The sequence below is a fragment of the Virgibacillus sp. M23 genome (assembly GCF_034190895.1).
In the GTDB taxonomy this organism is placed as follows: Bacteria; Bacillota; Bacilli; order Bacillales; family Amphibacillaceae; genus Virgibacillus; species Virgibacillus salarius.
Window position 1 is genome coordinate 57,672 of record NZ_JAWDHA010000006.1, and the last position, 57,671, is coordinate 115,342.

A 57,671-nucleotide genomic window follows, 5' to 3' on the forward strand; every position below is an offset into this window, starting at 1 on the left:
AGTGACCGGAAGTACTATTTTAGCTAATTTAGGACCCAAAGTCCCTGTTCATTTTGAAATTGTTGGCAGTATTCAATCAGATATAAAATACGAAATGAAAGAATTTGGTATTAATGCTGCATTGTTTGAAATTTATATACCGGTTACCGTTAATGCACAGATTGTCGTACCATTTACGACCGAGCCTGCGGAAATTACAACGAAGGTATATGTTGACTCAAGGGTACTTATGGGTGATGTTCCAGAATTTTTTGGTGGTGGAGAAGGAAGTAGTGGTCCAAACATAGCCGTTCCCAAGGATGACTTGAATATTGATTAAGTACTTGTTATAATAATTATTATTAGCTAGTTGAATATTTAAACCTTATCAGATCGGTGAGGTAGAGGTGCAATGGATATGATTAATCAGTCGGAGGATGACAACGATGATGATTGATGAAAGGATGTATTGCCGAAGCATAATAAGTGTCTTCCTTATTATTGCTGGTGTGCTTTTGAATAAGAAGTATACTGTCATGCAAGAAGCAATGTGCATGGAGAACTACTGATCGAAATGGAGGATAACGTATATTGTAAAGGCAATGGTAGGTTATTTTCTATCATTGTCTTTTTGTGTTTACAGAGCCCCCATTCTCTGACGCAGCCCCGTTTTCCACGTATCCCATTTTCTTGAACAGTATGTTTTCTTTCATTATTGCAAACAATCATAGTGGAGGTTACAACAATGGAAGGAACAATTTTTTCCCTTATTCCTGCAATATTAATGCTCGTATTGGTATTAGTAACGAGAAATGTATTATTATCTTTAGGAACTGGGATTGTAGCAGGAGCACTTCTCATTCATGATTTTTCAATATGGGATTCCCTAAAGGAAATAGGAATTATTATTTATACTATATTTATATCGGAAGGCTCGCTAAATACAGGTAACCTTCTGTTATTAGGATTTTTACTTTTATTAGGAATAATGACAGCTTTTCTCCAAGCTTCAGGTGGGAGTCGAGCCTTCGGTGAATGGATGATCAAACGTGTAAAAACAAGAGTCGGTGCGCAAGCAATGAGTGCGGTGCTAGGTATTATCATTTTTATTGATGATTATTTTAACAGCTTGGCTGTAGGGCAAATAGCAAGACCCTTAACAGATCGACATAAGATTTCACGAGCAAAGCTAGCCTATATTATTGATTCAACTTCGGCACCAGTTACGGTAATATCACCGATATCGAGCTGGGGAGCATATATCATTGGTATTATTGGTGGCTTATTTGTAGCAAATGGCATCACAGATATAGGACCTTTAGAGGCGTTTATTAAAATGATCCCATATAATTTATATGCATTAGGAGCCATACTACTTGTGTTTTTAGTAGCCTACTTAAAGATGGATATTGGCCCGATGAAAGCACATGAGCAAAGGGCAATTCAGACAGGAGAATTACTAAATCCTAAGCAGGATAGAGTACCGGGAGATTTAACCGATACGTTTGCAGCACATACAGATGGGAAAATCTATCATCTTCTTGTCCCAATTGGTGTTTTGATTCTTGCTACTGTGGTATCCATGCTTGTTACAGGTGCAAATGCAAGCGATGGTAATGTTAGCATTATATCCATTTTTGCAAATACGAATGTTAATCTATCGCTATTTATTGGTGGTACAATCGCTGTTTTAACATCATTTGTTTTTCATGGATTACAAAGGAAACCGAAAAGCAACGCAGGAAAAATTATTGTAGAAGGTTTGAAAACAATGCTTCCTGCTATTTATATACTATTATTGGCCTGGACAATTGGTTCAGTGATAGGAACATTAAAAACAGGGGAGTATTTAGCACAAATTGTAGATAATGCTTCGATTAGTCCGGCATGGTTACCGTTGTTATTCTTCTTGATTGCAGGATTTATGGCCTTAGCTACAGGCACATCCTGGGGGACATTCGGTATCATGCTTCCGATCGCAGCTGAGGTGACAGTAATTACAGATATTTCTATGTTATTACCTTCTATGGCTGCAGTGCTTGCTGGTTCTGTTTTTGGTGATCATTGTACACCAATATCGGATACGACAATTCTATCTTCAACGGGTGCTGGTGCAAATCATATTGATCATGTCTTGACTCAATTGCCATATGCGATTTTGGCAGCTGTTTCAGCTGGAATTGGCTATCTTATAATTGGTTTCACCAATCAAGTCGTATTTCCTTTAATTGCTACACTTGTTATCGTCTTAGCTATTGCATTAATCCTGCACTTTTTATCGAACACAAAGTCATAATACGAGATCGGTGTTATGCTACGAATGATTATGTATCGGGCATGTAACATACAGTAAAATCGCCGGTTTAGAATAGAGACCAATAGGTTATACTCTTACGGTGCTTACAATAGAAAACTTCGCTTGTTGTAGTCAGTTTATCTTATAACATGGCGATGGTATTCTGTGGAAATAAAAACTTTAAGCTAAAATCCAAGCTGTCGGGAATTTTTTCTCGGCAGTATTTTTATATAGTAGAAAAAATATTGTCCAACTTTTAAAGCTACGAAATGAAGTCTTTGTTCTGTGTGGAGGGAATGTAGCTAGAAGCTTTGTACAAATACCCGAAGAATCTCTAGTGTTACGATGAGGAATCGAGTATTTTTTCTTCTGGAGAAGTAACGAATAACCTAATCTAAAAGCCTATAATAATTGTTTAAAAATATCTAATAACTATATATGCTGTTTTTTTGTTAATTAAAATTAGAAATATCTTGAAATTCAAATAATTCTTTGACATAGTATAAAAGTACCGTTATAATACAAACAGAAATATCTGAAAAAATAAAACTTTAAAAACATTCCTTAAACCAACTATTTTGGTAAGGAAGAGGGGGAGGTATTGTAATGGAAACTCGTTCACAATGGGGGACAAGAGCAGGGTTTATTATGGCTGCTGTGGGTTCAGCGGTTGGACTAGGAAATATTTGGCGTTTTCCAGCTGTCGCTTATGAGAATGGTGGAGGAGCCTTTTTTATCCCTTATCTGTTCGCACTACTAACCGCCGGTATTCCTATTTTGATTATGGAATTTACGATGGGACATAAATATCGTGGTTCTGCACCGCTTACGTATAAGCGAATAAATAAAAAGACAGAATTTATTGGCTGGTGGGCAGTGCTCGTATCGTTTGTTATCTCTACGTACTATTCTGTTATTATTGCCTGGGCAATATCCTATTCTGTTTTCTCAATTAATTTAAGCTGGGGAGCAGATACGGAAGGGTTTTTAATGAATGACTTTTTACATCGTACCGTAGAACCAGGACAAATAGGAAGTCTTGTACCAGGTGTACTTATTCCATTAATTATCGTTTGGGTTGTAGTTCTAGGTATTTTATTTAAAGGAGTTAAGAGAGGAATAGAAATTGCAAACCGCATCTTTATTCCCGCTTTAGTTATTATTTTCCTTATTATTGTTATTCGAGCAATTACATTAGACGGAGCTATGGACGGATTGCAAACATTTTTTTCTCCAGACTTCAGTAAAATATTAGATGGAGAAGTATGGGTGGCAGCATATGGGCAAATATTTTTTAGTTTATCGATTGCCTTCGCTATTATGATCACATATTCAAGCTACTTACCTAAGAAATCGGATATTACCAACAATGCCTTTATTACAGGATTTGGTAATTCAAGCTTTGAGTTACTAGCTGGTATTGGGGTGTTTTCTGCTCTTGGATTTATGGCAGCTCAATCCGGTGTAGGGGTAGAGGAAGTAGTCTCAGGAGGAGTTGGTCTTGCCTTCGTAGTTTTTCCGGCGATAATTAATGAATTCCCAGGACTGAATGGATTATTTGGCTTTTTGTTTTTCGCTTCATTGGTACTTGCTGGATTAACTTCATTGATGTCAATTACAGAGACATATGTTGCTGGTTTAACAGATAAATTCAAAATATCCAGATCAAAGGCAGTTTTATTTGGAGGTGGAATAGCCGCAATTATTTCACTTTTATTTGCGACTCAAGGTGGTCTGTTCTTCTTGGATGCAGCTGACTACTTTATTAATCAATTTGGAGTAGCGCTTATAGGACTTGTTGAAGTAGTGCTTATTGCATGGATTCTTCGTAAAGTAAAGGATCTAAAAACACATGCCAATGCTATTTCTGATATTCGCCTAGGTTGGTGGTGGTCGCTAAGTCTAAATGTTATTACACCTCTAGTATTGGGGTATATGATGTTCGATTTATTCCGACTAAACCTAATGAAGCAATTTGACACAGAAACTGGAAATTATGAAGGATATGCAGATATATTTATCGTATTTGGAGGTTGGTTTGTTGCAGCAGCAGCCCTTATTATCGGTATTGTCATGGCTGCTACTAAGTGGAGGTCCGAAGCTAAAGGTGTTAGTGAGCATTCAGAGGAGAGGGAGGCCAAATAACTATGACTGGCAGTGTCATTTTAGTGATGATTCTTAGTATGGTAATTATTTGGGGAGGATTAGCTGCAAGTGTTATGTATGCTGTGAAGAAATCAAAAGAAGTAAAATAAGAAGTGACCTTTTTATCGAATTTGTAGCAGAAAGACTTCCCTTCTCTAGTTGCTATAGCTAGGTGAAGGGAAGCCTTTTCGATTCTAACAGACCTTTGAACGCTTCAATTTATTATTTATTTTCTATCCAGTCTAGGCGAAGAAGTCATATAAGTTTAAATTGACTATCTTGTTAATCTTTTTGTTTCGCAATTCGTTCCCATTTACGTAAATAAGGGTATGGATCAAAGGACCATTCGCTTTTGCCGTTATCTTTGTACATACCATAATGTAAATGTGGAGGGAATTTTCCAGATGTTCCCGGCGGTCCATAACCTGTCGAACCAACACTCCCCAGTATATCTCCAGGCTTAACAACTTGACCAACCTTAATATCATCATCGTAACCGTTCATATGTCCATAATAATGATAAATATTATAAATATCACGAATACCGATTCTCCATCCTCCATAGAGATTCCAGCCCATCATTTCTATAACACCATATGTTGTTGATTTTACAGGTGTTCCATAATTTGCAAAAATATCGGTACCTTCATGAATTCGTAATCCGCCAAATCCTCTTCGGTCACCCCATGTGCTTCTATAACTATAATTGTGAGTTATAGAAACAGGAAAATCCCTATCCGTTAAATTAATATCTTGAAATTCCTTAAACACCTTTGCAGTGTTCATTATCGTCTGTACGGATAAATCCCGCTTATAATAATTCCATAATGCAATCTTTATATCATCCTTCGTTTGACCGTATTCAAGTAAATAATTTGCCATCGTATGAAGAATATCTTCCGAATTTCTCGGATCGGCTTTTTGATCACCATCGCCATCTTTACCCTTTCCATTGAAAAAGACGATTAATCGTTCATCCTTGATCATAGAAGAATTTCCTAATCCATACCATAATTCACGTGGCACCTCAATAGAGATAACTTTCTCATCATCTGAATCCTGTTTTTTGTTGCGCTCGTAATTATCAATTGCTGCGAAATAGTACCAAGGAATTTGACTTAAAGCTTCTGTTTTTTTGAATAATGCCATTCTTTTATCATAAATCGTTTTCTCTTCTGCATGTGCAAATGTATGCGGAAAAATCGAAAATAGAATTATGATCATGAAAAAAAAACGTTTTGCATACAAAATGTTTCACCCTTACCTTACACGCATATTTTCTTTACTTAATAACGTTATAAGTAGCTGATGTTCTGTATTTTTTGTCAAAGTAGTTCTGATTATACAATAAAATAAAAGGGACTAATTGGAATTCCAATCAGTTCCTTTCTGTTTTTGATTACATACCTTTATTACTACCTTGAGGTGATTTTTTCATTTCTTTAATAATGCTCTGAATTGTATTATCATAATCACCTTCTGTTGTACTTAGATTATGCAAACTGTGGATATCATTAATTAAACTTGTATTGTCCGAGACATATACTTTAAAGTATCTAGGCATAACTGACATTGCCGTACGCTTTGCCATATCCGCTGTTCTATCCTGATCATAACGGCCAGATTTTTGGTAAGCAATTAACACTTCTTCGTCCGTTACAAGTGTTGCGACTTCATCGAAAGCATCACCACGCAACATAATTCGCGTAATCATATTCGCCATTTCAGTACGGTCAATACTTACGGAATGATTTTTTTCTGTATTATTTTCCATTTGTTCTTTCGTATAACGCACATAGCCAAGTTTATCATCAGCACCATCTTCTGCCGGAGCTCGTAACTCTTGATTAGGATCTAATTCATTCCGTATTTGGTCTCTTTCATCAATAGCATTGTTATTATTTGCACAACCAGTAATGAGTAGCAAAGAAGTCAGGCCGATTGGTATAAGTGTTCTTGTTTTCATTGCTATCCTCCATTCAAAATATCTTTTCATCATTAGTTTGCAATTTGAGTTGAAAATCATACTATTTTATTTCTGGAGGGTTTTTCGAAAAGATGATAAACTGTAGACACGATATATGGGGGGATTTATATGATAGAGCTGCAAGGGAAAAAATACGAGCTTGTGGAAAATCATAAAAATGGATTTAGTGAGGATATGTTAAAAGAACGGTACTCAGATATATTAGCTAAGTATGATTTTATTGTTGGTGACTGGGGTTATGACCAGTTACGATTAAAAGGCTTTTATGCAGATCAAAACCAAAAAGCACCTGTTGACAATAAGATCAGTGCCTTAGATGACTATTTATATGAATACTGTAATTTTGGATGTGCTTATTTTGTCCTTCAAAAAATTGCTACATAAAAAAGCAGTAGCTCGATGTTGCTACTGCTCTTTTCCAAAATCGCCATCAGGATTATTATGTGGGTCATGTGAGCCATCAGCCTGTCTAGGTAAGTCCTTATGACGTTCTCTATCAGGGTAAACAAAAGCACTATCCCGTCGTTGTCCTTTTTCCCAAGGAGTCGATTTACCTTCCACTAGAGCATATTCATTCATTGGAGAACCAAAAGATCCTTCTGGGAATTCCTCAGGAATTAACTTGTCGTGCATACTTTCCACATTGGTAAAGTTTGAATATGTCTTCTTTTTTTCTTTTGCCATCAACTAAACACATCCTTTTCACACAAAATACCAACAACTAATGTAAAGGTGTTGGTATTAGTTTTGACTATATAGTGAGTTGTATGGGTAGAAAATAAAGGCAGTTCGTATGAAATGATGCTAGGGATTAAAGCTCACAACGTTTATAGCCTCTGTATTTTTTTTCAAGCATTTTTCCTAATCGAAAAATTGCATCCTCATTTCCTGATTTACTTATAATTTGAACAGCAATTGGCATATTATTTTCATCATTTCCTACCGGTACGGTCAATGCAGGTAATCCCCAAACATTTGCATAGGCTACATATGGCATGTAAGTGAGAAATGTTCGCCGTATGGAGAATATTTGTCGATAGACTTTTCCATGCTTTAATGCTCCCGTATGATAAATTGGAAAAATGAGTAGCCTATTTTGTAAATACGCTCCCAGAATCTTGTCTCCCTGTAAAATCGTCTCTTCCATCTCTCGAATGCGGCTAATCGATGGTTTAAAAAGCTTTGCTCCAAAAATTGCTTTCGACAGATACGGATGAATCTTAGAGCGTTGCGTTAGTTTTTCTTTAAGAAAAGATTTCAAGAGAAAAGACCTGTCATTGTTAAATGCAGCTTTTTCAATTAATTCACTGCCATTACTTGAGAGCATTTCTTGCCATAATGTAGCGCAGTTATGATACATTGGAGGAATGCGTCGAAAAGTAGAAAACGATCTTGTTAGTACTTTTTCAATATCGTCTAACAGTCTTTTCGTTACTTCATTTAATGGTTGTTCCATATTACTAGGTAAAATTTCTATCTTAAAATTCTTTAGAGAGCAATCATCTATTTCATTTTCGGAGATGCTTGAATAGATAAGTTCCATATCCCGAACGGATTTACCCATTGGTCCAATGCTTAACATTCTATTTTGGATATCATTTGTAACAGCTGGAAAATGCCCATGAGCTGAAACCTGTTTAAAACCGGGCTTAAAACCAATAACGCCATTGAAGTGACTGGGAAATCGAATGGAACCACCAATGTCAGAGCCAATTCCTGCAAGAGCACCTCCTGCTGCTAACAGGGCTCCTTCACCTCCACTTGAGCCTCCACAGGTCCTATTGATATCCCAAGGATTGTTGGTACGACCATATAGTCGATTATCTGTTTCCTGACAAAAACATAAGGCAGGTGTATTTGTCTTACTTAAGATAATCATTCCAGCTTCCTGTAATTTCGATATAACTACTGCGTCTTTTCTAGAAATTAAGTCTTTTCTATGTTCTAGTCCACCAGTCGTTTTCATACCTTTGACATGAATGGATTCTTTTACACTTATTGGGACACCAAATAGAGGGGATAATGGCTCATTATTTTTTAAAAACATATCCAGCTCTTTTGCTTGTTGTAGCGCTTCAACGTACCGATTTTCTACTACTGCATTAATAATCGGATTTATTTGTTTTTGTTTTTCTATATAAACACTAACGATTTCTAACACTGAAAACTGTCTTTCTTTAATAGCATGGGATATAGCTGTAACATCTAAATTAAGTATATCTTCCTTGTTGGAAGAGATCACAGTTCCCATCATCCTTCATTCTCCTCGTATTTAAATTATGCATGAAATTTGCTGTAATTAAAGAACTTCATGTAGGAAGTTCCGAATTTCATCAGCTTCCATAGCTGTCTCATGGAAGATATGCTCTATCTTTCCTGGATCGTTTAAATCCTCTTTTCCTACTACTGTAAATCGATTTTTACGCAAATTGATAATGGTGGTTTTGCTTGGATCATCATCATTCTTTAAAAAAGCAAAATCATAACGCTGTAACTTTCCCATGAAACTTATATAACGCACTTCTTTTGTAACAGTTTCATCTTTAATTAATTCATACTTACTTCCCATCATATCCCTCTTTTCCGAATATTGACATTTTCCTTAACTATATCATGTTTTGCTCAATAATCCTATAATATATGGTATGATAAGATTGTAATTCATAATGGGGGTTTGTTACATGTATTTTGTAGATAGGAGTAAGATTCAGCAGACGCTTCAATACATGGACCAGGTCATCAATGTATTGAAAATGAACGCTCCAGAAACGTTAATCGATAAATTAAGTTTGGAAAGAGCTGTACATATAGTAATAGAATGTACATTAGATGTTGGAAATATGATGATCGATGGATTTATTATGCGTGATCCAGGTAGTTATAACGATATTATCGATATTTTGTTAGATGAACAGGTTCTTCCTAAAGATGAGGAAACTGCTTATAAAGAATTAATACAGCTAAGAAAAGTGTTGGTAACCGACTATACAAACATCGACCATAACAAGTTAATACATACGATTCAAGCTAATTATCATGTATATAAACAATTTTCAGCACATATAAGAGTGTACTTAGATAATGAACTAGGAGTAGCTAACGCTTTTTCAAATGAATCATAGGGGTGATACGTTATGAAACAAACACCTACGAAGCAAAAGCTATTGACGTTAATAAAAAAAGGACATGAAGTAACTATAACAGATGTGTTGCCTTTTTTTACGATTTCGGAAATTGCTGTTCGAAAGCATATACAATCTCTAGTGCGGGATGGATTTATCAAGAAAAATAGTATAAAGCAGAAACTAGGAAGACCATATTTTACTTATGAGCTTACAGAGAAGGGGCATGGATTATTCCCAAATCAAAACGAAAAACTGCCATTAGAGCTGCTTCAGGATCTTGAGTATCTTCAAGGTAAGAGAGCGGTTGATGATTTACTTTGGCAAAGAATGCTGCGGGAACGGAATCAGCTAGAGGATTTCGTAGGTGACAGTGACTTTGATGGTAAGGTTAAAGAAATGGCTAAGTTTCAAGATGGAAATGGATATATGGTAGAATTGAAAAAGGTAGATGTAGGACACTATGAAATGAAAAATTATCATTGTCCGATTTCTGCGTTATCCTCTAAATATACACAAGTATGTCAAAATGAAAAAGCAATGTATCAAGACATCTTTTCTACCTGTGAAGTTATTTCACATACATGTATTACTGATGGAAAACCTTATTGTATGTGGACAATAAAGCAGTTGGAAGAAAGGTGAAGGACTATATCTTTCTCCTGCAGTTGAATAAAGAAGACGTTGTCTGAGTGAGCAAGGTCGCTTGGACTTTTTAGTTTAGAAAGAAGGAATATTCATGAAACATGCGTATAAAGGCTATTTAATTGATTTAGATGGTACGATGTATCGAGGAAATGAACCAATTGAAGCGGCTGCAGAATTTATTGCTACATTAAAAACCAATAACATTCCACATGTGTTCGTAACTAATAACTCTTCAAAAACACAAGAAGATGTATCTACGAAATTAAATAAAATGGGGATTACTGCAACTGCACAGCAGATAGTGACAACGAGTATAGCTACAGCAAAGTTTATTCAAGCAAGAAAGAAACAAGCAAGATGTTATGTTATAGGAGAAGATGGATTACATCAAGCTATAGAAGAGCAAGGACTGACTATTACAGATCAGGATTGTGATTTTGTAGTTGTTGGCATTGACCGGAACATTTCATATGATAAGCTAGCAAAAGCTTGTTTGGCTGTCAGGGATGGCGCTACTTTTATTTCTACGAACGGCGATGTAGCGATTCCCAGTGAAAGAGGATTATTACCTGGGAATGGATCACTGACATCTGTAATTACAGTTAGTACTGGAGTAGCGCCAACCTTTATTGGTAAGCCAGAATCCATTATTATGGAGGAAGCCCTAACTGTGTTAGGAGTGAAAAAGGATGAAGCGTTAATGGTTGGCGATAATTATGCTACAGACATACGAGCTGGCATAGGTGCAGGGATGGATACATTGATGGTTTTTACTGGTGTTACTCCTATTAAGGAGTACCCAAACCTTGAAATCCAGCCGACCTATTATGTGCATAGTTTACATGAATGGCTTCAACATATTTAAGTAAACAGAGAGTAGAAGAACCAATGGTATATCTACTCTCTGTTTACTATATAAGACTTCGATATCTTCGTCTTTTATTCTCTTCTTGTATGCTAAAAGTGATGGCTTAATCTAGATTTTTTCTAATATAAGAAGAACTGCTTGACAGTCTAAGTTAAAAGTATGGTTTGAAGTTTCACTTTATCTAGTAACTTTCTTCATCAGTGGAATGTGCTAAGCGACTAGATGCCGCAGCTGCAATTGCACCTACAATATCATCCAAAAACGTATGACACTCTCCTGAGGATTTATCATTTAATTTTTGTAATATGCCAGGCTTTTGTTTATCAATGTACCCGTAATTTGTAAAGCCGATTGAGCCATATACATTGACGATTGATAATGCAATGATTTCGTCTACACCATACAAACTTTCGTCAACCTCAATGGTTTTTTGTAGCGGCTGCTCTAGCTGTTTCTTTTCTGTTAATACATCTAATTGAATACCTGTCAGGATGGCATTTTGTACTTCTCTTTTTGTTAGAACACGATCAACATTATGTCTGCAAACTTCTATTGTTAAATCATCATGGTACTTAGACTGTAGATAATAAACGAGTTCTGCTATATCATCAATCGTCACTCCACGTTCAGTAAGCCATTGTCTAGCTTTAACTTCTAATTCACTCTGATTTGTCTCTTGACCCATCATGTAACTTCCTCTCTTTTTATAGTTTTAAGTAAAGAAGGTAACTTTTCAACATACAATTAGTATAAATACCCAGAGGAGGGATCTACTTGTCTTATGAAAAGTGGCTTTATGAAAATTACAACATTCAACCAGAAGAAAAAAGATGGATTGACGGCAAAGAATGCTTTAAATCTGGAGAATATGTTTATTTTACCATTTCTATTGATAACAATGAAATTATTTATATGGAACAGGCGGTTGTAGCTTATTATTTAGCGGAAGACTACTATACACATATGGCAATTCCAATATCAAATAATCAAGGAGAATGGTTTACAGTTTTTCAGGATACGCAGCTTATGGTTGTTCAAGGCAAACTTTCATATAGAGAGATTACTCTATCTGATGGAAAATTACTAGCCGAATTTCATCAGATTGGTAATGCTTATGGATATGAACCAAAGGCTATTTCCAGCTATGGACAATGGAAGGAATTATGGATCGATAAAGTGAACACATTAGAGAATCATCTTGAGCAGAGAGCACGTGAAACCCCTTCAGCATATTACCGTCTAGTAATGGATGTACTTCCTTATTTCATCGGTATAAGTGAAAATGCAATTCAATATATTCGTGAAAGTGAACAGGAACAGCGATTTTATGAAGTAGATCAGGGAACGATTGCTTTTCGAAGATATACAAATCAACTGATAAAGCCCATTATGTGGCCAATGGAATTAGTTTATGATCACCCATCGAGAGATATTTCTGAATTTTTAAGACAGCACATCTTAAACAAAGATCCAGGTGCAATTTCTTCCAATTTTTTAAATGATTATCAAGCGATCAGACCATTATCTGTGTTTAGCTGGCGTTTAATATATGCAAGGTTACTTTTTCCTATTCATATTTTTGATTTTTTGGAATGGAATTTAACATCTGAAAATGACGATGCACTCGAGCAATTCAAGCAATTACTTCAAACACAATCAGAATATGAAGAAAAGCTCGGGAAATTTTATAATCAAGTAGAGGTGGATTGTGATCTTCTGCAAATTCCTGTGGTACACTGGCTATAGAATGATGAACATAATTACGTATGGAGGTCATACCGTTGAAGAAACCATTGATTTATATTACACGGAAAATACCAGAAGAATTAATCGCCCCTTATACTAATAGCTTCCGTATAAAATTTTGGGAAAAAGAGAATGACCCAGTACCAGAAAATGTGTTGTTGCGAGAAATAAAAGAGGCAGAGGGATTAATTTGCATGTTAAGCGAACAGATTAATCAGCAGTTGCTAGATGCAGCTCCTCATTTAAAGGTAATTGCGAATTTAGCGGTAGGTTTCGATAATATTGATATGGAAGCAGCAAAGGCTAGAAATATTGCTGTAACTAACACACCAGATGTGCTGACCGAAACAACTGCTGATTTAGGGTTTGCCCTGTTAATGGCCACTGCAAGAAGGCTTATGGAGGCAAATGATTATATACGGAAAGATAAGTGGGACAACTGGGGGCCGTATTTATTGGCGGGATCCGATATTCACCATAAGACAATTGGGATTGTAGGTATGGGAAGAATTGGGCAAGCAATTGCAAGGAGAGCCAAGGGATTTGAAATGGAAGTTTTATACCATAACCGTTCTAGAAATGTTGAAGCGGAAGAACAGCTAAATGCCACTTATACAGATTTCGATACGTTGCTTCACCATTCAGATTTTGTGGTATCTGTTGTGCCTTTAACTGGTGAAACGGAGCAATTATTTAATAAGACTACCTTTCATAAAATGAAAGATACTGGTATTTTTATTAATATTTCTAGAGGTGCAGTAGTAGATGAAACAGCGTTAGAGAATGCTTTAGTAACTGGAGAAATAAAGGCAGCTGGATTGGATGTCTTTGTAGAGGAGCCTATTCATGCTGATCATCCATTAATGCAGTTGAAGAATGTTGTTGCACTTCCACATATTGGTTCGGCGAGTACAGAAACACGAACTGCTATGTGGAAATTGTGTTTGGATAATACGCTTTCTGTATTAACAGGCGGTCAGCCGAAGACGCCTGTTTGGTAAAATAGATAGGAACAAAAGCGCAAGCGCTCGATTAGAAATGTAGCGACTGGAGCGAGTCGTGAAGTCATCTAGTTCTGGGCGCTGGAACTGGACGCGGCTCAATATTTCCTAGACAAAAATAAAGAAGGCATCCTTATCGTTGGAGGCCTTCTTTGTATAGGATAAAATATAATTATTAGCTATGTTATCGATTTAGTTTGTTTTAAAATACTTGCTCTATTTCTGTTACTCCAGGTACTTCGGCCATTAAGGCGCGTTCAATCCCAGCCTTTAATGTAATGGTAGAACTCGGGCAATTCCCGCATGCACCCATCAGACGAAGAAGCACAATGCCGTTTTCATCTACATCGATTAACTCCACATCGCCACCATCACGTAGCAAGAATGGACGTAATTTATTTAATACTTCTTGTACTTGGTCTCGCATTATCCATCTTCTCCTTTCTTCTATCTATTATAGAACGGATTCTTCAAAAAATCTATGGCATAATTGAAACTGATAATCATTTTTATTTTATCTTTAGATAAACATTTTGTAAAATAAAAGATATCGTATAAAGGAGGCTAGATGGGATGAAGCAAATAAAGATAACGGTATATGGGGCAGAACAGATTTGTGCGAGCTGTGTTGGCGCACCAGGCTCTAGGGATACTTATGAATGGCTACAAGCTGCTATTGGTCGGAAATATATAGATGATCACCTAAAATATGAATACATAGATATTGATCAACCTCCAAATGTGGAAAAGCATCAGGCATTTATTGAAAAGATAGTGCGTGATGATTTATTCTATCCCATTGTCATGATCAATGACGAAATGGTTGCTGAAGGTATACCGCGGTTAAAAACAGTTTATCATGCATTGGATAAACATAACATTCCATTACAGAATAAATAGAAACGAGGAAACGAACATGAAAATCCCTTTTACGAAGATGCATGGACTTGGAAATAGCTATATATATATTGATTTATTCCAGCATAAATTAGAGGAAGCAATGCTGCCAGCATTAGCGCAAAGCGTATCTAATATGAACACAGGAATAGGGTCTGATGGTATCATTTTAATTCATCCCAGTGAAAGAGCGGCACTAGGTATGCGGATATTTAATAAGGATGGTTCAGAAGGGCAGAGTTGTGGTAATGGATTAAGGTGTGCTGCGAAGTATGCCTATGAACATGGAATTGTTGATGTCACTCAATTTCAAATAGAAACGAAAGCTAATATTGTAGAGGCAGAGGTTCAAATACAGAATGATAATGTGCAGCTTGTAACAATTAACATGGGGAAGCCACAGCTTAACCGAGCGGACATTCCAATGATAGGCAGTGAAACAGAAAAAGTAGTAGCAGAACAATTTAAAATAATGGATCAGCAGCTTAAAGTAACAGCGGTATCTATGGGCAACCCGCATGCTGTTTTTGTTGTTGACAATATTGATGATGCCCCTTTAGTAGAATTAGGACCATCAATTGAAAAGGACAAACGGTTCCCACAGGGGATAAATGTAGAATTTATTGAGGTGCTTACTCCTACTGAAATAAATTTTTGTGTATGGGAGAGAGGGTCTGGTATTACACAGGCTTGTGGTACTGGTGCTTGTGCGGCAGTAGTTGCAGCCGCGTTGAATGATTTGGTTAACCGTAATGAACAAATAACTGTTCATTTACCAGGCGGCGATTTGTTTATTAAATGGGATGATCAGGGCTATGTCTGGATGACTGGAGGAGCAGAAGTTATAGCTACAGGAGATTATTACTATGACGATTGAGTATCATCAGTTGAATCCTATTCAAGGACTTTGTATACTTAAAGAAGATAAGCAATCATCTTAAAGGGAGGTCCATGAGATGGCTATTAATATTACCGATCATGCTAGTAAGCAGATTCAAAATATGATGAAAGAAGAGTCTGATGGTGCCTATTTGCGCTTTGGTGTAAAAGGTGGCGGATGTAGTGGGTTATCCTATTCACTAGGTTTTGAATACGAAATAAATGAAGAGTTAGATACAACGAAAGAAATTAATGGAATACCAGTTGTTCTCAATAATCAGGATATTCCTATAATTGAAGGAACAACGATTGATTTCAAACAAAATATGATGGGTGGCGGATTTAGTATTGATAACCCGAACGCTATCGTATCTTGTGGTTGTGGATCATCTTTTAGAACAAAAGATAAGGCAGGCGCGCCTGGCGATTGTTAGAAAAATAGCTGAAGCAATAAGTTGCTTCAGCTATTATTTATATCTATCTATAGTTAGTATCTTAAAACATGCTAGTTGAGTGTTTTGGTTGAATTCTGGCTTTCGGATCAATATATTGTTTTGCATTATTTATAGCCGTAGGACCTTCGCCAAATCCAGTTGCAATGAGTTTCACTTTTCCAACGTATGTGCAAATATCTCCAGCAGCATAAATCCCTGGTATATTGGTTTCCATTTTTGAATTTACTACGATACTATTCTTTTCAATTTCGAGTCCCCAGTCTTTAATTGGTCCTAGTGTAGAAACAAATCCATAATTGCATAAAACGGCATCGACATCCAATGTGATTTCTCGGTCACCTTTTACTTCTTCCAAAACGACTTGTTCAATACGCTCATTTGCAACGATATTTGATGGTACAAACGGTGTTAGGATTTCTACGTTCGATGCATAAAGCTTTTCCACACTGTGTTCATGGGCTCGGAATTTATCACGACGATGCACAAGAGTTACCTTTTCGGCAATCGGTTCTAGCATAAGCGCCCAATCAACAGCTGAGTCTCCACCTCCAAGTAAGACAACACGTTGATCCTTATATTGGTTCATATCTTTAACATGGTAATGGAGATTAATGTTTTCAAATTTATCGCATTGATCTATGTCTAAACGTCGAGGCTGAAAAGCTCCGTTTCCTGCTGTAATAATGATCGTCTTTGTATAATGTACTTCCTTTTTATTGGATGTTAATTTGAACGTTCCATCTTCAAGCCTTTCTACATTTTCGATTGCCTGTTCTAAAACAATTTCTGGATCGAATAAGTTTGCTTGTTCCTCTAAGTTATCTACTAATTCCTGTGCTCTAACCTTAGGGAAACCAGCAACATCATATATATATTTCTCTGGATATAGAGCAGTTAATTGCCCGCCAGTGTGTGGTAAACTTTCAATTATTTTAACACTTGCCTGACGCATACCGCCATAGAAGGCTGTGAATAAACCTACGGGACCTGCGCCGATGATAGTAACATCATAGACTTCTTTGGTCACAATAATTCCCTCCACTTCCGATAAAATTTAGTATACCATTGTTTATAGTACCATAAATTCCCCTTAGTAGAACATGAAAGCACTCTGTAACTTACTATTAAGAAAAATTTAATAATTGGGGAAACAAAAGAAAGGGTTGAAATGTAGATAGAAAAAGGCTACTATTATCAAGGATGTTTATTACGATTATGTGACAACGACATTATAAATCTATTAATTTTTCTATCCACTTGGTAAAGTAGCCAAGTTTTTTCTAATGACTATTAAGTGAAATATGTCACAAACGTACAAAATAGTAAAAAAATGGAAGTGATTAGAATGAAAAAACCGAATATAGTAATTCTAGGTGCTGGCTACGGTGGCATGATGACTACAGTTAAATTACAAAAGACATTAGGAGTAAATGAGGCAAATATAACACTTGTGAATATAAATGATTATCATTACCAAACCACTTGGCTTCATGAAAACGCAGCAGGAACCTTACATCATGATCGAACTCGTATACAGATTAAAGATGTAATAAATATGAGTAAGGTGAAATTTGTTAAAGATAAAGTTATTTCTATTAAGCCAGATGAAAAGAAAGTTAAACTGGAAAATGGCCAATTAGATTATGACGTATTGGTAATCGGGCTTGGATTTGAAGCAGCAACCTTTGGTATTCCTGGCTTAGAAGAACATGCGTTTACAATTGGAAACATTAATAGTGCTCGCCTTATTCGCGAACATATGGAATATAATTTTGCTTTGTATCACAACGAATCAGAAAAAAACCCCGCACGATTAAATATTGTTGTAGGCGGTGGTGGGTTTACTGGAGTTGAATTTCTAGGTGAGCTTGCAAATCGTATTCCTGAGCTTTGCGAAGAATATGATATTGATAAAAATTTAGTACGAATAATTAATATTGAAGGATCACCTACTATTTTGCCTGGGTTTGATCCACAATTAGTAGAATATGCGATGAATTCATTAGAATCACGCGGAGTTGAATTTGTTACTGGAGCAATGCTTAAAGAATGCACAGCTACTAGTGTTGTTTATGAAAAAAATGGTGAAATAACGGAAATTCCAACACTAACAACGGTATGGGCAGCTGGTGTAAAAGCAAACGCTCTTGTTGAGAAGTCCGGTTTTGAAAATAATCGAGGCAAAGTGGCAGTAGAAAAGGATATGCGAGCGCCAGACTATGATAATGTATTTGTAATTGGCGATTGTGCACTTATTATGAATGAACAAACGGGGAGACCTTATCCACCAACAGCACAAATTGCTATTCAACAATCAGCCGTAGTTGCCCATAATGTAAAAGCGTATATTCAAGGCGGAGAAATGGAGCACTTTGAACCGGAAATACTTGGTACAGTAGCTTCTCTAGGCCATAATGATGCGATAGGGGTTATATTTAACGATCAAAAATTGTTTGGCTGGAAAGCAACTGTGATGAAAAAGATAATTGATAATCGGTACTTATTGAAATTAGGTGGACTAAGTTTATTAATGAAAAAAGGAAAGTTTAACATTTTTTATTAAGTGTGGATGTAGCAAGGACAGTGCCACTGTCTTTGCTTTTTTTCTAAATTCATTTAAAATGGAAAAGGGAAAAGAAATTGTTTATACATAATAATGTCTAACTGCTTGTTAGGTGAGTAAAGTTGCGAAGGGAGCCACCTGTTTTGATTCAATTAGTAGTGTCGATTATATTATATTTTGTCATCTTTTTTGGTATTGCATTTATATTGAATATGTTATTACGAAGAACATGGTTGATGGCATTTTTATATCCATTTGTCGTATTAATTATTGTAGATAATATGTCTACAATGGAGTATTTAAAGGCACCAGGATCTGCATTTTCAGAAGCTTTTTCCAGGCTAATGCAAATCACTCCAGTTGATATTGCCATATTAGTAGCAGGATTTGCAGGTACAATTGTGTCTGGAATCATTATTAAGTTATTAAGAAAAAGTGGATATCAAATGTTTTAAAAGCTTTATTTATAACAAAGAAAAAGAGATAAGTGGATTTATGATCAGTAAATCCGGACTATAATCCGAGTATATTTATTTTCGGAAAGTAGTTCGGATTGTTTTTTTGAAAGGAATAATTCTCTAGTTACTATACATGCATAACTGGTATTAAGATTTTAGTTCGTTTATAAATAAACAAACATTACGATTATAAATTTAAAGTTTTCATATTTATCTAAAAAATTTTATGTGGTTTTGTATATTTTTTGATTAATTGGAAATGCTGAACTGGTAGGAAAAAGGAAACCTTTGTTGGGAGTTTTGTCCATATCAACTATCTGTCCTGAGTCAGGGAAGAGCTTGATTTACTGGAACTTTCTATAGACTGTACAAAGGTTCACTACCAGAGAGGTGTTATTTATGAATGTCAAAAGTTTTATTCGTAGAACAAGTTTAGTAATCTTAGCAATCGTAGCGTTTCTTACTACTATTTCGTCCATAACCAATGTATCTTTTGCAGAAGTAGAGGTGTGGTCCAAGCTGAAATCACCTGCTGTTCATATGATTAAGGAAGCAAAGGCGTCTGATTCTTCCCTTAGGCATACGGTATTACAAGGGAAATCATTGAATCATCTAAAGGAGAAGAAGCGCTATATTTCTAGTGAGGAAATTGAAGGTGCAGAGACATTAGCTGATGTAATTAATTTTGAACAGTATCCAAGCGCAAATGTTGTTGCAACAGGATATACTGCTGGAATTGAGTCAACAGGAAAGACACCAGATCATCCGGAATATGGGATTACTTATTCTGGGGTCAAGGTAAAAAGAGATTTGTACTCTACGATAGCAGCAGATCTTAATGTATATCCTATCGGCACTATCTTATTTATTCCTGATTATGGATTTGGAGTTGTTGCTGATAAGGGCAGTGCTATTAATGGGAATAAAATTGACCTTTATTATAATACGGTCGAGGACGTATACAGTCAGTGGGGGAAAAAGAAACTTGATGTATACGTGATTGAAAAAGGTAATGGTAAGCTTTCGGAAAAGAAATTGGATGAATTAAATGAGAATCAAGCTTTACAAGTATTTAGGCAGGAAATAACGGATAGTTAAAAAAGTATAATTAGTTAAAATAGGTCAACAGAAGTTTATGTATTTTATCAGCTAATAGTGCTTTTCCAATAAATAGTTTAAAAGCAAAAAAGCCGAACAGATTCGAAGAGTTCTGATGGTACCGCTCCCTGAAGTTAGAGTAATCTAATTTCAAGAGATCAGTACCAAATATTTCGAATGATAGTTCGGCTTTTGCTTAAACTAAAATACTATTGCTCCAGCATGAATTAATTTAGCAATGCATTTAAAATGAATGCAATCGCTACACCTGTTAATCCGCCAAAAAATACTTCGATCGGCTGATGACCTAATAATTCCTTTAGTTCTTGGCGTTTTTCAAATTGCTTTTTATTTGTCCAATCTTTTGCTCCATCAATAAATAGCTGGAAATCTTTAATTAATTGATTTAACACGATGGCTTGCTCCCCGGCCTGTCTTCTAACACCAGTAGCATCAAACATGATGATCACACTAAATACACATGAGATAGCAAACATGGTAGAGGAAACTCCTTCTACAATACCTACACCTGTTGTTAATGCAGCTACAGCAGCTGAATGACTGCTTGGCATTCCTCCAGTACTAAAAGCTAAATCCGGTTTAAATTCTCTTGTAACGATAAGCGAAATGGGAATTTTAACAACTTGAGCAAAAATTATTGCAGTTAGAGCAGCAAACAATGGGTAATTATGAAATAATTCCATGGTCGTCTAAACATCCTTTCTAAAGGAAAGTTTATCCCTTGTTAGATGACAATATGCATGGTATCTAATGCTATATTATCACATGAATGGCTAGTAATCAGGCGCACCAAAGAATTATTTTATAAATTTAGTATTTATCCAATTTTGGCTTGGCGAACTGCTGGAATACGTGTTGCAATTCTGACCATAAATAAAGCAGTTAAACCAGCAAAGGCGATATCCTTAATCAAGAATGGAATCATCGAAGCCCAAGCTAATGGATAAGTTATAGGAGCCGCTAACCACGTATTTAAGGCGACATACATATATGATACACCTATACCGTAATTAATGATGGTTCCAACGAGTGCAGCAAGTAAGTAATAAAAAAGAGAGCTTTCTTTCCGTTTATCGACCATCCATCCAGTAAAATAGGCTACAAAAATAAAAGATATGATAAATCCACCAGTTGGAGTTAATAATGCTGTAGGTCCCGCTGACAATCCAGCAAATACGGGAACACCAGCAAATCCGACAAGTATATACACTAGAACAGAAAGAGTTCCTAGCTTTCTACCTAACATTAATCCGGCTAATATGGCGAAGAATGTCTGTAAGGATAAAGGCACGCTTGTCCCGCCGATTGGAACTGCCAGCATAGGGAACCAAACCGTAATATTTGCACCTATAGCCATTAAAACAACAAATACGGCTCCATATGTAAGATCAATTGTTCGTAATCCTTTCATAATCTCATCCTCTCTGTATATGATAGTAATTGGAGAATGGATTTTTGTCAACCTCATTTTTTTTAGGTTAACAAAAATTGTGGCTGTTAAATGCTAGATAAACTATTTCTATGTTAGATAATTTCTTTAAGGAAGAAAAGTAGAGAGGAGAATAAAAGAGGTGGGTGTAGGCTCCCACCTTCTATGTTATGCTATTTAATCGCTGCCTCTAATGCAATTTCCATCATGTCATTGAAGGTTGTTTGTCTTTCTTCGGAGGTCGTCTCTTCACCAGTTAATATATGATCAGAAACTGTAAGAACGGAAAGAGCTTGGCGATCATACTTTGCTGCTAAGGTATATAATGCAGTTGTTTCCATCTCAATTGCAAGCACTTTATAAGCAGCAAGCTTTTCATTGATTTCTTTTGCGTTATCACGGTAGAACGTGTCACTTGTAAAGACATTACCTACTCGCAAGTTTAATCCTTTTTCTATTCCAGCATCATATGCATTTTTTAATAAATGGAAGTCAGCAAGTGGAGCGTAGTCTATACCACCGAAGGTCATGCGATTCATTTGTGAATCAGTGGTAGATCCTTGAGCAAGAATAACATCTCTAACCTTGACATCTTTTTGTATTGCTCCACAAGTACCTACGCGGATTAGTTTGTTTACATCATAGCTCTGGATTAATTCATTCACATAAATAGAGATGGAAGGAACTCCCATTCCGGTTCCTTGAACCGATACCCTTTCTCCTTTATATGTTCCTGTAAATCCATACATACCGCGAACGCTATTATATTGTGTTGGATGTTCTAAAAAAGTTTCTGCGATATATTTGGCACGAAGGGGATCACCTGGTAATAATATTTTGTCAGCAATTTCTCCTTGCTTTGCACCTATATGTACACTCATGTTAATTCCTCCTAGTATAAATGGAATACTTTCAAAATAACGTTATCATAAGCTATTAGGAAAGACAAATAGTTCTATAATTCATCCTTTCTGACAAATAATAGGTATAAACTATCGTATCATGATTGAAAATAGAAGCAGAAGTTGTTAAATCTTTGTCGATACATAAAAAACTGTAGCTTATCTGTTTCAAAAATGCTTATTATTGTATATAATATTATTAGTTCAGTTTTTCACTTAATAACATATGAAAAACCAATGTACTGTATGTACATAAAAAGATAATATCTTTGGAAGGATGAATGAGGATGAAAGAACAAAATTTTACAATTACAGCGGATACAGGAGTTCACGCACGTCCAGCTACACTTCTGGTAAATAAAGCAGGTCAGTTCGAGTCAGAAGTAGAAATCTCATACAATGAGAAGACAGTAAATCTAAAATCAATAATGGGTGTTATGTCCTTAGGAATTCCTAAAGGTGCAGAGATTAAAATTACCACTACAGGAACTGATGAGGAAGAAGCGCTTAAGGGTGTAGAGGAAGTAATTAAAGAGCATTTAGGTGAATAATAATTTAAAGTTATTTGTTAAATGTCCTTTATCATAAGGCTGAGACAAAAGAATGAAGAAACAATAAAAAACGAACGATAATTAATTGAAATTAATTATCGTTCGTTTTTTGATAAGAATCATTCATTTAGCACCTAAAATAAGCGAGACTCCGGTGGGAACAGCACGAGTCCGAAAATCCACTTGGTAACGTGTTTTTCTTTACCAAGTTAGCTGAGGCCGTGCCCGCGAAAAGCGCGTATATTTTCACGGTGTGGCGATGATGCTCTTATTGATAATATGATTATTCGTATTTTGGGTAAAGAAGTTGTGTTTTGTCCCAGCCTTTTTTACATATAGTGAAAAGGTGCTACCTTCATCTAGCACTGCTGATAGTAATGAATTAGCTAATCAGGCTTGGGTGTAGTAAATCTTTATAGCGTGAAAGTGGGCTTGGACCTCTTCTATATTTTGTCATAATACTGTTCTTCTAACCTATTTAAACACTCCAGTGCTGCTCTGTGATATGCAGTATCGTCTTTAAGCAGCTTTGCTCGATACGTTTCTACAGCTTCTTTTAATGATACTATGTAGTTAGGTATAGGATCTGGATATGAATGTACAGCTGGTTTTTTTACATTCATTTTTTCATGATGTGCAAGGGCTTTTCTTTCATGGAAGAAAACCCCTTCGGTTTGATTCGGATTGTGCAAATCTCCTTGCATTGGATGCTTCTTAACAGCAAGGACCTCTACAACATAGCGATCTCCTTTATCGTCCATTACTTTACCGATATATGTTCCTGAGCGATAATGGGCTTTAACTGTTTCCCCTAGTTGAACTTCTGGCATATTTATCGTCCTCCTTACTATTATTGTGCCAAAAATGTATCCGTTTAGCGAACAAAATAGATCACTCATTTAGTTATATAGTGGAATTTGCTATAATAGCAAAGAAGGAAGTGAATGAAAATGATGCCATTTCTCTATTTCCCAGAGGATAAATCAGAATATATCCCAGCTGTAATCACTTTAGTCATCTTTTTAATTGCTGCTAGTATTGTAATGTATTTGTTCTATAAAAAATCTAAAAATGATGAGAAAAAATTTAATGAGCAATATAATGAGCAATTAAACGATAAAAATAATGAATAATGTGTACTAAATCTTCTTTTTTCATAGTCTACGAAATTATAAAATTTGAGCCTGTGGATATATATGGGCCTGTTGAGCCGCGTCCAGAGCCTTCAGGAACTAGGCGAGTTCACGAATAGCCCTACGGATAAATCATCATCGGTTCGCAAGCTCCGTGATTCCTTTATCTTCGTTGTCGTTCCAGTCGCTACATTTCTAATCGGGCACTTGCGATTTTGTCTTCCCGCATATAACTAGCAGTAAGAATCCCACTAAGCAATAAAGAGAAACCAATATGGATAAGAAGGGGACGAATGGCAGTAAATGTCCGATTGATTCAAAGACCTTTAGGTCCTAGCCTTGTGATACTAACAATCAGTGGAGGATAAATCAAACTTCCACTGATTGAAGTATCACTTTATCCCTACACAACGATTAGATTTTCTAAAATAGGTAAAGAATAAAGGGCAAATCAGTTAAAAGGAGACAATCGTATGCGCTGGTTATCCTTTATTCTAATTATGCTTTTAATAACAGGCTGCCAACCGAAAGATGAAAAGAGTAAAAGTGTTGATATGTATAATGCTTCTGGAGATATGCTCGGAACTATTACTTTTAATGAACAGTCAGGTGGCGTGAATCTTAAAGTAAAGCTTGAGGGTTTAGCTCCAGGATTCCATGGTATTCATATGCATGAATACGCTAAGTGTGAAGGCCCGGATTTTAAATCAGCAGGAAATCATTTTAATCCAGAGGGAAAAGAGCATGGACTCATGCATCCAGAGGGTGCTCATTTAGGAGATTTGCCAAATATTGAGGCAGATTCAGGAGGTTTGGTTGATGCAGATCTTATGCTTCCGGAAGCAACATTGTTGGATGGGAAAAATTCTCTGACAAGAGGGGATGGGACAGCTGTCATTGTTACAGAAGGAGAAGATGATGGAATGAGCCAACCTGGTGGTAATTCAGGCGAAAGAATTATATGCGGTACATTAACTAAAAACGAAAAACAAGAAGAATCTCCAACAGATCCTACGCAATATAATGAAAAACAGGAAGAATAGAGGACGAGACAAAAGATAAAGAAACTCCGAACAGTAATCCGTATACGGTTATAACCGGATTACAGTTCGGAATATTCATTTATATGGTGACGTATCTAAGCGAAAGGAATGGCGAAAATAGTGTAAATCTAGCAGAGGCAATATGGATGACTTCTGCAGATCCGCAAATGTCCGAAGAGCGGCACTGCTAAGCAGCTTCTAAGTTAGCGTGTTAGCTGGACCTGTGGAAAGGATTACCATACTTCAGTTTACAATAGTATGACCATTCGACTTGCAAATTCTCTGTTTAGCACAAACTCATTAATTATCTATTTTTTACAGCAGAAATGATTCGCTGCACTCCTTCTTCGAGGGTTGCTCGAGGGCAAGCGATATTAATGCGCATGAAAGTATCGCCTTCTTGTCCATAATCAACTCCCGTATTTAAGCCTACCCTTGCTTTTTTTATCATAAACGATTTGAGTTCTTTATGATCTAGCTTTAACGCACTACAGTCAATCCATAATAAGTAGGTTCCTTCAGAATCGATAACTTTTAATTCTGGTGTATGTTCTTCAAACATCTCCTTTACATACGTTTGGTGATTTTTTAAAAGATGCCGAAGCTCGTCAAGCCAACTTTCACCATGTGTATAAGCTGCCTCTAATGCAGTATTTCCCATTGTATTAAGCATATTAACACCTTGCTTAGCAAATTGAGCATCTAGTAATTCCCTTTTTTCTTTATTAGAAGTCACGACATAAGATGCTTGTAAACCAGCAAGATTAAATGTTTTGGATGGGGACATACAAGTTATGGTTTGTTCGGCGACTTCCTCAGAAAGTGACGCAATCGGTATATGCACTTCACCAGGGAATGTAAGATCTCCATGAATTTCATCAGAAATAATTAGAACATTGTGCTTCATACATAAACGAGCTAGCTCAGTTAATTCATCTTTTTTCCAAACTCGTCCTACTGGATTGTGCGGGGAGCAAAGAATAAACGCTTTAACTCCTTGTTTTAGTTTCTCTTCAAAGTCAGCAAAATCAATTTGATAATAATTGTTTTTATAGATGAGTGGGTTCTTCACAATCTCTCTTTGGTGACTTTCTATTACCTTATAAAAAGGCGTATACACAGGAGTTTGTATAATAATTTTATCTCCAGGCTCTGTAAAAGCTTGTACTGCCATATGTAGGCTTGTAACAACACCAGGACTAAATGATAGCCATTGCTGTTTGATATTCCATTGATGTCTTTGTGATAACCATTTAAGTATAGAATTCTTGACTTCATCATCAATCACCGTATAGCCGTATATACCATGCTGTGCTCGTTCAATTAAAGCTTGATTTACTTGTTCAGGAGCTTTAAAGTCCATATCTGCTACCCACATTGGTAATACATCTTCTGTTTGAAACATTGGTTTAAGCATATCCCATTTAACCGAACGTGTATTTTTTCTATTATGTTGCAAATCAAATATTCCCATTTGTGACCTCCTAGCTATTTATTTTTTATAGTATAACATTTCTTTCACTATACTTCTTATAATTAAACTAAAGAAATATGCCTTTTTAACAGGGGAGTAAACGAAGATTTATCCATAAAAAAAGCAAAGCGATATCGCTTTGCTTACAGGGGGAATACGAGAAAGTCTTACATTTGATAGTATACCCTGTTAAATAGAAATTTAAACCTAAATTGGTAAGTTTTTTGGAAAGCACTATAATCTTGATTCTAACTGTTCTTTTTCATCTTCGTAGCCAGGTTTTCCTAGTAGGGCAAACATATTTCTTTTGTAAGCCTCAACTCCAGGCTGATCAAATGGATTAACACCAAGTAGATAGCCACTTATGGCACACGCCTTTTCAAAAAAGTAAACCAAATAACCAAATGTATATGCATCGAGCTTTGGTATCTCTACAATTAAGTTAGGTACATTGCCATCAGTGTGTGCTAATAATGTGCCTTGAAAGGCTTTGTCATTTATTTCATGAATCGTTTTACTTGCTAAATAATTCAGGCCATCTAAATTATCTTCTTCCGCTTCTACCGTAATATCATATTTGGACTCATTTACGTGTAATACTGTTTCGAATAAATTACGACGACCTTCCTGTACATACTGACCAAGTGAATGCAAATCGGTAGAGAAATTTGCAGAAGATGGATATATCCCTTTATTATCTTTTCCTTCACTTTCTCCAAAAAGCTGCTTCCACCATTCAGCAAAATAATGAAGGTTTGGCTCGTAGTTAATAAGCATTTCTGTCGTTTTTCCTTTGTTGTATAGAATGTTACGAACTGCTGCATATTGATAACTAGGATTATTCTTGATTGATGGTTCTGCTAAATCGTTCATGGCTGCATGAGCACCGTTCATCATGTTATCAATAGAAATGCCGCTAACAGCAATAGGAAGCAAACCAACGGCTGTCAAAACGGAGTAACGACCACCAACGGCATCAGGGATCACGAAGGTCTCATAACCAGCTTGATCAGCGGAAGTTTTTAAAGCACCCTTCTCTTTATCCGTTGTAGCATAAATTCTGTCTTTTGCAGCTTCCTCACCATATTTTTCTTCTAATATTTTTTTGAAAATCCGAAAAGCAATGGCTGGTTCTGTTGTTGTTCCACTCTTGGAAATTACATTGATAGAGAAATCCTTATCTCTTAAAACATCCATTAATTCATGAATATAGGTTGAACTCATATGATGCCCAACGAAGATAATATGCGGCGCATCGATTTCTTGCTTCGATAAGTAGCTTTGAAAAGAATGATTAAGCATTTCAAGTGCAGCTCGAGCACCTAAGTAAGAGCCACCAATCCCAATGACTAATAATACATCTGAATCTTCGCGGATTTTTTTAGCACTTGCTTTAATTCGAGCAAATTCTTGCTTATCATACGTTTCAGGTAAATTAACCCAACCGAGAAAGTCGTTTCCTGCACCCGTTTTTTCATGTATGGCATGATGTGCAGCATTTACGGCACCTTCTAGATTATCTATTTCCTGTTCATTAAAAAAAGCAAAAGCCTTCTTGTAATTAAATGTTACATGTGTCATCTTATTTCCTCCTTCATCAGCACTTTCAAACCTGTACATAACTTACTTTACCCAAGTGATGTTATGAAATCAAGAAAGACACTGTATAGATTTTTATAAGATGCATAAGCTAAGGTGAATAAAAGAGAAAAGGAGGGTAAATGATGAATGGATTACAACGTACCGCTTTAGCAATTACAATCATTGGTGCAATTAACTGGGGCTTAATTGGTTTATTTCAATTTGATTTAGTAGCAGCTATCTTTGGTGGTGAGCAAAGTGCTGCTTTCGCGCGTGTGATTTATACATTGGTAGGTATAAGCGGCCTAGTATTGCTACCTTTATTATTTAAAACGGATGAAGCATTTGCAGATCAACGTGAGCCTGGGAGGGCTGACAGTTAAATAATAAGGCAAACTCGTACGATTGAGTTTGCCTTATCATTATTTACTATAATTACCTTCTGATTGCTTGATCCATTCTTCAAGCTTATCTTTTAGTGTATTAAAACCTGCAGAATCATTATCTGTATGTTTTGCTTGTACCTTCTGAGGCTTCGCTTGCTTCTTTGGAGCTTCCTCTGTTGCGCGGATAGACAATGAAACCTTGTTTTTTTCTTCATCAACTTGTAAAACCTTTACCTTTACTTCATCACCGATAGATAAGTGCTCATTAATATCTTTTACATATCCATGTGTAACTTCAGATATGTGAACAAGACCTTGAACCTCGTCATCAAGTGCCACAAAAGCACCATATGGTTGAATTCCTGTAACTTTTCCATCTAAAATTTGACCATTCTCAAATTTGTTTGTCATGCTGAACAACTCCTATACCATTATTCGATTCATTTTACACAATAAAATATTTTAGCATAATAATTAACATGTGGCAAAACATATTAAAGATAACGCTGATGAAAGGGTGATTTATATTGGTACCACTAGAATCAAAATTGGAAAACAAAATTTATTCTTTATTTGTACTTGAGGAATTGTTAAAGCCTGAAGGATTTGTAATTGGTTCAAATTGGGATTATGAGAAAGGATTTTTTGATTTAAAAATAGATGATCAAGGAACTTACTATTTTTTGCGAATACCATTTTATGCAGTGCAAGGTTCCTTAGATTACCCAGGTGTTACTGTCCGATTGGAAAAACCGTTTTTATTAGCACATCAATATCAGAAAGGCTACGATGAAAGCGGATCTGCAGGAGCTTTTCAAGGCACATTTAATCAGTTTCAAGCTCCAACAGATCCTGACGCTGAAGTTCCAGAAGCGTATATAACTACTGGTAAAGAACTAATGAAAAGAGTTGAGGACTTAATCATTCCAAGGGATTAGTCCGATGAGTACATCGTCTTTTTTTAGGATAAATTTTGATGTTGGATTGATATAATAGGTGCTATTTCGAATAATACCTAATAAAATCTGTTGGCTCTTCCGATGAATGGCGGCTGCCTCTCCAAAGGATACATTCTCCAATTCTTCTGGTAATGTAGCATGATGAAATTGTTGAGTTGTTAAGATATGATAAATATCCTCAAATGGTCTCGCCTTGGTTTCTCTAGATAACTCATGGTAAAAAAGAGCACTGGTGAAATCATTAGATCTTAAAATGGTTGTTGCGCCGGCACGATGTGCATTGTCTATTTGTATAGAAGAAAGTATTTCCACTATGATCGGAATTTTAGCGTTATTTCCTCTAATAGCAACGGCTGTAAGGATAGAATGATTATCTGCATCCCTTTCCTTTTTAGTGATATCTGCAGTAATTAATACACGTTCTGCTAGTTTTATATTTGCCTTTTCTAATATACGGTCCTCTGAAGGATCACCTTGTATAAAGTGTACCGGATAATCTGGAAAAGAAACATGGTCCAAGGTTGTATCAATTAGAACCATGCGGATATGCACGGAAGATGTTGAAATAATTTCAATTAATTGTCTGGTCCTCTCGTTCCATCCGATTAAAATTAAATGGTTACTACCTTTAAAAGGGAGTTTACCTTGTGCAAGGTCCTTTTCGTGTTGAATTGTTGCAGCAGATAAAGAGGTTATATAGAAAGCAATTAACCCACCGCCAGTCAAGATTAAACAAATTGCAACGATCTTTCCGGTTACGGTTAACGGTACAAAGTCTCCGTAACCCACCGTGGCTCCAGTTACAAATGCCCACCATACGCCATCAAATATGCTTGGGAATTGCGTTGGCTCTACGATATGGATTAGGCCACCAAAAAGAAACATAAGCAAAAATATAACTACAAGTAGTCTAATAAAAATAGGCAGTCTGAAGTAGATTTGTTTAAAAATTCGAATGCTCATAACGGTCACCTGTCCCCAAAAATACACGATTCAACGTAGTTTTTTACTCTTATACTCTCCATTATGGACAGGCTTCGCTAATTATAATCTCCAATAGGACAACGGATTAACACAGCTATGTTAACTGAATCACTGATTAACTTCTATTTTTTGCAGTGTTTCTTTTAAACTTTGGTATACATCAGTCCAAAAAGAAGTACGGTTTCGATAAGACTTTGTCATAAAGAGGATCATTTCATCAAATTTTACTTTATAATCTGTAGACTCTTTGCTAGGTAATTCGCTTCGAGATTTTTCTACAAAGGATTGAATTGCTGACGCTCTCGGCCCCCATTTGGCAACTTCATTGCCATTTTTGTCGATAAAAATGAAGATGGGGATGGAGCGAGATTTACCGTTGGTTAAGTATTCATCCATCAGTTCCAGGTTTTTATCTCGATGTAATAAACGAACATCAATTTGGGCTACTTCCGCAATATGTAATAAAATAGGGATGTTCAACATAGCATCGCCACACCAGTCTTCCGTTAAAACAATTACACGTAAATTTTTCTTTTTTACGCTTGCAAAAAACTCCTCATCAGCTGGTAAGGAGAAATGATCATAAATATGTAATAAGTTTTCTTGATGCTGTTCCATTGTTTCAATATATGTGTCAGGTGAAATACCAATATTATACCATTGATTTAAGTCCATCGATTTTCTCTCCTTCAAATCTTTTTATCCCCCATATAACTGGCAGTAAGCCCCCCACATCAAGCAATACAGTAAAACCAATATTGTTAAGTAAGGGATCAATTGCCCGTAAATGTCCGATTGGTTCTAGGGCCTTTAGGTCATACCCTTTTGGTACTACCAATCCGTGTGGGATACACAAAATCCCCACAGATTGAAGTTTCACTTTATTAAAGTGTACACATAGTTATTATACGCGTAAACAAAAGTGCTCTTCATCGAATTTTTTGCTATCATAATAGTAGTACATCATCAAGTTATCGAATAAGGAGGAAAATAGAGTGGTATTAGCAAACCAAGATTTTTTATTAAATTTATTACAAACACCATCACCATCAAGTAGTGAAATGGAAATACAAAAAAAGTGGATACAGTATGTAAAAGAATTTGCTGACGAAATTAGAACGGATCATGCTGGAAACGCGATTGGTGTACTAAATCCAGATGCACCTTTTAAAGTATTACTTGCAGGTCATTGTGATGAAATTGCACTTGTGATTAACCGCATTGATGATCAAGGGTTTTTACATTTTGATCAAATGGGAGGCATTAATCCAAAAGCGGCTGTTGGAATGAAAGTTACTGTTTTAGGCTATCAGCAAACGATTACGGGTGTAATCGGTGTAAATGCTCAGCATCACGGTGGATTAAAGAATGATTTCAGCTTGGAAGATTTATTTATTGATTGTGGGTACAAAACGAAGGAAGAGGCTGAACAACATATCCAAATAGGAGATTTAGTTGTTTACAATACAAAACCAGAGATTTTAAGTGATAGATACGTTTCTGGCCGAGGACTTGATAATCGAACGGGCGCATTTATAGTGGCTGAGGTTTTAAAAGGGTTAAAGGAACGAGGCTGTGAGGTTGGTGTCTATGCAGCAAGTACGGTTAATGAAGAGACAAATATGGGCGGAGCCTATTTTGCAGCTGCGGGAGTTGCACCAGATATGGCAATCGCTTGTGATGTTACTTTTGCTACAGATTATCCAGGAGTGAATAAAAATAAATATGGTGATGTCCGACTAGAGGGTGGACCAGTTCTTGCTAAAGGGGCGCCGATTAATAGGAAAATAAATCAATGGTTAGAAAGAGCCGCGAAGCAGTTAAAGATAAATGTACAATATGAGCTTACACCAAGAATGACAGGTACAGATGCAGATAAAATGAGATTAACCGGTAAAGGGGTTCCTGTGTCTTTAGTGTCGTTACCTTTACGCTACATGCACTCCCCTGTAGAAACGTCTAGCTTGAAAGATATGGAACAAGAAATTGAATTATTAGTTACGATGATTGCTTCTCTAACTGGAAATGAAAGTTTAAACCCATTAGATGAAGATTAAAGGTATGTAGCTATCAGTAAGTGCGTATGGTTTCTGCATTATAACGCAAAGTTAACAATATTTCATTCTATAGGCCGAATTATTGTGCGAACATTAAGAATGTATCAAAAAATAAGAATTATTATCTATGGAATATTACAAAATAAAGTAATATAGTAGTATGTTTTCTGTATTGAAGAAAACATCAATGTTAAAATAGGGATATGCCTAGGTAAATAGCTTCATTTTAGTGAAGCAGTAAACTGTTTTCTAGGCTGTAAAGTAATGGAAAGTAACCCCTCATTCCTTATCTTAATAAGGAATGAGGGGTTTTTTATAGAGTTTTAGTAGGTGAAACATACGAATTAATACCTATGAAAAGTTGATGAAAAAATATTACTAATCTATCAATTTTGAAAATTCAGCTTTTATTCGACTTGATTCGACACTATTTTATCTAGTTAATCTACTATACTTGCTGTAACAACTTAGATTTTTCTGGAGGCACCACTGTCAGTTAAGAACCAAATTTTCAAGGGGGGAGGCAGAAGGTGTTTTTAATTTGTTGGTTCTTGTCTGCATCAGAATGTGTCAAAAATTGAGGGGAGGAATAGCTGTGAAGGCTAAAAGAAGACGACGTCAATCTAAAGCACTAAGTATTGCAGCAACGGTATTAATGACATTTTCGTTAATTACACCAGGAATAGCCAGCGCGGAATCAAGCGGTAAGCTTCATCAGTCTGCCCATGATTCTAATAAGATAGCCGAGGCAAAAGTGAGTGATCGATTAGTAAAAGCATTTAAAGACGACGACAAAGTAACCTTCCTGGTAAAATTTAATGAAAAAGCAGATGTCATGAAGGTCGCAAAAAATGCAAGATCTGATGCAGCAAAAGCAAGCTTGTCAGGACAAAAGGCGGAGCATATGCAGCGCTCAGCTGTAATATCCGAATTAAAGACTACTGCACTAGAATCACAAGCAAATGTAAAAGCTTTTCTGGAGGAGCAAGAGGCAAAAGGTAATATTGAGAGCTTCAAATCCTACCATATTGTAAATGGAATGGCGGTAACTGCTACAAAAGAAATAGCAGAAAAGCTAGCGACGTTTGCAGAGGTAGAAAAAATATTACCAAATGAAGAACGCGAACTTTATGATGTGACAATTGATAAAGAGGCTGGAAAAATCGAATCGGAATTAACCAATATTGAGTGGAATGTGGATCGTGTTGGAGCGCCGTCTGTTTGGGAGATGGGCTTTGATGGAACTGGTACAGTAGTAGCTAGTATTGATAGTGGTGCACAATGGGATCACCCAGCATTACAGGAAAAATATCGTGGCTATAATAATGATACCGGTGAAGTTGATCATACCTATAGCTTTTTCGATGCGACTGCAGATGAAGAAGAAGCATATGACGACCATGGACATGGAACACATGTTACCGGGACAATGGTTGGAAGTGAACCTGATGGTTCTAACCAAGTTGGTGTAGCACCTGGTGCAAAATGGATTTCAGCCAAAGGATTAAATGCAGCAGGTAGTGGCTATGATACATGGCTGATAGCTGCAGCTGAATGGATGCTTGCTCCTGGTGGAGATGCGTCAATGGCTCCAGATGTCGTAAATAATTCTTGGGGTGGTGGACCTGGCTTAGACGAGTGGTACCGTGATGTGGTTATTGCTTGGAGAGCAGCAGAAATATTCCCTGAATTTTCAGCGGGTAACACATCGCTTGGAAACCCAGGTGGACCAGGTTCTGTAGCTGTGCCAGCAAACTATCCGGAATCATTTGCAACTGGTGCAACAGATGTTAATGATGTATTAGCAGGGTTTTCTCTTCAGGGACCATCTCCTTATGATGAAATTAAACCTGAAATTTCAGCACCTGGTGTTAATATTCGTTCCAGTGTACCTGGTGGTGGCTATGAAGGTGGATGGAATGGAACATCAATGGCTGGTCCAGCAGTATCTGCTGTAGTTGCATTATTAAAGCAAGCAGATGCTAGCCTAACTGTTGATGAAATTGAAGAAATTCTTACAACAACGGCTACGCCATTAACAGATGACAACTTTACAGAGGTACCGAATAATGGTTATGGTCATGGGCTTGTAAATGCATATGATGCCATTTCTTCACTTGTTACAGGGTTAGGAACACTTGAGGGACAGGTTACTAAGGCAGGAGAGGATACAGAAGCTCCCGTCTTCGAACATGAAGGTCCTAGTGAATCTTATACTGGAATGGATTTGAATTTGTCCATTCAAGTATCGGACAACATAAGTGTAAACAGTGTAAATCTATCGTATACAGATCAAGATGGTGAAACACAAACTGTCGAAGCGGAACGTGTTTCAGGAGATTATAAAGAAGGTGAATACCAAGTAACGATTCCTGGAGAGCAAATAGATGGTGAATCTCTAACGTATACTTGGACAATTAATGATTTTGGTAACAATGAAGTAACCAGTGATACGTATGAGGTTACTTTATTATCTGGAGTCTCAGTTGGTTTCTCTGACGATTTTGAATCAGCATCGGCTGGCTGGACAGTGTTTGGTGAAAATAACAGCTGGGATCGTGGTGTTCCAACTTCTGGACCAGAGAGTGCAGCTTCAGGAGAAAACGTATATGCTACAAATTTAGCAGGTGAGTATGATAGTAACACAAACACTACACTGGTTATGCCACCAATTGATTTACCAGAAGGAAATGCATACTTGCAATTCAATCAATGGTACAATATTGAAAACAATTGGGATTACGGTCATGTGTTTATATCAACTGACCAAGAAGATTGGACACAATTAACGGAAATAACGAATACCTCAGATGGTTGGGAAAGCGTAGAAGTAGACTTGTCTGAATATAGTGGACAGCGTGTATATATTGGCTTTAATCTTGACACAGATGGGAGTGTCACTAGAGATGGCTGGTATATTGATGACGTAACACTAGCAGATACTTCTAATGGTGAAAGTGCATCTTTGGCAAAGGATCGAGGCTATATAGGGGTAGTTGGTTTCGATAACGCTGCTTTAGGTGTTATTAAAACGGATACAAAGGATACGCTAAAAGAAAAAGTTTATCCTGCAAAAATTCAGCCAGTAAAGCCAAAGAAAGAACCATTAGTAGATAAAGAGGCAGTCAGCCCAACACTACTTCCTATGAGTGCACAGGTTAGTGTCCTAGAAAGTGGTCGTTCGGTGACTACGGACCCTGCAACAGGTAGTTACTCATTACTTCATGCCGCAGGAGAATATACGGTAAAAGCAGAAGCATACGGGTTTGAATCAGCAGAACAATCCGTAACCATTGAAGCTGATGGTGCTGCTGAAGCTGATTTTACGCTAGAAGAAGTTGATCAATACACAGTTAGCGGTACGGTAACTGATCAGCAAACAGGCGAGCCAATCTCAGGGGCTTCTCTTCTATTAGTTGAGGATGCAAATGTTGAACCTGTGACAACTGATGAAAACGGTAACTATTCGCTTACAGCTTATGAAGGAACATATACACTAAAAGTAGTGTCTAGCGGTTATCATGGTACGGAAGTTGAAGTTTCTCTAGCGGATAGCGATACGACAGCAGATGTCGAGTTAGAACCATTCTATACGGTTCCTGGTGGAGAAATAGCATATGATGATGGTACACCAGAAAATGCTCGTGCATTTTATGATGCTTTCAATGGTTGGGCAGTGAAAATGTCTCTTCCTGAAGGAGAAGAAGCTGGGGTAGTTGATTCTGGTGTATTCAAATTCTGGGATGAAGAGTTCCCTAACCCTGGTGGAACTGCATTCCAAGTAGAAGTTTGGGATGCTTCAGGACCAGACGGTGCTCCGGGTGAAAAACTTGCTGGACCATTTGACGCAGAGGCAAATCGCGATAAAGATGCATGGACGGTAGTTGATCTTTCTGAGCATGGAATTACTGTAGATGGTGATTTCTATATGGTATATATCCAAACTGCTCCAAATACAGGTGCTCCAGGTCTAGCTACAGATGAAAGCAGTCCTAATGCTGAACGCAGTTACCAATTAGTAGGAGGGGCTTGGTCTAAATCTCCTGCTAATGAAGGAAATTACATGATTCGCGCTCGTGTAAACTATGAGGTGGAGGAACCTGTCATTACTTCTCCAGCTGAAGATATGATTACAAACGAAACGGAATTGACTGTTGAAGGTACTGCTTCACCAACAACGACCGTTCAATTAATGAATAATGGAGAAGAAGCCGGTACTGCTGAAATTGGTGATGATGGTTCATTTGCTATTCCGGTAGAATTGATGGAAGGAGCGAATGAATTAACTGCTGTATCATTACTTGATGGTACTCCAACAGGTGAATCTGATCCTGTAACTGTAACGTTGGATACAGAGTCTCCTGAATTAACGATAGACAGCCCTAAGGATGGAGAGAAATCTAATCGTGAAACCGTAACTGTAGAAGGTTCAGTTTCTGATACCAACCTAGATTTCGTGGAAGTGAATGGGCAAGAAGCGGCTGTTGAAGATGGCATGTATTCTAAACGAATACTTTTAGAAAACGGAGAAAATGAAATTGAAGTAATTGCTCATGATTTAGCAGGCAATACGTCCACTGAATCTGTTACTATTGATGTAGATTTCACTGCACCAGAAATTGAGAATCTGACTCCTGAGGAAGATGTTACACTTGAAGCAGGTGAGACGGTGAAATTTGAATTTGATAGTGAACCCGGGCTTAGAGCGACGTACTTTATTCATATGCCATTGACCAATACGGTTATGAACGCTACGGAGCTTCCAATGATGGAAACATCAGATGGACATTATGTAGGTTATTGGACTGCAACTAGCAATGTTGTTGCTGAAGGGGCAGTAATAGAAGTAAAGGTCGAAGATGACTATGGCAATGAAACTCGTGAGCAAGCTGAAGGTAAATTATTCATCAATGTCGAAGAATAAGCATCCTTCATAATTTCTTAGCATGTATAAATCACTTCGCTCCATTATTACTGGGGCGGAGTGATTTTTTTGTAGTCTAGGAAATTTTAACGTACTTCCGAAAGAAGTCTCCAACTTCAAGCGTGTGAAGGGCGTAGCCCAACGGTAAGGGGGAGATGAATTTCGGTTGGGTGACAGCCCAAAGGCTTTTTTTCCTTTTTTGTTCAAAGCACAACCCAACAGTGAATGATCGAAATTCATCAATGCCTATAAAAGTGCCAGTTCAAGACTTAGCAAGATGGATTTTCTTCATGTCCGTAAAAAGTTATGGAAAGAAATGTTTTGGTCAAGAAGTTTTTGTTTGTTGACGACTGGCGGTTCGCCTATTGAAATAGTATTTTCACCGTTGATTCGCTCCAGTTGCTACGTTTCTAATCGGATGCTTGCGCTTTTGTTCATTCTATAGTTTAGCTGATTATTGCTTTTCCGCTAAAGTCTATACTTAATTTGATTGAAAACTTATCGATTGAGTAGGTAAACATAGATATTGCAATACGAATAAAGATAGGTTAAAATAACGGTACAACATAATATCGATTCCATCTTCGGGGCAGGGTGAAATTCCCGACCGACGGTAAGAAGCAGTTAATTGCTTTAAGTCCGTGACCCACAGCAGGCATTTTGCTGTGGCTGATCTGGTGTAAGTCCAGAACCGACAGTTACAGTCTGGATGGGAGAAGATGTCGAGCCAAGAAAAGGTGCGTTAGTTCGCACTGCTTTTTCCTAATGAATTTATGGTACCCTAAAGCCCCGGTTAGGCCGCGCTTTAGGGTTTTTCATTTGCTAACTGTTAGGCTCATATCCTTCATCACGAGATAGGAATCGATAATTGATGAAGGAGGAAAACGATGAAACGTAACATGCAATCATCAAAGCTATTAAAACTTATTATTTTATCACTTTTAGGTACCATATCTTTGCTCTTATTTTTCCTGAATTTCCCATTGCCTTTGTTGCCAGGCTATTTAAAAGTAGATTTCAGTGATGTCCCGGCATTAATGGCTTCCCTTATTTTTTCACCATTAGCTGGGGTTATTGTTGTAGCGATTAAGAATATTCTTTATTTAGCTATAAGTGGTGGTACAGATCCGGTAGGAGTTATTGCAAATTTTATGGCCGGGATTATGTTCGTCATTCCAGTATCCCTCTTATATCATAAATATAAAGGAGTCAAAAGTGTTGTTTCTGGACTAGTAACGGGAACGATCATAATGGCTCTGGGAATGAGTTTGTTAAATTATTTCATCATTCTACCTGCTTACAGCTGGTTTATGGGCTGGGAGGATATGTCAAATTCCGTTAAATGGTTCTCCGTTTACGCATATGTTCTTCCATTTAATGTAATAAAGGGTATCATCGTTGGAGCGTTATTTATCCCGTTATTTATTAAATTAAAAAGCTGGATTGAACAAAAACAAGTCCATATTGCTTCATAGAAAAAAGGGCGATTATGTAACGCCGTAGGAGTATAGAAAAACGCTCGTTTTTCTATACTCCTTTTGGTGTGCCAGGCATGTGCGCACGCTCTAGGGTTAAAGTCCCGAACGGTGAAGGTCGTCGTAGGCGTTAGCTGAAAGCAAGGGTATTCAAAGGAAGGCTTCGGAAGCGTTCCATCGTACTAGTAGAAACATTCTTTTTCAAGGAGTCTACGTAATTTGGCTGTACTCGTATGCACATTTATTTTTATCGTTCGGGCTTTGGATTAACAATTTTAGCTTCGTACACCAACTTCAAAAGGGAGAATACACCATCGATTCTAGGCGAAATAGCAATAGCTTAAAGTTGCTTATCGATACTTGCGCAAAGGAAAATTTTCTTTATTGCTTTTTTTGTCTTTTTGAAACAATACCGATTGTGCATCTAGAAATGCATATGAGTGAGCCTTGCTCATCAGTAATCTTAATATCCCAAACCATTGTTGATTTTCCTGCATGAAGAGGGATGGCAGTAGCTGTTACTATACCGGTTCGCTTACTTTTGATATGATTCGCATTAATTTCAATGCCGAAAATAGATTCTTGCTCCATATCTGCGTGTAATGTAGCCCCAATGCTAGCAGCGGTCTCAGCAAGTGCAGCACTAGCACCACCATGTAAGTATCCAGCTGGCTGATGTGTACGTTCATCAACCGGCATCGTGACTACTACTTTATTCTTCGTCAATGTCTCAATTTCCATTCCTAATGTTTTCAGTAACGTATGGTCCATAGTATAATATCCCCTTATTAAATGTACATACTAATAACTAAAGATATCCCAAGTAAAATTCCGTAAATGGAGTTTGTTTTACCAGTTGCTGCCATTGCTGGCATCATTTCAATTGGCTCTGTCTTGCCTTTAAATTTGTTAATGACATCAACTGCTTTAATAATTCCAATAAATGTAATGAAAGACCATAGTGGGAAAATGTCTGTTATAATAAGCGTCGCAGTCGTTATGAAGGCTACAATGAACATCAATGCTAGAAAGCGGACTGCATTTTTTCTTCCCAAAAGTATAGCTAGTGTTTTCCGACCATTTTCTTTATCATTATCTAGATCACGAATATTATTAGATAGCATGATTGCGCCAATAAACAATGCTATTGGAATGGAAGCAATTAGTACCTCACCAGTGATCGTGTTTGTTTGGATAAAGTAACTAATTCCAATAATGACCGTACCCATTAGGAAACCGGAGAATAACTCACCAAGTGGTGTATAAGCTATGGGTAGAGGACCACCTGTATATAAATAACCAAATACCATACATATTAAACCGATAGCAGCTATCCACCAACTAGATTGAATACTTATATAGATACCAATTAAGATGGCAATTCCAAAAAAAGCAAGTGCTAAGCGGAGGACAGTTTTTGGATTTATTCCATCACGAACAATGGTGCCCCCGATACCAACAGAATCCTCGGTATCTAGTCCTTTAGCATAATCATAATATTCGTTGAACATATTCGTTGCCGCCTGAATTAGCATGGAGGCAATTAACATTGCGATAAATAATAATATGTGAACATGGCCTTCTCGAAAAGCAAGCATAGACCCAACAAATACTGGAACGAAAGATGCTGTCAGTGTATGAGGACGTAATAAACGCCACCATACTTGAAAACCATCCTTTTCATTCATTGCATCCTTTATATTAACTTTATTTAATGATTGCATGGTATGCTCCTCCTGTTTTTGTACCAATATCATATTAATGATATGGAAATTGCTATATAGTGTCAACGTTTGGGTTTGATTTTCTTGAGAAACAGTTGAAAAGAGAATAGAATAAAGATGGAAGTTTTGTCATTGTTAGTTTAACGGAGGTTTATTCAGATGATTGAAGTACAAGATAAACAACTGGAAGAGATCTTGGAAGACGCAATTAGTAGCCTTTCTATTAATAAGGTCCAGCTTTGTAGCATAACGAAAAAGATTCAACCTAAAAATCCGGTTTGTTTTTTTGAAGCAGCACGACAGATAGAGAAGGATCGCGTCTTTTGGACGAGCACAAATGATGCATTTTCTATAGCTGGCGTTGGAAATGCGTATGATATCAGTGCTAATGAAAATCGTTTTCAACATATGGAATTAAAATGGAAACAAGTAATAGATCAAGCCATTATTCATAATTCGTTTGATGTTCCTGGTACTGGATTAGTCTCATTGGGGGGAATGGATTTTGATCCTAAAAAGGACCGAACCGAGCTTTGGGGCGATTTTCCAGCTATTCAATTTACTGTTCCAGAATATATGTTAACGAAATATAAGGAAAACTATTATTTTACAATAAATGTTTTGGCTAAAAAAACGGATCATCCTATTCAATTGGCAAATCAACTACGTGATACTGAACGTTTCCTTCTCACGCCAATAAAGGCAGAGAAGGAAAAACTACGTATGTTAACTACAAAAGTCATTGCACCTGAAGAATGGAAAAAAACGGTAAAGAAAGCAACGGAAGAAATCCGCCATACATCAATAGATAAAATCGTATTGGCTAGAGAAATGCGTGTGAAATTAAATAAAAATGCTAATATTGCCACGATACTGGATCAGTTGTTAGCAACCCAATCAAACAGCTTTGTTTTTGCTTTTGAACGTAACAACAATTGCTTTATCGGCGCTACTCCGGAGCGATTAGTAAAGATTGAAAATAAACAATTGCTATCAACCTGTTTGGCAGGCACTGCTCCTAGAGGGAAATCAGAAACAGAGGATCGACAAATTAGCAATCAACTGTTCCACGATGAAAAAAATAGAGAAGAGCATGATTTTGTCGTGCAAATGATCAAAAAAGGCTTAAATAAATATTGTGTCAATGTTCATGTGCCAGAGGAGCCGACTGTTTACCCATTGAAAAATCTACAGCACTTATATACACCTGTAACGGGAAAGTTAAAAGCAGGATACAGTATTTTTGACATTGTTGAACAATTACATCCAACACCTGCTCTTGGTGGTGTTCCTCGAAATGATGCGATAACATTTATTAGAGACTATGAATTATTAGATAGGGGTTGGTATGGCGCTCCTGTAGGGTGGCTAGATAGTAATGATAATGGAGAGTTCGCAGTAGCTATACGTTCTGCTCTTATTCAAAATGATGAAGCGTCTTTATTTGCTGGATGTGGAGTTGTAAAGGACTCTATTCCTGAAGCGGAATTTGAGGAGACACGGATTAAATTCACACCTATGCTTTCTGTTTTAGGAGGAGAATCATGAACCACACCGAGACGTTAACACGCTATACAGCAAATTTCATTGATGAATTAGCAAATAATGGATTAACGGATGCTGTAATTTCACCTGGTTCAAGATCTACACCATTAGCTTTGACTTTAGCCGAACATAAACAAATTAAAGAATGGATCATCATTGATGAACGTTCTGCTGCTTTTTATGCACTGGGTATTGCTAAGAAAACCATGCGTCCAGTTGCATTAGTGTGTACATCCGGTACTGCTGCTGCAAATTACTATCCAGCTATTGTCGAAGCTTTTTACAGCAGAGTTCCATTAATTATTCTTACTGCTGACAGACCTCATGAATTACGTGATGTAGGCGCTCCTCAGGCTATAGCACAGTTGAATTTATATGGAGAATATGTGAAGTGGTTTCAGGAAATGGCGCTTCCTGAATCAACTCCAGAAATGCTGCTGTATGCCAGGAATAAGGCTGCAAGGGCTTTTTTTATGGCAAAGGAAGGAAATTGTGGACCGGTTCACTTGAATTTCCCTTTTCGTGAGCCATTGGTCGTAGATTTTCAACTAGATAATTTGTGGGGAGATACTTGTAATACGCCATACCTGCCAACCTATGACGGAAAAAAACAGCTATCACCTACACAAATAGATCAGATGCATGAAAAGTTAAAGCAAAAGAAAAAAGGTATTATTGTATGTGGACCACAGACTGATCCTAAGTTAGGTGAAGTCGTTACAAAGCTAGCTGCTAAATGGCAAGTGCCGGTTCTAGCTGACCCATTATCACAAGTTCGGTCAGGAGAACATGCTAAGGATGTCGTCATTGATGGTTACGATGCCTTCTTACGGAATGAAACAATTCGTGAACTGCTCAAGCCTGAATTTATTATTCGTATCGGTGCGATGCCAGTTTCAAAGGCATACTTATTCTATGTGAAACAGCATAAAGACATTTTACAATTTGTCGTAGAGAATGACCGTGGGTTTCGGGAGCCAGCTGGTAATAGAACTGAGTTTGTCTTTGCAGATTCTGTATTATTTTGTGAGCACCTTACCGCAAATACAGAATTAAAGTTGGACAAAGATTGGCTGTATGAATGGCAACAAACCAATCAGATAACAAAAAAACATCTACTACGTAAAACAAATAATCAGGTTACAGAAGGTGAAGCAATGCGTGGTTTACTGGATGTTATTCCAGATAACAGTAGTATATTTGTTGGGAATAGTATGGCAGTACGGGATTTAGACACCTTCTTTTTAACAACAGAAAAGCGAATTCAGGTTCTTGCTAATCGCGGTGCTAACGGCATTGATGGCGTAGTATCTAGTGGTTTAGGCGCTGCCTCGAATGGGAGTAGATTAACACTTGTCTTAGGAGATCTTTCATTTTTTCATGATATGAATGGATTGCATGCAGCGATGCATTATAAATTGGATGTTACCATTTTACTTATGAATAATAATGGTGGAGGTATATTTTCGTTTTTGCCTCAAGCAAATGATAGAAAACACTTTGAGGCTTTGTTTGGTACACCATTAAATATTAATTTTGAACATGTAGTTACGATGTATGGGGGGCGCTACTTTAACCCTCAGACTGAAAAAGAGGTCAAAGAGGCGCTGCTTCAGAGCTATGCAAATATGGGTTTATCCATTATCGAAGTAAAGACAGATAGAGAAGAAAATGCAGCATGGCACCGAGAGAAATGGCAGGCAATTGAAGCTGAACTATTGAAGGGTGGGGCATAAATATTGTATTTCTCCATTAATCAATCTAACTATTGGTATGAAATTCATGGTAATGGTGAGCCAATTGTTATGCTACATGGTTTTACGGGGAGTAGTAGGACTTGGAATTATTTCGTTAATAAATGGAAAAACAAGTGGACATTAATTACCATTGATCTACCAGGACACGGAAAGACAAAGGCGAAGGAGAAGTCGATGGAGGCTTGTTGTAAGGATTTAGATGCTTTATTTAATGCATTAAAGCTTTCATCTTTTTGTTTGCTTGGATATTCAATGGGGGGAAGAACAGCTATATCTTATGCCATACATTATCCTGAAAAGATAAAAGCCTTGCTTCTTGAAAGTACATCTCCAGGCATTGATACGCTTGAAGAGAGAGTTCAACGACAAGAAAACGATAGAATATTAGCCAATAGGATCCTTGAACAAGGGCTTGATTGGTTTGTGTCATATTGGGAAAATATACCGTTATTTCAAAGTCAAACGTCGTTACCCTTAGAAATAAAGCAATCTGTTCGTTATGAACGTCACATGCAGTCAAAAACGGGGTTAGCTGACTCGCTTTTACATATGGGAACAGGTTTTCAACCATCTTGGTGGGATGCTCTAGCGCGACTTACTAAACCTGTATTGTTACTTGCGGGTGAGTTAGATAAAAAATATTGTGAACTGATGAAGGAAATGGACAATCGCTTTCCGCAATCGTTGCTAACCATTGTATCTGAAGCTGGACATGCAATTCATGTGGAGAAACCAGAGATTTTTGGTAAAATAGTATCTGAGTATATCACGGATATTTATCTGGCTGATATATGCAATTAATTTACTAATTGATTACATACTACTTTAAGGAGGAATTATCATGCCTATTCAATGGGAAAAAGTAAGAGAATATGAAGAAATAATCTATGAAAAATATAATGGCATCGCCAAAGTAACAATCAACCGTCCTGAAAAGCGTAATGCATTTACACCATTAACTGTTAATGAAATGATTGATGCGTTTGCTGATGCACGTGATGATTCAGATATTGGGGTCATTGTTTTAGCAGGTGAAGGAGAAAAAGCCTTCTGTTCAGGGGGAGACCAATCTGTACGCGGGCATGGAGGATACGTAGGCGACGATCAAGTACCTAGACTCAATGTATTAGACCTGCAACGTCTTATTCGTACGATTCCTAAGCCAGTAATTGCAATGGTGTCTGGTTACGCTATTGGTGGAGGACATGTTCTTCACGTTGTTTGTGATTTAACAATCGCAGCAGATAATGCAATCTTCGGACAAACTGGACCGAAGGTTGGTAGCTTTGATGCTGGTTATGGAGCAGGTTACCTAGCAAGGATGGTAGGACATAAACGTGCTCGTGAAATTTGGTATTTATGTCGTCAATATAATGCAGAAGAAGCATATGAAATGGGTATGGTTAATACAGTTGTACCACTTGATAAATTAGAAGAGGAAACGATCCAATGGTGTGAGGAAATTTTAGAAAAATCTCCAACAGCTTTACGCTTCTTAAAAGCATCATTTAATGCAGATACTGATGGACTGGCAGGATTGCAGCAAATGGGCGGCGATGCTACTTTGCTTTACTACACAACAGATGAAGCGAAAGAGGGAAGAGATGCATTTAAAGAAAAAAGAAAGCCAGACTTTAAAAAATTCCCACGGTTCCCTTAAGCAATGCAGTCAAAAATAGTGATCTCTTACCTTTGCTTTTTTAGCAAAGGTTTTTTTCTTACATAGCTCTCCATTATAGATTAGACGGCAAACGATTGTAGAACGAAGGAGGTAGGAACATGCAAGATACGATACCACATTGGTTATCTAAACAGGCCGATATATCGCCCAATTGTGCAGCTATCCAATACGCAAATGGATATCAAATAACATTTCAAGAATTGAAGGAACAAAGCCAAATGTACGCGAAGAAATTAGCTACATGGGGAGTGAAGGAAGGCTCACATGTGGCTGTTTTATCGACGAATAAACAAGCGATGATTACTGCAATTCATGCAATTAGCTACTTAAAGGCAGTAGTCGTTTTACTAAATACTCGATTAACGAATGAGGAATTAACATATCAAATTAAAGATGCAGATGCTTCATTTTTAATCTATGCAGATGAATTAAAAGTGAAAGCTGTGCAAATACCCTGTTTAAATAAGGCTGTGTTTGAGGAAATAGATAATTATCACGAGCATGCAGATATTGTCCTTACCACGGAAATACAATTAAATACTCCGTTTTCCATTATGTATACATCTGGCACAACTGGCTCTCCTAAGGGCGTCATTCATACGTACGGAAACCATTGGTGGAGTGCAATAGGGAGTGCACTTAATTTAGGGATTCATTCTGACGATAAATGGTTAGCTGCTTTACCAATATTTCATGTTAGTGGCTTATCCATCCTTATTCGCAGTGTAGTTTATGGTATGTCTGTCTATTTATTAGAGAAGTTTGATAAAACTAGTGTCCAGAAAGCAATTATGCACGAAGGCGTTACCATCGTATCTGTAGTTACTGTAATGCTTCAACAATTATTGGAAGAGCTTGGAACCGATCGTTATCCAACTTCCCTTCGTTGTGTATTATTAGGAGGTGGACCTGCTCCTCGTCCATTATTAGAGCAAGCGAAGGAAATGAATGTGCCAGTTTTCCAATCATTTGGCATGACGGAGACAGCATCACAAATTGTGACACTTAGTGCAGGAGATGCGCTGCAAAAAGTAGGTTCAGCTGGTAAGCCTCTATTTCCAGCGCAATTAATGATAAAAGATCCAGATCATTCTGGTGTTGGAGAAATATGTGTAAAAGGACCAATGGTGACATCGGGGTATTATAAAAAGCGCGAAGCAACTAATAAGGCAATTCAAGGTGGGTGGCTGGCAACAGGTGATTTAGGCTATTTAGATGACGAAGGTTTTCTATATGTTGTGGAACGCAGGCATGATTTAATTATTTCTGGAGGAGAAAACATATATCCATCGGAAATTGAAAGTGCTCTTGCCGGTCATCCAGCAATTAAGGAAGTAGGCGTTACGGGGATCTCTGATACCAAATGGGGTGAAGTACCTATCGCATTTATTGTAACGAAATATCGACTTACTCTACAAGAAATTATGAGCTATTTAGATGAGCATGTAGCAAGTTATAAACAGCCAAAAGAAGTTTATGAAGTAGATGCTTTACCACGTAATGCATCCAATAAACTTGTAAGAAGTCATTTGAAACAGATTAGAGGTAAAGAAGGGTGTAAGCAGCTTAGGTAATTGTCCTCTCATTGATACGAGTGTGTATTTTGCAGTAGGTGATTTTGGATTTATTCCATGGATAGCTTGCTAATTAGGAATATGCTAGTGAGATTGATTGATGAAAGCAATATTGTAAAGAACAAAATTTTAAAATTAATTGAAAATGATTATCAAAGTCATTGACGAATCACGAAAAAGCAAATACACTAAGGATAGCGCTTTGTATTGATCCTCTAAAAATACATATAACACGCACGATATTTTTGGAGGGAAAAGGGAGAGATTCCAATGCAAACCTTAACAGCAAATGATTTAACGCTAGGTTACGGGGATAATATAATTATTGACGATTTAAGTCTAGAGATACCTAAAGGTGAAATTACTGTATTCATTGGCGGAAATGGCTGTGGAAAGTCAACTTTACTTCGTTCGTTGGCACGATTATTGAAGCCTAAACAAGGGAATGTAGTATTAGATGGTGCAGCTATTGCAAAAATGGGGACAAAGGACGTTGCCAAGAAATTAGCGATACTTCCACAAAGTCCCATTAGTCCAGAAGGGTTAACCGTACATGAATTAGTGAAACAAGGTAGACATCCGTATCGTGGCTTATTAAAGCAATGGTCTGACGAAGATGAAAAAGCGGTTAATCACGCTTTAGATTCTACTAACATGTTTGATTTAAAAGATCGCCCCGTTGATTCATTGTCTGGTGGACAGCGTCAGCGTGCATGGATTGCCATGACTTTAGCGCAGGATACAGATATAATTTTATTAGATGAGCCAACAACTTACTTAGACATGACTCATCAGATAGAAGTACTTGATCTGTTATTTGAATTAAATGAGAAGGAAGGACGTACAGTTGTTATGGTCCTTCATGATTTGAATTTAGCATGTAGATATGCACATCATATTGTTGCTATTAAAGATAAACAGATCTTTGCGCAAGGGAAACCTGAGGAGATTATTACATGTAATCTGGTTCATCAAGTTTTTGAAATGATGTGTGATGTTACGTTCGATCCACGATTTGGGACACCAATGTGCATCCCTCATGGAAAAGGACGTTGTATATTTGCTAATGCTACAAATGCGATTAATTAATGCACATAATTTTTCATTACCCGCTTATCAGAGCGGGCTTTTTTATTTTTCATACATGCTTCTACCTGCTTTTAGGAACATTAACTAAAAGGAGGTGTAGTTGAATGGGAAAAAAGAAATATTATATTAATATGGGATCAGGCGAGATTTCCAAGATAAAATATGATAATAATGATAATTTTGTTATACATGCTACTGATGATGAAATTGTATTATTGAGAGAAAAATTTAATGAGATGAATGCTGCAGGAGTAACTACTTTTTTTCGCGCTCACGTACCAGTTACACCCTATCATAATGATCAGTCTAATGATGATTATGACGATGAAATGACCGAAGCGTATCGTATGATATACGAATTAGGAGATGAAAGTGCGAAAGAACATATAAAGCACATGGGAATATTAGGAGATAGACCTCTTTAAAAGTAAGGGATAAATGCATTACGTGCATGTTATCCCTTTTTATCTCTTAGTTGATTTATTTCATGAAAATGTTTATTATTACCAATTACAAGGAATAGTATTGTATCTGTGAGCTTTTATATTCGTAAAGGAGGCAATTAACATTGAAAAGGAAGCTTTTCATGAATATAGTCTCTCTTTTGGGAGTTACTTTCTTAGCCGTTTTTCTAATTAGTACGGAAAAAGAGCCAATTCTTGCTGCTGCAAAAGTAGAGAAGCAATCGGTCACAGGAGTAGATAAAGGTATAGCTAATAACACTTCTAATGAACAAGTTACGAATAATTTAAGTCATGATACAATTATAAAGCGAACCAATCAACTTTTGGATTTCCTGCAACAGGATACGGATGAAAATTATCAAGTAATAACATTTAATACCAAACAAGAGCTTTTAGAAGAATTCTCTAAAATTGCCACAAAAAACGTTGTAGAACCTTATATTGATTATTATTATCAAGAACGGTCAAATGGGTTGTATATTATTCCAACAGAAATCCCACCATGGATAGATGAGAACAATTCATATCGTACCATCCCAGTACATGATGACAAGGTTAAGCTTATCCAGCATAATAAAAGTGCATTACATGGTAAGTATACGATCGAAATAGAGTTCACTTATGAAGATATTTGGAGAATATCTAATATCAAACATAGCTAAATAAATACGGTATTGGTAAAGGCGTTGAAATAATGTATACATTCAGAGACTATTACAATAATGAAATTAAGTTATCATTCGATTATCTTCCTTTTTCCAAAAACCCTAAACATGTATGGATTGTCTGTAAATATCGGGGTCAATGGTTATTAACCAAACACAAAGATAGAGGGTTAGAATTTCCAGGAGGTAAGGTGGAAGAAGGGGAAACACCGGAGGAAGCCGCAATAAGAGAAGTAAAAGAAGAGACTGGTGGGTTAGTGAAAAATATGAACTACATGGGACAGTATTTTGTATCTGGTAAAAAGGAAGATGTAGTAAAGAATGTGTATTATGCTTCGATCCAAGCACTAGAAAAACAGGACACATACTATGAAACAGATGGGCCGATACTCTTAGAAACTATTCCATTAAATGTGAAATATCAAAATTGCTATAGCTTTATTATGAAAGATGACGTTCTTGAGCATTGTATTCAATATATACACCAGCATTATTAAAAATCGCCCTTTATTTGGGCGATTTTATATATTTATTAGGAAGATGAATGCTTGATCAGCCACGCTTCCATTCGTTCTACAAATTTGTACATGATGGCAGCGAAGATAGCAATTAATACTAAGCTTGCCATGACTAATGAAAAATCAAACACTTGGAAACCATAAATAATTAGATATCCAAGGCCCTGTTTAGATACGAGAAATTCACCGACTATAACCCCAACCCAGGATAATCCTACATTTACTTTGAGGGTGGAAATCATAGCAGGTAAAGTGGCTGGAAAAATGGCATGTTTAAATATTTGCCATTTACTAGCACCGAAACTAATTAATACTTTCTCAAAATTGGGATCCACTTCATTAAAAGCTGAATAAACAACAAGTGTAGTGATGATAACGGATATAATTGCTCCCATTGCTATAATTGAAACATACCCAGGTCCTAGTGCCACAATAATGATAGGCCCTAACGCTACCTTTGGCATAGCATTCAAAATTACCAGGTAAGGATCCATTATTCTAGAGAAACGCTTCGATGTCCATAAAGATATAGCTAGTAGTATGCCGAATAGTGTACCAATTAGAAATCCAGCAATGGTCTCCAGTAGTGTGACTTCAAGGTGGGTAAATAACGAGCCGTTACTAAATTTTTCAATGATTACTTGACAAATTGTAGTAGGCGAGCTAAATAATAATGGGTCGATCCAATAAAGCCTGCTAGCTATTTCCCACAGTAGCACAAACGTTATAAGTATACTTACTTGCCAAGTATATACGATTTTAGTTTCTTTTTTAACTTTACTTAAATAGGCCTTAAACAGTTGTTCATCCGTATTAGTCGCCTTCATTATTTATACTCACCACCTTTTTTGTTTGTACATTTTCTCTTTGATCAAGCTCCTCCCAAACCTTATCAAAGAGGATTTGATATTTAGGGTGTCGCCTCACAAGTAAAGGTGGTTCATTTCTTAATTCAATTGGCACTTCAAAAACCTTTGAAATGGTTCCAGGATTCGCATCCATTACGAATATGCGATCACTCATAGCAATTGCTTCGCCAATATCATGTGTTACGAGAATAGTTGTTTTATGGTAAGCTTTTAATAATTTTGATACTAGCTCTTCTAATTTAAGCTTTGTTTGATAATCTAAAGCAGAGAACGGTTCATCAAGAAGTAGAATTTTTGGATCATTAATTAGAGTGCGTACAAGGGCAGCACGTTGCCGCATCCCCCCAGATAAAGAACTAGGATATGCATTCGCGACCTCTGCCAATCCTACTTCCTTCAATAGTTTGAGGGCTTTTTGTTCTGTGTTTTTTGAATGTGTATGAGTGATTTTTGGTCCTAGTAAAACGTTATCCACAATGGTTTTCCAAGGAAATAAATAATCTTGCTGAAGCATGTAGCCGATTTCAGATGCTGTCGTTTCAACTTCCTTTTTTTGTAAGCTAACCTTTCCTTCGGTTTGTTTAATAATACCTGCAATGATTGAAAGTATTGTTGATTTTCCACATCCACTAGGACCTAATAAGGCAATAAATTCTCCTTTCTGGATAGAAAAAGAAATATCATCTAATGCCTTTGTATAATTATTTTTCGAGAAATAATAATGTGAGACATGATCTAAGGTTAGAAATGACACCTTTACTCACTCCTTAGTTACGTATTACATCCTCTGCGATCTCTGTATTCACGAGCTCTTCGTATGGTACATCCTCAGGTAATTCACCAGCTTCATTCATTATTTTCTTCAAATTATTCCATTCTTTCTTATCTAGGACAGGATCGGTTGCAAAGGATGCTTGGCTTTTGTAGCGCTCAATGGATGCGGTAAGCATTTCTAGTTCTGTATCTTCAAAGTATGGTTGGATTACTTGAGCAATTTCTTCGGGGGTATGTGTTTCAACCCATTGCTGTGCTTTATAAATAGCTCTAGTGAATTTTTCTACGTCAGCTTTGTTTTTGTCAATAAAGCTTTGTTTAGTCATATATACTGTATAAGGTACGTGACCGGACTCTTCACCAAATGAAGCGACTATATGTCCTTTTCCTTCCTTTTCAAACGTACTGGCAGTTGGTTCAAATAATTGAACGTATTCCGCTTCACCAGATACAAATGCCCCCGGAATGTTAGCGAATTCTATATTTTGCTGTAAATCGAGATCTGTCTGTGGATTAATACCATGCTGCTTTAGCACAAATTCTCCAACCATTTGCGGCATTCCTCCTTTCCGCTGTCCAAGGAATGTTGTATCCTTTAGGTCTTCCCATGTGAAATTTGGTTTAGGTTCTTTTGCTACTAAAAAGGTGCCATCTGTTTGGGTTAATTGGGCAAAATTAATCGCATAATCTTTGGAGTTCTGAGCATAAACGTAGATGGAAGTCTCTGCACCTACTAAAGCCATATCAGCTCCTTCAGATAACAGGGCAGTCATCGTTTTATCCCCACCCCAAGTTGTTTGCAGCTCTACATCTAGGCCTACTTCTTCAAAAAAACCTTCCTCTAGAGCTACGTATTGTGGGGCGTAAAATAAAGAACGAGTTACTTCTGCTATTTTGATCGACGTGTTTTCCTTCGAATTACAAGCAGTAAGAGTTATAATTAACCCGCAAGAGATCAGGATAAAAACCATTATTTTTTTCATTCTATTCGACCCCTTCAAATATTTATATGTCAACACAGTTTATGAACAGCTTAGAAAATGTGTGAATGCCTAGAAAAAAATAAGTCAAATGAATAGATGATCGAATAGTACGAAAATATTTATGGAACAGAAACGCAAGCTCCCGAATAGAAACGTAGCACTTGGAGCAAGTCAATGGAGATAAAGGAAGCACGGTAGCTTGCAAGCCAATGATGACTTAGATTAGGACGATTCGTGAAGTCGCCTCGTTTCTGGGCACTAGAGCTGGACGCAGCTCAATACGCTTTATAATTTACTAGACTAAAAAAAGCCGATCTCTTTATAAGAGATCGGCAACCAGCTGTTATAGCTGAACAGTAAATTATACAACTTTTTTCACTCATTTATAATAAATCCTTTTGGGATGAGGAAACGATAAATTATCCTTTATAAATTGGCCCAGCCTGCATAATATCAGCGCTTGCTTCCGTGAATTTTTGGAAATTCTGATGAAACTTCATGGCAAGTGATTTTGCTTCCGTTTGATAAGCGTTTTTGTCTTCCCATGTGTTTTCGGGAACTAAGACGTCATCGGGAACACCTGGAACTTGGATAGGGATTTCCAATCCAAAAATATTATCTCTTATTGTCTCTACACTATTGAGTTCACCTTCTAATGCAGCATGAATCATTGCACGTGTATAAGACAGCTTCATGCGTTTACCAATGCCGTAAGATCCCCCAGTCCATCCTGTGTTTACAAGAAACACGTTTGATTGATAAAAATCAATTTTTTCACCAAGCATTTTCGCATACTTTGCCGGAGCTAAAGGTAAAAATGGTGATCCAAAACATGCAGAGAACGTAGCCTGTGGTTCTGTCACTCCTCGCTCCGTACCTGCAAGCTTGCTTGTGTAGCCACTTAAGAAATGATACATTGCTTGCTCTTTTGATAATTTACTTATTGGCGGCAATGTTCCCGAAGCATCTGCTGTAAGGAAGATAATTGTATTTGGATGCCCAGCAATACTTGGCACTGCGATATTATCAATGTTTTCAATTGGATAGGCTGCTCTTGTGTTTTCTGTTAAAGTTGTGTCATCATAATCAGGTAGCCTTGTTTGTTTATTAAGAATAACGTTTTCAAGGACAGAACCAAATCGTATTGCATTATAAATTTGCGGCTCTTTTTCTTGAGATAAATGAATACACTTTGCGTAACATCCGCCTTCAATATTAAATACTCCATTTGGACCCCAACCATGCTCATCATCACCAATTAATCTTCTGTAAGGATCAGCAGATAAGGTGGTTTTCCCCGTGCCGGATAAACCAAAGAATAAAGCCACGTCTCCCTCTTTGCCAACATTAGCAGAACAGTGCATAGATAATACATCTTGTTGAGGTAGTAAGAAATTCATCACTGAAAAGATAGACTTTTTAATTTCACCTGCATATTCGGTACCACCTATTAGAATGATTCGTTTTTTAAAAGAAACAAGAATAAACGCTTCTGAGTTCGTACCATCTACTTCAGGATCTGCTTTAAAAGTAGGGGCTGATATTACTGTGAATTCAGCTTGATGTGATAGTAACTCATCAGCAGTTGGAGTTATAAATAACTGCCGTGCAAATAGATTGTGCCAGGCATATTCGTTAATAACTTGTATTGGTAAGCGATACGCGTGGTCTGCACCAGCAAATCCGTTAAATTGGAATAGCTCTTCTTTATTTTTTAAATAGGAAATAACCTTTTCATACAATCGATCAAATACAGATTCATCAATGGATTGATTTACTGTTCCCCAATCCACCTGCTGTTCACTTACTTCATCTGTAACAATAAATTTATCTTTTGGGGAGCGACCGGTATAAGATCCTGTTGTTGCTTGAACTGCACCTGTTGCGGTTAACATGCCTTCTTCTCTTGCTAAAATTCTTTCAACAAGCTGAGGTACGGATAAATTTGTTTGTAGCTGTTTATGCGTGTATAATTCTTTTACGAAAGACTTTTCTACCGTTTTCATGTTAAATACCTGCCTTTATGTGAAATTGTATTCACGTTCTTTTGTTGAACGACCAAATAATCCTGAATATGTTTATTAGTATAACACATTTAAGTTAATAGTCCATACTAAATATAAAATAATTTTTATAAGATGTTGAATGTTTACAGCAAAAAATGTCGTTCAGAATCTTTCTTTCCTTTAGTATGAGTAAAAAACTTCTGAGAATACAGTTAAACTAGTTGACACATTAAGCTTCTTCCGATAAGCTAAGTTTCGAACGGATACTCTCTTATTCAGAGTTGGTGGAGGGACAGACCCAATGAAGCCCAGCAACCATCACTTTAGTGAAAAGGTGCTAACCTGATGCAAGGAGATTTTTTTCCTTGAACAATAAGAGCGAAAGGCCAGCAATCCTTTCCTCATGACAAGCGGGAAAGGCTTTTTTTATTAGTTATAAAAATTCTACACGTAGATGACTAACTTTAACCCGATTATAAACATATTAGTCAATTTCTAAGCTAAATTGTCATTCGCCTGCGTGTACGTGTGAACCAGGAGTGACAATAGAATATACGGTAGTAGGTAATCTTTCTGGTGCCTTTCTTATTTCAGTTTAACCTTAGTACTTATTACTGAATGAGCATATTTGATAAATAGAGTTCCGTAATCGATATTTGAAGGAGGATTTAGCAACATGGCTGCTAATCGTCGTTTGTTTACTTCTGAATCAGTAACAGAAGGACATCCAGATAAGATATCTGATCAAATTTCAGATGCTATTTTGGATGAGATATTAAAAACAGATCCAAATGCCCGAGTGGCATGTGAAACAACTGTTACAACTGGACTTGTTCTTGTAGCGGGTGAAATATCCACTACTACTTATGTAGATATACCTGCTATTGTTCGTAAAACTATAAAAGAAATCGGATATACTCGCGCAAAATTTGGGTTCGACGCGGAGACATGCGCAGTATTAACTGCCATTGATGAACAATCACCTGATATTGCTGGTGGAGTTGACACAGCATTGGAAGCAAGACAAGGAAAAATGAGCGATCAAGAGATTGCTGCAATAGGTGCTGGTGATCAGGGTTTAATGTTTGGTTTTGCTTGTGATGAAACAGACGAATTGATGCCACTTCCAATCTCATTGGCACATAAGTTGGCAAAGCGTCTCGCTGACGTTCGGAAGGATAAGACATTAGAATACTTACGACCGGACGGTAAAACACAGGTAACCGTTGAGTATGATGAAAATGATCAACCTGTTAAAATTGATACCATCGTAATTTCTACACAGCATCATCAGGATATAGCTACAGAGCAAATAGAAAAAGATTTGATAGAGCATGTTATACGCCCTATAGTACCAAATGAGTTATTAGATGAGACGACTAAATATTTTATTAATCCAACTGGCCGTTTCGTTATTGGTGGACCTCAGGGGGATGCAGGTTTAACAGGTCGAAAGATTATTGTTGATACGTATGGAGGCTATGCTAGACACGGTGGCGGAGCGTTTAGTGGAAAAGACTCTACTAAAGTTGATCGGTCAGCTGCATACGCTGCCCGTTATGTCGCAAAGAACATAGTGGCTGCCAGGCTTGCCAAAAGCTGTGAAGTACAGCTAGCCTATGCCATTGGTGTAGCAGAACCTGTTTCTATTTCGATAAACACTTTTGGAACAGGTGTTGTAAATGAAGAGCAACTAGTAAAAGCTGTTCGAGAATTATTTGATTTACGACCAGCAGGTATTATTCGTATGTTAGACTTGCAAAAACCTATTTATAAAAATACTGCTGCTTACGGGCATTTTGGAAGAACAGACATTTTATTTCCATGGGAGAAGACAGACAAAGTTGAGCAATTGAAAGCACTTATTAAGTAGTAAAGTCTTGATCATCCTTTAGCTTCACAATGGTTATGATACGAAAAAAGGTAACCTAGCTGATTTAATCTTCTAGGCTGCCTTTTTTCATAGTCTAAATTACAATATTTTCCATAAGGATAAAGAAGGCGTGTTGAGCTGCGTCCAGCTCCAGCGCACAGAATCTAGGTGACTTCACGAATCGCCCTAATCTAAGTCATCATTGGCTTGCAAGCACACCGTGATTCCTTTATCTCCGTTGACTAGCTCCAATCGCTTTTGTTCTTGAAGTTACTTACCGGAATTTGTATATTTTTTGTAGTAGATTGCTTTATCTACATATGATTTTCGTACACGTTCCATCTCCGCGTAATCTTCTAGAGTTAAGTCTCGGATTACTTTTGCTGGTCTACCAAGAGCTAACGTATGTGGCGGAATCGTTTTTCTAGGTGGCACAAGGCTTCCGGCTCCGATAAATGCATTTTCACCTATTTCCGCACCATCAAGAATAATGGAACCCATACCAATTAAAGCTTTGTTTCTAATCATGGCGGAGTGCAGGGTCACTTGATGTCCGACTGTCACATCATCCTCGATAATTAAGGGAAGATTAGGGCTTTGATGAAGCATGGACAGATCTTGAATACTAATTCTTTTACCAATTTTCACAGGTGCAACATCTCCACGAACTACAGTTTTAAACCATATACTAGAATATTCATCAATTGTAACGTCACCGATGATGGTTGCATCCTCTGCAATAAATGCAGTTTCATGAATTTGTGGTTGTTTTTCTTTATATGAATGTATCATTTGAATCCTCCTGGATAATATGGTGATATAAACAGTATAACAAAATTATAGCGGGGACAATGTAGATTGGAGGCAGCAAGTTGAGCAATCATGTACCAAATAACCCAATAATTTTAATGGCAACCGTTTATCTGAAAATTTTTCCAGCTGTAAGTAAAGAGTTAGTTTATTGGCAAAAACGTGCTGCGGAAATTCCCGATCAAGAATTGAGAACTCAGGCTTTATCAAGTATTTCTTCCAAACGTTTTCATTGTCAAGGAGGAGCAGTTTATAGCATATTAGCACATCAAAACTGG

General features: G+C 37.0%; 59 protein-coding genes, 1 pseudogene and 3 riboswitches (2 of these 63 cut by a window edge). Of the genes and pseudogenes, 36 read left to right on the forward strand and 24 right to left on the reverse strand.

Annotated features, from left to right (window positions below; all coding sequences use genetic code 11):
- From yunB to RVS70_RS03760, 4 genes are all read left to right on the forward strand, one after another.
- Positions 1–319: the final stretch of a sporulation protein YunB gene (gene yunB / locus RVS70_RS03745; protein ID WP_026681555.1), read on the forward strand. The gene continues 461 nt to the left of window position 1, outside the view; 319 of the gene's 780 nt are visible here — the last part of the coding sequence; the start codon falls outside the window, past its left edge; the stop codon is at positions 317–319.
- Positions 320–373: 54 nt separating this feature from the next.
- Positions 374–552: riboswitch (Lysine riboswitch) on the forward strand.
- Positions 553–724: 172 nt separating this feature from the next.
- On the forward strand, positions 725–2,275 hold the full coding sequence (locus RVS70_RS03750; RefSeq protein ID WP_121605574.1) for a Na+/H+ antiporter NhaC family protein: 1,551 nt from the start codon (positions 725–727) through the stop codon (positions 2,273–2,275).
- Positions 2,276–2,881: 606 nt separating this feature from the next.
- Entirely contained in the window at positions 2,882–4,420 is a 1,539-nt protein-coding gene (locus RVS70_RS03755) for a sodium-dependent transporter (RefSeq protein ID WP_026681553.1), read from the forward strand.
- A 2-nt stretch (positions 4,421–4,422) separates the two neighbouring features.
- Positions 4,423–4,530 (forward strand): methionine/alanine import family NSS transporter small subunit, encoded by a 108-nt coding sequence (locus tag RVS70_RS03760; RefSeq protein ID WP_121605573.1) that lies wholly within the window; start codon positions 4,423–4,425, stop codon positions 4,528–4,530.
- 172 nt (positions 4,531–4,702) lie between these two features.
- Here the strand turns inward: RVS70_RS03760 and RVS70_RS03765 are convergent, their stop codons facing one another.
- Complete coding sequence (locus RVS70_RS03765; protein WP_414617166.1) at positions 4,703–5,671, reverse strand: M23 family metallopeptidase; 969 nt, start codon at positions 5,669–5,671, stop codon at positions 4,703–4,705.
- Between the two features lie 148 nt (positions 5,672–5,819).
- Positions 5,820–6,386: a YhcN/YlaJ family sporulation lipoprotein gene (locus tag RVS70_RS03770; RefSeq protein ID WP_026681551.1), complete on the reverse strand. Its 567-nt coding sequence runs from the start codon at positions 6,384–6,386 to the stop codon at positions 5,820–5,822.
- 129 nt (positions 6,387–6,515) lie between these two features.
- Between RVS70_RS03770 and RVS70_RS03775 the strand changes: the two genes are divergently transcribed.
- The gene (locus tag RVS70_RS03775) at positions 6,516–6,791 is read left to right on the forward strand and encodes a YutD family protein (RefSeq protein ID WP_026681550.1); all 276 of its coding nucleotides are present in this window, start codon (positions 6,516–6,518) and stop codon (positions 6,789–6,791) included.
- A gap of 21 nt (positions 6,792–6,812) precedes the next feature.
- On the opposite strand, the gene RVS70_RS03780 is transcribed toward RVS70_RS03775, so the two are convergent.
- From RVS70_RS03780 to RVS70_RS03790, 3 genes are all read right to left on the reverse strand, one after another.
- The gene (locus RVS70_RS03780) at positions 6,813–7,091 is read right to left on the reverse strand and encodes a hypothetical protein (RefSeq protein ID WP_321132541.1); all 279 of its coding nucleotides are present in this window, start codon (positions 7,089–7,091) and stop codon (positions 6,813–6,815) included.
- A 127-nt stretch (positions 7,092–7,218) separates the two neighbouring features.
- Positions 7,219–8,661, reverse strand: a complete 1,443-nt coding sequence (locus RVS70_RS03785; protein WP_321132542.1) for an amidase — start codon at positions 8,659–8,661, stop codon at positions 7,219–7,221.
- 45 nt (positions 8,662–8,706) lie between these two features.
- Positions 8,707–8,976, reverse strand: coding sequence for an SAV0927 family protein (locus tag RVS70_RS03790; protein ID WP_026681547.1), 270 nt, complete (start codon positions 8,974–8,976; stop codon positions 8,707–8,709).
- Positions 8,977–9,088: 112 nt separating this feature from the next.
- Between RVS70_RS03790 and RVS70_RS03795 the strand changes: the two genes are divergently transcribed.
- The 3 genes from RVS70_RS03795 to RVS70_RS03805 all read left to right on the forward strand — a co-directional run bounded on the left by RVS70_RS03795 (position 9,089) and on the right by RVS70_RS03805 (position 11,042).
- Positions 9,089–9,529 carry a DUF86 domain-containing protein gene (locus RVS70_RS03795; RefSeq protein ID WP_026681546.1) on the forward strand — a complete coding sequence of 147 codons (441 nt, stop codon included), beginning with the start codon at positions 9,089–9,091 and terminating at the stop codon, positions 9,527–9,529.
- Positions 9,530–9,541: 12 nt separating this feature from the next.
- Positions 9,542–10,174, forward strand: a complete 633-nt coding sequence (locus RVS70_RS03800) for a hypothetical protein (RefSeq protein ID WP_321132543.1) — start codon at positions 9,542–9,544, stop codon at positions 10,172–10,174.
- A 94-nt stretch (positions 10,175–10,268) separates the two neighbouring features.
- Entirely contained in the window at positions 10,269–11,042 is a 774-nt protein-coding gene (locus RVS70_RS03805; RefSeq protein ID WP_026681545.1) for a TIGR01457 family HAD-type hydrolase, read from the forward strand.
- Between the two features lie 184 nt (positions 11,043–11,226).
- Here RVS70_RS03805 and RVS70_RS03810 read toward each other — a convergent pair whose 3' ends face one another.
- Entirely contained in the window at positions 11,227–11,730 is a 504-nt protein-coding gene (locus RVS70_RS03810) for a phosphatidylglycerophosphatase A (protein WP_026681544.1), read from the reverse strand.
- 89 nt (positions 11,731–11,819) lie between these two features.
- Here RVS70_RS03810 and RVS70_RS03815 point away from each other — a divergent pair, with 89 nt between their 5' ends.
- Positions 11,820–12,791: a hypothetical protein gene (locus RVS70_RS03815; RefSeq protein WP_026681543.1), complete on the forward strand. Its 972-nt coding sequence runs from the start codon at positions 11,820–11,822 to the stop codon at positions 12,789–12,791.
- 35 nt (positions 12,792–12,826) lie between these two features.
- Entirely contained in the window at positions 12,827–13,792 is a 966-nt protein-coding gene (locus RVS70_RS03820) for a 2-hydroxyacid dehydrogenase (RefSeq protein WP_026681542.1), read from the forward strand.
- Between the two features lie 202 nt (positions 13,793–13,994).
- Here the strand turns inward: RVS70_RS03820 and RVS70_RS03825 are convergent, their stop codons facing one another.
- Complete coding sequence (locus tag RVS70_RS03825; RefSeq protein ID WP_026681541.1) at positions 13,995–14,219, reverse strand: NifU family protein; 225 nt, start codon at positions 14,217–14,219, stop codon at positions 13,995–13,997.
- A 146-nt stretch (positions 14,220–14,365) separates the two neighbouring features.
- On the opposite strand from RVS70_RS03825, the gene RVS70_RS03830 reads away from it, so the two are divergent.
- The 3 genes from RVS70_RS03830 (at position 14,366) to RVS70_RS03840 (ending at position 16,002) form a co-directional block, all read left to right on the forward strand.
- Complete coding sequence (locus RVS70_RS03830) at positions 14,366–14,692, forward strand: YuzD family protein (protein WP_026681540.1); 327 nt, start codon at positions 14,366–14,368, stop codon at positions 14,690–14,692.
- A gap of 16 nt (positions 14,693–14,708) precedes the next feature.
- Positions 14,709–15,566 carry a diaminopimelate epimerase gene (dapF, locus tag RVS70_RS03835; protein ID WP_205388756.1) on the forward strand — a complete coding sequence of 286 codons (858 nt, stop codon included), beginning with the start codon at positions 14,709–14,711 and terminating at the stop codon, positions 15,564–15,566.
- 79 nt (positions 15,567–15,645) lie between these two features.
- Positions 15,646–16,002, forward strand: coding sequence for a HesB/IscA family protein (locus RVS70_RS03840; RefSeq protein WP_026681538.1), 357 nt, complete (start codon positions 15,646–15,648; stop codon positions 16,000–16,002).
- Between the two features lie 61 nt (positions 16,003–16,063).
- Here the strand turns inward: RVS70_RS03840 and RVS70_RS03845 are convergent, their stop codons facing one another.
- Positions 16,064–17,050 carry an NAD(P)/FAD-dependent oxidoreductase gene (locus RVS70_RS03845; RefSeq protein WP_026681537.1) on the reverse strand — a complete coding sequence of 329 codons (987 nt, stop codon included), beginning with the start codon at positions 17,048–17,050 and terminating at the stop codon, positions 16,064–16,066.
- Between the two features lie 318 nt (positions 17,051–17,368).
- Between RVS70_RS03845 and RVS70_RS03850 the strand changes: the two genes are divergently transcribed.
- The 3 genes from RVS70_RS03850 to RVS70_RS03860 all read left to right on the forward strand — a co-directional run bounded on the left by RVS70_RS03850 (position 17,369) and on the right by RVS70_RS03860 (position 20,142).
- Positions 17,369–18,586 (forward strand): NAD(P)/FAD-dependent oxidoreductase, encoded by a 1,218-nt coding sequence (locus RVS70_RS03850; protein WP_026681536.1) that lies wholly within the window; start codon positions 17,369–17,371, stop codon positions 18,584–18,586.
- Positions 18,587–18,729: 143 nt separating this feature from the next.
- Positions 18,730–19,041, forward strand: coding sequence for a YuiB family protein (locus RVS70_RS03855; RefSeq protein WP_026681535.1), 312 nt, complete (start codon positions 18,730–18,732; stop codon positions 19,039–19,041).
- A gap of 402 nt (positions 19,042–19,443) precedes the next feature.
- Positions 19,444–20,142 carry a 3D domain-containing protein gene (locus RVS70_RS03860; protein WP_026681534.1) on the forward strand — a complete coding sequence of 233 codons (699 nt, stop codon included), beginning with the start codon at positions 19,444–19,446 and terminating at the stop codon, positions 20,140–20,142.
- A 227-nt stretch (positions 20,143–20,369) separates the two neighbouring features.
- On the opposite strand, the gene RVS70_RS03865 is transcribed toward RVS70_RS03860, so the two are convergent.
- The 3 genes from RVS70_RS03865 to deoD all read right to left on the reverse strand — a co-directional run bounded on the left by RVS70_RS03865 (position 20,370) and on the right by deoD (position 22,473).
- On the reverse strand, positions 20,370–20,846 hold the full coding sequence (locus RVS70_RS03865) for a divergent PAP2 family protein (RefSeq protein ID WP_026681533.1): 477 nt from the start codon (positions 20,844–20,846) through the stop codon (positions 20,370–20,372).
- 134 nt (positions 20,847–20,980) lie between these two features.
- Complete coding sequence (locus RVS70_RS03870; RefSeq protein ID WP_026681532.1) at positions 20,981–21,574, reverse strand: biotin transporter BioY; 594 nt, start codon at positions 21,572–21,574, stop codon at positions 20,981–20,983.
- Between the two features lie 191 nt (positions 21,575–21,765).
- Positions 21,766–22,473 carry a purine-nucleoside phosphorylase gene (gene deoD, locus RVS70_RS03875; RefSeq protein ID WP_205388753.1) on the reverse strand — a complete coding sequence of 236 codons (708 nt, stop codon included), beginning with the start codon at positions 22,471–22,473 and terminating at the stop codon, positions 21,766–21,768.
- Between the two features lie 308 nt (positions 22,474–22,781).
- Here deoD and RVS70_RS03880 point away from each other — a divergent pair, with 308 nt between their 5' ends.
- Positions 22,782–23,045 carry a phosphocarrier protein HPr gene (locus RVS70_RS03880; RefSeq protein WP_026681530.1) on the forward strand — a complete coding sequence of 88 codons (264 nt, stop codon included), beginning with the start codon at positions 22,782–22,784 and terminating at the stop codon, positions 23,043–23,045.
- A 443-nt stretch (positions 23,046–23,488) separates the two neighbouring features.
- Here the strand turns inward: RVS70_RS03880 and RVS70_RS03885 are convergent, their stop codons facing one another.
- A complete protein-coding gene (locus RVS70_RS03885) occupies positions 23,489–23,875 on the reverse strand; it encodes a kinase-associated lipoprotein B (RefSeq protein ID WP_026681529.1) in 387 nt (128 codons plus the stop codon).
- Between the two features lie 120 nt (positions 23,876–23,995).
- Here RVS70_RS03885 and RVS70_RS03890 point away from each other — a divergent pair, with 120 nt between their 5' ends.
- Positions 23,996–24,178 carry a hypothetical protein gene (locus tag RVS70_RS03890; protein WP_026681528.1) on the forward strand — a complete coding sequence of 61 codons (183 nt, stop codon included), beginning with the start codon at positions 23,996–23,998 and terminating at the stop codon, positions 24,176–24,178.
- A 473-nt stretch (positions 24,179–24,651) separates the two neighbouring features.
- Positions 24,652–25,221, forward strand: coding sequence for a superoxide dismutase family protein (locus RVS70_RS03895; RefSeq protein ID WP_026681527.1), 570 nt, complete (start codon positions 24,652–24,654; stop codon positions 25,219–25,221).
- 304 nt (positions 25,222–25,525) lie between these two features.
- Here the strand turns inward: RVS70_RS03895 and RVS70_RS03900 are convergent, their stop codons facing one another.
- Positions 25,526–26,695 carry a MalY/PatB family protein gene (locus tag RVS70_RS03900; RefSeq protein WP_121605568.1) on the reverse strand — a complete coding sequence of 390 codons (1,170 nt, stop codon included), beginning with the start codon at positions 26,693–26,695 and terminating at the stop codon, positions 25,526–25,528.
- Positions 26,696–26,929: 234 nt separating this feature from the next.
- Positions 26,930–28,276 (reverse strand): glucose-6-phosphate isomerase, encoded by a 1,347-nt coding sequence (locus RVS70_RS03905; RefSeq protein WP_321132544.1) that lies wholly within the window; start codon positions 28,274–28,276, stop codon positions 26,930–26,932.
- A 143-nt stretch (positions 28,277–28,419) separates the two neighbouring features.
- Here RVS70_RS03905 and RVS70_RS03910 point away from each other — a divergent pair, with 143 nt between their 5' ends.
- On the forward strand, positions 28,420–28,659 hold the full coding sequence (locus RVS70_RS03910) for a DUF378 domain-containing protein (protein WP_026681524.1): 240 nt from the start codon (positions 28,420–28,422) through the stop codon (positions 28,657–28,659).
- A 39-nt stretch (positions 28,660–28,698) separates the two neighbouring features.
- On the opposite strand, the gene yugI is transcribed toward RVS70_RS03910, so the two are convergent.
- Complete coding sequence (gene yugI / locus RVS70_RS03915) at positions 28,699–29,073, reverse strand: S1 domain-containing post-transcriptional regulator GSP13 (RefSeq protein WP_026681523.1); 375 nt, start codon at positions 29,071–29,073, stop codon at positions 28,699–28,701.
- A 116-nt stretch (positions 29,074–29,189) separates the two neighbouring features.
- On the opposite strand from yugI, the gene RVS70_RS03920 reads away from it, so the two are divergent.
- Positions 29,190–29,600 carry a YugN-like family protein gene (locus RVS70_RS03920; RefSeq protein WP_026681522.1) on the forward strand — a complete coding sequence of 137 codons (411 nt, stop codon included), beginning with the start codon at positions 29,190–29,192 and terminating at the stop codon, positions 29,598–29,600.
- On the opposite strand, the gene RVS70_RS03925 is transcribed toward RVS70_RS03920, so the two are convergent.
- Together RVS70_RS03925 and RVS70_RS03930 are read right to left on the reverse strand one after the other, a co-directional pair.
- Complete coding sequence (locus tag RVS70_RS03925) at positions 29,580–30,584, reverse strand: potassium channel family protein (protein ID WP_321132545.1); 1,005 nt, start codon at positions 30,582–30,584, stop codon at positions 29,580–29,582. The genes RVS70_RS03920 and RVS70_RS03925 overlap by 21 nt on opposite strands.
- A 129-nt stretch (positions 30,585–30,713) precedes the next feature.
- Positions 30,714–31,280, reverse strand: a complete 567-nt coding sequence (locus tag RVS70_RS03930; protein ID WP_121605566.1) for a thioredoxin family protein — start codon at positions 31,278–31,280, stop codon at positions 30,714–30,716.
- A 320-nt stretch (positions 31,281–31,600) separates the two neighbouring features.
- Between RVS70_RS03930 and RVS70_RS03935 the strand changes: the two genes are divergently transcribed.
- The 4 genes and pseudogenes from RVS70_RS03935 to RVS70_RS03950 all read left to right on the forward strand — a co-directional run bounded on the left by RVS70_RS03935 (position 31,601) and on the right by RVS70_RS03950 (position 39,061).
- Positions 31,601–32,662, forward strand: a complete 1,062-nt coding sequence (locus RVS70_RS03935) for a M20/M25/M40 family metallo-hydrolase (RefSeq protein WP_026681518.1) — start codon at positions 31,601–31,603, stop codon at positions 32,660–32,662.
- A 655-nt stretch (positions 32,663–33,317) separates the two neighbouring features.
- On the forward strand, positions 33,318–37,586 hold the full coding sequence (locus RVS70_RS03940; RefSeq protein WP_414617167.1) for a S8 family serine peptidase: 4,269 nt from the start codon (positions 33,318–33,320) through the stop codon (positions 37,584–37,586).
- A 199-nt stretch (positions 37,587–37,785) separates the two neighbouring features.
- Positions 37,786–38,031, forward strand: a pseudogene (locus RVS70_RS03945) (transposase); the annotation flags it as partial.
- A 131-nt stretch (positions 38,032–38,162) separates the two neighbouring features.
- Positions 38,163–38,311: riboswitch (FMN riboswitch) on the forward strand.
- Between the two features lie 162 nt (positions 38,312–38,473).
- On the forward strand, positions 38,474–39,061 hold the full coding sequence (locus RVS70_RS03950; RefSeq protein WP_205388750.1) for an ECF transporter S component: 588 nt from the start codon (positions 38,474–38,476) through the stop codon (positions 39,059–39,061).
- Between the two features lie 381 nt (positions 39,062–39,442).
- Here RVS70_RS03950 and RVS70_RS03955 read toward each other — a convergent pair whose 3' ends face one another.
- Positions 39,443–39,832: a hotdog fold thioesterase gene (locus RVS70_RS03955; protein ID WP_026681515.1), complete on the reverse strand. Its 390-nt coding sequence runs from the start codon at positions 39,830–39,832 to the stop codon at positions 39,443–39,445.
- A 17-nt stretch (positions 39,833–39,849) separates the two neighbouring features.
- The gene (locus RVS70_RS03960) at positions 39,850–40,785 is read right to left on the reverse strand and encodes a 1,4-dihydroxy-2-naphthoate polyprenyltransferase (protein ID WP_321132546.1); all 936 of its coding nucleotides are present in this window, start codon (positions 40,783–40,785) and stop codon (positions 39,850–39,852) included.
- Between the two features lie 159 nt (positions 40,786–40,944).
- Here RVS70_RS03960 and RVS70_RS03965 point away from each other — a divergent pair, with 159 nt between their 5' ends.
- From RVS70_RS03965 to ytkD, 9 genes are all read left to right on the forward strand, one after another.
- Complete coding sequence (locus tag RVS70_RS03965; protein WP_026681513.1) at positions 40,945–42,333, forward strand: isochorismate synthase MenF; 1,389 nt, start codon at positions 40,945–40,947, stop codon at positions 42,331–42,333.
- Positions 42,330–44,066 carry a 2-succinyl-5-enolpyruvyl-6-hydroxy-3-cyclohexene-1-carboxylic-acid synthase gene (gene menD, locus RVS70_RS03970; RefSeq protein WP_026681512.1) on the forward strand — a complete coding sequence of 579 codons (1,737 nt, stop codon included), beginning with the start codon at positions 42,330–42,332 and terminating at the stop codon, positions 44,064–44,066. Before RVS70_RS03965 ends, menD begins: the two co-directional genes overlap by 4 nt.
- Before the next feature lie 3 nt (positions 44,067–44,069).
- Positions 44,070–44,888 (forward strand): 2-succinyl-6-hydroxy-2,4-cyclohexadiene-1-carboxylate synthase, encoded by an 819-nt coding sequence (gene menH / locus RVS70_RS03975; RefSeq protein WP_026681511.1) that lies wholly within the window; start codon positions 44,070–44,072, stop codon positions 44,886–44,888.
- A 40-nt stretch (positions 44,889–44,928) separates the two neighbouring features.
- Entirely contained in the window at positions 44,929–45,747 is an 819-nt protein-coding gene (gene menB, locus RVS70_RS03980) for a 1,4-dihydroxy-2-naphthoyl-CoA synthase (protein ID WP_026681510.1), read from the forward strand.
- A 119-nt stretch (positions 45,748–45,866) separates the two neighbouring features.
- On the forward strand, positions 45,867–47,342 hold the full coding sequence (locus RVS70_RS03985) for an o-succinylbenzoate--CoA ligase (RefSeq protein ID WP_121605563.1): 1,476 nt from the start codon (positions 45,867–45,869) through the stop codon (positions 47,340–47,342).
- 270 nt (positions 47,343–47,612) lie between these two features.
- Positions 47,613–48,431, forward strand: coding sequence for an ABC transporter ATP-binding protein (locus tag RVS70_RS03990; protein ID WP_026681508.1), 819 nt, complete (start codon positions 47,613–47,615; stop codon positions 48,429–48,431).
- 104 nt (positions 48,432–48,535) lie between these two features.
- Complete coding sequence (locus RVS70_RS03995) at positions 48,536–48,856, forward strand: hypothetical protein (protein WP_026681507.1); 321 nt, start codon at positions 48,536–48,538, stop codon at positions 48,854–48,856.
- A gap of 161 nt (positions 48,857–49,017) precedes the next feature.
- Positions 49,018–49,557, forward strand: a complete 540-nt coding sequence (locus tag RVS70_RS04000; protein WP_152525427.1) for a hypothetical protein — start codon at positions 49,018–49,020, stop codon at positions 49,555–49,557.
- 32 nt (positions 49,558–49,589) lie between these two features.
- Entirely contained in the window at positions 49,590–50,057 is a 468-nt protein-coding gene (gene ytkD / locus RVS70_RS04005; protein WP_026681505.1) for an RNA deprotection pyrophosphohydrolase, read from the forward strand.
- Between the two features lie 35 nt (positions 50,058–50,092).
- Here the strand turns inward: ytkD and RVS70_RS04010 are convergent, their stop codons facing one another.
- The 4 genes from RVS70_RS04010 to pckA all read right to left on the reverse strand — a co-directional run bounded on the left by RVS70_RS04010 (position 50,093) and on the right by pckA (position 54,710).
- On the reverse strand, positions 50,093–50,905 hold the full coding sequence (locus RVS70_RS04010; RefSeq protein ID WP_026681504.1) for an ABC transporter permease: 813 nt from the start codon (positions 50,903–50,905) through the stop codon (positions 50,093–50,095).
- Complete coding sequence (locus tag RVS70_RS04015) at positions 50,892–51,701, reverse strand: ABC transporter ATP-binding protein (RefSeq protein ID WP_026681503.1); 810 nt, start codon at positions 51,699–51,701, stop codon at positions 50,892–50,894. The genes RVS70_RS04010 and RVS70_RS04015 overlap by 14 nt, the downstream gene beginning before the upstream one ends.
- A gap of 13 nt (positions 51,702–51,714) precedes the next feature.
- A complete protein-coding gene (locus RVS70_RS04020; protein ID WP_026681502.1) occupies positions 51,715–52,704 on the reverse strand; it encodes an ABC transporter substrate-binding protein in 990 nt (329 codons plus the stop codon).
- Positions 52,705–53,123: 419 nt separating this feature from the next.
- Positions 53,124–54,710: a phosphoenolpyruvate carboxykinase (ATP) gene (gene pckA / locus RVS70_RS04025; protein ID WP_026681501.1), complete on the reverse strand. Its 1,587-nt coding sequence runs from the start codon at positions 54,708–54,710 to the stop codon at positions 53,124–53,126.
- Between the two features lie 268 nt (positions 54,711–54,978).
- Positions 54,979–55,089: riboswitch (SAM riboswitch) on the forward strand.
- Positions 55,090–55,386: 297 nt separating this feature from the next.
- On the opposite strand from pckA, the gene metK reads away from it, so the two are divergent.
- Positions 55,387–56,583 carry a methionine adenosyltransferase gene (metK, locus tag RVS70_RS04030; RefSeq protein ID WP_026681500.1) on the forward strand — a complete coding sequence of 399 codons (1,197 nt, stop codon included), beginning with the start codon at positions 55,387–55,389 and terminating at the stop codon, positions 56,581–56,583.
- 270 nt (positions 56,584–56,853) lie between these two features.
- Here the strand turns inward: metK and RVS70_RS04035 are convergent, their stop codons facing one another.
- A complete protein-coding gene (locus tag RVS70_RS04035) occupies positions 56,854–57,375 on the reverse strand; it encodes a gamma carbonic anhydrase family protein (protein ID WP_026681499.1) in 522 nt (173 codons plus the stop codon).
- Positions 57,376–57,455: 80 nt separating this feature from the next.
- Here RVS70_RS04035 and RVS70_RS04040 point away from each other — a divergent pair, with 80 nt between their 5' ends.
- Positions 57,456–57,671 carry the start of a tetraprenyl-beta-curcumene synthase family protein gene (locus RVS70_RS04040; RefSeq protein ID WP_026681498.1) on the forward strand. It continues 867 nt past the right edge of the window, so 216 of the gene's 1,083 nt are visible here — the first part of the coding sequence; it begins with the start codon at positions 57,456–57,458; its stop codon lies off the right edge, out of view.

Coding starts and splice junctions, on each gene's coding strand:
- RVS70_RS03825 (WP_026681541.1), bottom strand. CDS start 14,219: ATGCGAGACCAAGTACAAGAAGTATTAAATAAATTACGTCCATTCTTG.
- RVS70_RS03810 (WP_026681544.1), bottom strand. CDS start 11,730: ATGGGTCAAGAGACAAATCAGAGTGAATTAGAAGTTAAAGCTAGACAA.
- RVS70_RS03895 (WP_026681527.1), top strand. CDS start 24,652: ATGCGCTGGTTATCCTTTATTCTAATTATGCTTTTAATAACAGGCTGC.
- RVS70_RS03955 (WP_026681515.1), bottom strand. CDS start 39,832: ATGGACCATACGTTACTGAAAACATTAGGAATGGAAATTGAGACATTG.
- RVS70_RS03965 (WP_026681513.1), top strand. CDS start 40,945: ATGATTGAAGTACAAGATAAACAACTGGAAGAGATCTTGGAAGACGCA.
- menD (WP_026681512.1), top strand. CDS start 42,330: ATGAACCACACCGAGACGTTAACACGCTATACAGCAAATTTCATTGAT.
- RVS70_RS03905 (WP_321132544.1), bottom strand. CDS start 28,276: ATGACACATGTAACATTTAATTACAAGAAGGCTTTTGCTTTTTTTAAT.
- RVS70_RS04000 (WP_152525427.1), top strand. CDS start 49,018: ATGAATATAGTCTCTCTTTTGGGAGTTACTTTCTTAGCCGTTTTTCTA.
- RVS70_RS04010 (WP_026681504.1), bottom strand. CDS start 50,905: ATGAAGGCGACTAATACGGATGAACAACTGTTTAAGGCCTATTTAAGT.
- RVS70_RS03830 (WP_026681540.1), top strand. CDS start 14,366: ATGAAGCAAATAAAGATAACGGTATATGGGGCAGAACAGATTTGTGCG.
- RVS70_RS03840 (WP_026681538.1), top strand. CDS start 15,646: ATGGCTATTAATATTACCGATCATGCTAGTAAGCAGATTCAAAATATG.
- RVS70_RS03780 (WP_321132541.1), bottom strand. CDS start 7,091: ATGGCAAAAGAAAAAAAGAAGACATATTCAAACTTTACCAATGTGGAA.
- RVS70_RS03865 (WP_026681533.1), bottom strand. CDS start 20,846: ATGGAATTATTTCATAATTACCCATTGTTTGCTGCTCTAACTGCAATA.
- RVS70_RS03850 (WP_026681536.1), top strand. CDS start 17,369: ATGAAAAAACCGAATATAGTAATTCTAGGTGCTGGCTACGGTGGCATG.
- RVS70_RS03880 (WP_026681530.1), top strand. CDS start 22,782: ATGAAAGAACAAAATTTTACAATTACAGCGGATACAGGAGTTCACGCA.
- RVS70_RS03900 (WP_121605568.1), bottom strand. CDS start 26,695: ATGGGAATATTTGATTTGCAACATAATAGAAAAAATACACGTTCGGTT.
- RVS70_RS03760 (WP_121605573.1), top strand. CDS start 4,423: ATGACTGGCAGTGTCATTTTAGTGATGATTCTTAGTATGGTAATTATT.
- RVS70_RS03800 (WP_321132543.1), top strand. CDS start 9,542: ATGAAACAAACACCTACGAAGCAAAAGCTATTGACGTTAATAAAAAAA.
- RVS70_RS03950 (WP_205388750.1), top strand. CDS start 38,474: ATGAAACGTAACATGCAATCATCAAAGCTATTAAAACTTATTATTTTA.
- RVS70_RS04020 (WP_026681502.1), bottom strand. CDS start 52,704: ATGAAAAAAATAATGGTTTTTATCCTGATCTCTTGCGGGTTAATTATA.
- RVS70_RS03985 (WP_121605563.1), top strand. CDS start 45,867: ATGCAAGATACGATACCACATTGGTTATCTAAACAGGCCGATATATCG.
- RVS70_RS03805 (WP_026681545.1), top strand. CDS start 10,269: ATGAAACATGCGTATAAAGGCTATTTAATTGATTTAGATGGTACGATG.
- RVS70_RS03750 (WP_121605574.1), top strand. CDS start 725: ATGGAAGGAACAATTTTTTCCCTTATTCCTGCAATATTAATGCTCGTA.
- RVS70_RS03790 (WP_026681547.1), bottom strand. CDS start 8,976: ATGGGAAGTAAGTATGAATTAATTAAAGATGAAACTGTTACAAAAGAA.
- RVS70_RS03910 (WP_026681524.1), top strand. CDS start 28,420: ATGAATGGATTACAACGTACCGCTTTAGCAATTACAATCATTGGTGCA.
- RVS70_RS03925 (WP_321132545.1), bottom strand. CDS start 30,584: ATGAGCATTCGAATTTTTAAACAAATCTACTTCAGACTGCCTATTTTT.
- RVS70_RS03885 (WP_026681529.1), bottom strand. CDS start 23,875: ATGCCAGAAGTTCAACTAGGGGAAACAGTTAAAGCCCATTATCGCTCA.
- RVS70_RS04035 (WP_026681499.1), bottom strand. CDS start 57,375: ATGATACATTCATATAAAGAAAAACAACCACAAATTCATGAAACTGCA.
- RVS70_RS03990 (WP_026681508.1), top strand. CDS start 47,613: ATGCAAACCTTAACAGCAAATGATTTAACGCTAGGTTACGGGGATAAT.
- RVS70_RS03930 (WP_121605566.1), bottom strand. CDS start 31,280: ATGGACTTAAATCAATGGTATAATATTGGTATTTCACCTGACACATAT.
- yugI (WP_026681523.1), bottom strand. CDS start 29,073: ATGACAAACAAATTTGAGAATGGTCAAATTTTAGATGGAAAAGTTACA.
- RVS70_RS03770 (WP_026681551.1), bottom strand. CDS start 6,386: ATGAAAACAAGAACACTTATACCAATCGGCCTGACTTCTTTGCTACTC.
- RVS70_RS03995 (WP_026681507.1), top strand. CDS start 48,536: ATGGGAAAAAAGAAATATTATATTAATATGGGATCAGGCGAGATTTCC.
- RVS70_RS03870 (WP_026681532.1), bottom strand. CDS start 21,574: ATGAAAGGATTACGAACAATTGATCTTACATATGGAGCCGTATTTGTT.
- menB (WP_026681510.1), top strand. CDS start 44,929: ATGCCTATTCAATGGGAAAAAGTAAGAGAATATGAAGAAATAATCTAT.
- deoD (WP_205388753.1), bottom strand. CDS start 22,473: ATGAGTGTACATATAGGTGCAAAGCAAGGAGAAATTGCTGACAAAATA.
- RVS70_RS03960 (WP_321132546.1), bottom strand. CDS start 40,785: ATGCAATCATTAAATAAAGTTAATATAAAGGATGCAATGAATGAAAAG.
- RVS70_RS03775 (WP_026681550.1), top strand. CDS start 6,516: ATGATAGAGCTGCAAGGGAAAAAATACGAGCTTGTGGAAAATCATAAA.
- RVS70_RS03755 (WP_026681553.1), top strand. CDS start 2,882: ATGGAAACTCGTTCACAATGGGGGACAAGAGCAGGGTTTATTATGGCT.
- RVS70_RS03860 (WP_026681534.1), top strand. CDS start 19,444: ATGAATGTCAAAAGTTTTATTCGTAGAACAAGTTTAGTAATCTTAGCA.
- RVS70_RS03795 (WP_026681546.1), top strand. CDS start 9,089: ATGTATTTTGTAGATAGGAGTAAGATTCAGCAGACGCTTCAATACATG.
- pckA (WP_026681501.1), bottom strand. CDS start 54,710: ATGAAAACGGTAGAAAAGTCTTTCGTAAAAGAATTATACACGCATAAA.
- dapF (WP_205388756.1), top strand. CDS start 14,709: ATGAAAATCCCTTTTACGAAGATGCATGGACTTGGAAATAGCTATATA.
- RVS70_RS03785 (WP_321132542.1), bottom strand. CDS start 8,661: ATGATGGGAACTGTGATCTCTTCCAACAAGGAAGATATACTTAATTTA.
- RVS70_RS03940 (WP_414617167.1), top strand. CDS start 33,318: ATGACATTTTCGTTAATTACACCAGGAATAGCCAGCGCGGAATCAAGC.
- metK (WP_026681500.1), top strand. CDS start 55,387: ATGGCTGCTAATCGTCGTTTGTTTACTTCTGAATCAGTAACAGAAGGA.
- ytkD (WP_026681505.1), top strand. CDS start 49,590: ATGTATACATTCAGAGACTATTACAATAATGAAATTAAGTTATCATTC.
- RVS70_RS03890 (WP_026681528.1), top strand. CDS start 23,996: ATGATGCCATTTCTCTATTTCCCAGAGGATAAATCAGAATATATCCCA.